Origin of the sequence: Streptomyces capoamus (assembly GCF_014654935.1) — a bacterium.
GTDB lineage: Bacteria > Actinomycetota > Actinomycetes > Streptomycetales > Streptomycetaceae > Streptomyces > Streptomyces capoamus.
The window spans coordinates 73,331-115,672 of record NZ_BNBF01000006.1 but is presented as its reverse complement, the minus strand read 5'-3'; the positions used below and the strand labels follow the sequence as shown (position 1 = coordinate 115,672).

General features: G+C 71.8%; 35 protein-coding genes and 6 tRNA genes. 16 read left to right on the top strand and 25 right to left on the bottom strand.

All coding sequences use genetic code 11. The features are described from left to right. Positions 1 to 198: 198 nt before the first annotated feature. The gene (locus IE312_RS11900; protein WP_189981000.1) at positions 199 to 696 is read right to left on the bottom strand and encodes a DUF4188 domain-containing protein; all 498 of its coding nucleotides are present in this window, start codon (positions 694 to 696) and stop codon (positions 199 to 201) included. Positions 697 to 776: 80 nt separating this feature from the next. Between IE312_RS11900 and IE312_RS11895 the strand changes: the two genes are divergently transcribed. Beyond that, a complete protein-coding gene (locus IE312_RS11895) occupies positions 777 to 1,421 on the top strand; it encodes a MerR family transcriptional regulator (protein WP_189980998.1) in 645 nt (214 codons plus the stop codon). A gap of 49 nt (positions 1,422 to 1,470) precedes the next feature. Here IE312_RS11895 and IE312_RS11890 read toward each other — a convergent pair. From IE312_RS11890 to IE312_RS11840, 11 genes are all read right to left on the bottom strand, one after another. Beyond that, positions 1,471 to 1,543, bottom strand: a tRNA-Glu gene (locus tag IE312_RS11890). Between the two features lie 28 nt (positions 1,544 to 1,571). Next, positions 1,572 to 1,643, bottom strand: a tRNA-Gln gene (locus IE312_RS11885). A 21-nt stretch (positions 1,644 to 1,664) separates the two neighbouring features. Next, positions 1,665 to 1,737: transfer RNA gene (locus IE312_RS11880), tRNA-Glu, on the bottom strand. Positions 1,738 to 1,766: 29 nt separating this feature from the next. Then, positions 1,767 to 1,839: transfer RNA gene (locus IE312_RS11875), tRNA-Glu, on the bottom strand. 29 nt (positions 1,840 to 1,868) lie between these two features. Continuing rightward, positions 1,869 to 1,941: transfer RNA gene (locus IE312_RS11870), tRNA-Glu, on the bottom strand. Between the two features lie 21 nt (positions 1,942 to 1,962). Continuing rightward, positions 1,963 to 2,034 (bottom strand) — tRNA-Gln (locus IE312_RS11865). 91 nt (positions 2,035 to 2,125) lie between these two features. Further along, on the bottom strand, positions 2,126 to 2,857 hold the full coding sequence (locus IE312_RS11860; RefSeq protein WP_189980996.1) for an HAD family hydrolase: 732 nt from the start codon (positions 2,855 to 2,857) through the stop codon (positions 2,126 to 2,128). Beyond that, entirely contained in the window at positions 2,854 to 3,558 is a 705-nt protein-coding gene (locus IE312_RS11855; RefSeq protein ID WP_189981326.1) for a DUF4241 domain-containing protein, read from the bottom strand. Before IE312_RS11855 ends, IE312_RS11860 begins: the two co-directional genes overlap by 4 nt. Before the next feature lie 110 nt (positions 3,559 to 3,668). After that, positions 3,669 to 5,153 carry a glutamate--tRNA ligase gene (gene gltX, locus IE312_RS11850; RefSeq protein WP_189980994.1) on the bottom strand — a complete coding sequence of 495 codons (1,485 nt, stop codon included), beginning with the start codon at positions 5,151 to 5,153 and terminating at the stop codon, positions 3,669 to 3,671. Continuing rightward, positions 5,146 to 5,931 (bottom strand): fumarylacetoacetate hydrolase family protein, encoded by a 786-nt coding sequence (locus IE312_RS11845; protein WP_189980992.1) that lies wholly within the window; start codon positions 5,929 to 5,931, stop codon positions 5,146 to 5,148. Before IE312_RS11845 ends, gltX begins: the two co-directional genes overlap by 8 nt. 250 nt (positions 5,932 to 6,181) lie before the next feature. Next, positions 6,182 to 6,376 carry a hypothetical protein gene (locus IE312_RS11840; protein ID WP_189980990.1) on the bottom strand — a complete coding sequence of 65 codons (195 nt, stop codon included), beginning with the start codon at positions 6,374 to 6,376 and terminating at the stop codon, positions 6,182 to 6,184. Between the two features lie 569 nt (positions 6,377 to 6,945). On the opposite strand from IE312_RS11840, the gene IE312_RS11835 reads away from it, so the two are divergent. The 9 genes from IE312_RS11835 (at position 6,946) to IE312_RS11795 (ending at position 20,641) form a co-directional block, all read left to right on the top strand. Beyond that, positions 6,946 to 10,722: a sensor histidine kinase gene (locus IE312_RS11835; protein WP_189980989.1), complete on the top strand. Its 3,777-nt coding sequence runs from the start codon at positions 6,946 to 6,948 to the stop codon at positions 10,720 to 10,722. 9 nt (positions 10,723 to 10,731) lie between these two features. Then, positions 10,732 to 11,145, top strand: coding sequence for a roadblock/LC7 domain-containing protein (locus IE312_RS11830; RefSeq protein ID WP_030346561.1), 414 nt, complete (start codon positions 10,732 to 10,734; stop codon positions 11,143 to 11,145). Between the two features lie 110 nt (positions 11,146 to 11,255). Continuing rightward, a complete protein-coding gene (locus IE312_RS11825; RefSeq protein WP_009190816.1) occupies positions 11,256 to 11,654 on the top strand; it encodes a DUF742 domain-containing protein in 399 nt (132 codons plus the stop codon). Beyond that, the gene (locus tag IE312_RS11820; protein ID WP_184970470.1) at positions 11,635 to 12,210 is read left to right on the top strand and encodes a GTP-binding protein; all 576 of its coding nucleotides are present in this window, start codon (positions 11,635 to 11,637) and stop codon (positions 12,208 to 12,210) included. Before IE312_RS11825 ends, IE312_RS11820 begins: the two co-directional genes overlap by 20 nt. Positions 12,211 to 12,609: 399 nt before the next feature. Then, the gene (locus IE312_RS11815) at positions 12,610 to 15,864 is read left to right on the top strand and encodes a sensor histidine kinase (protein WP_189980987.1); all 3,255 of its coding nucleotides are present in this window, start codon (positions 12,610 to 12,612) and stop codon (positions 15,862 to 15,864) included. 10 nt (positions 15,865 to 15,874) lie between these two features. Next, positions 15,875 to 16,288: a roadblock/LC7 domain-containing protein gene (locus tag IE312_RS11810; RefSeq protein ID WP_004983065.1), complete on the top strand. Its 414-nt coding sequence runs from the start codon at positions 15,875 to 15,877 to the stop codon at positions 16,286 to 16,288. Positions 16,289 to 16,382: 94 nt separating this feature from the next. After that, positions 16,383 to 16,958: a DUF742 domain-containing protein gene (locus IE312_RS11805; protein ID WP_189980985.1), complete on the top strand. Its 576-nt coding sequence runs from the start codon at positions 16,383 to 16,385 to the stop codon at positions 16,956 to 16,958. Then, entirely contained in the window at positions 16,939 to 17,520 is a 582-nt protein-coding gene (locus IE312_RS11800) for a GTP-binding protein (RefSeq protein ID WP_093769009.1), read from the top strand. The genes IE312_RS11805 and IE312_RS11800 overlap by 20 nt, the downstream gene beginning before the upstream one ends. A 94-nt stretch (positions 17,521 to 17,614) precedes the next feature. Continuing rightward, on the top strand, positions 17,615 to 20,641 hold the full coding sequence (locus IE312_RS11795; protein ID WP_189980983.1) for an NACHT domain-containing protein: 3,027 nt from the start codon (positions 17,615 to 17,617) through the stop codon (positions 20,639 to 20,641). A 60-nt stretch (positions 20,642 to 20,701) separates the two neighbouring features. Here the strand turns inward: IE312_RS11795 and IE312_RS11790 are convergent, their stop codons facing one another. The 4 genes from IE312_RS11790 to IE312_RS11775 form a co-directional block, all read right to left on the bottom strand. Further along, complete coding sequence (locus IE312_RS11790; protein WP_189980982.1) at positions 20,702 to 20,893, bottom strand: acyl-CoA carboxylase subunit epsilon; 192 nt, start codon at positions 20,891 to 20,893, stop codon at positions 20,702 to 20,704. A gap of 35 nt (positions 20,894 to 20,928) precedes the next feature. Continuing rightward, on the bottom strand, positions 20,929 to 22,524 hold the full coding sequence (locus tag IE312_RS11785; RefSeq protein WP_189980980.1) for an acyl-CoA carboxylase subunit beta: 1,596 nt from the start codon (positions 22,522 to 22,524) through the stop codon (positions 20,929 to 20,931). 154 nt (positions 22,525 to 22,678) lie between these two features. After that, positions 22,679 to 24,982, bottom strand: coding sequence for a polysaccharide lyase 8 family protein (locus tag IE312_RS11780; protein ID WP_189980978.1), 2,304 nt, complete (start codon positions 24,980 to 24,982; stop codon positions 22,679 to 22,681). Positions 24,983 to 25,018: 36 nt separating this feature from the next. Beyond that, entirely contained in the window at positions 25,019 to 25,525 is a 507-nt protein-coding gene (locus IE312_RS11775; RefSeq protein WP_189980976.1) for a hypothetical protein, read from the bottom strand. A gap of 222 nt (positions 25,526 to 25,747) precedes the next feature. Between IE312_RS11775 and IE312_RS11770 the strand changes: the two genes are divergently transcribed. The 3 genes from IE312_RS11770 to IE312_RS11760 all read left to right on the top strand — a co-directional run bounded on the left by IE312_RS11770 (position 25,748) and on the right by IE312_RS11760 (position 27,019). Further along, the gene (locus IE312_RS11770) at positions 25,748 to 26,353 is read left to right on the top strand and encodes a YceI family protein (RefSeq protein WP_189980975.1); all 606 of its coding nucleotides are present in this window, start codon (positions 25,748 to 25,750) and stop codon (positions 26,351 to 26,353) included. Positions 26,354 to 26,424: 71 nt separating this feature from the next. Beyond that, positions 26,425 to 26,700 carry a hypothetical protein gene (locus IE312_RS11765; protein WP_189980973.1) on the top strand — a complete coding sequence of 92 codons (276 nt, stop codon included), beginning with the start codon at positions 26,425 to 26,427 and terminating at the stop codon, positions 26,698 to 26,700. 112 nt (positions 26,701 to 26,812) lie between these two features. Further along, on the top strand, positions 26,813 to 27,019 hold the full coding sequence (locus tag IE312_RS11760) for a hypothetical protein (RefSeq protein WP_189980971.1): 207 nt from the start codon (positions 26,813 to 26,815) through the stop codon (positions 27,017 to 27,019). A 139-nt stretch (positions 27,020 to 27,158) separates the two neighbouring features. Here IE312_RS11760 and IE312_RS11755 read toward each other — a convergent pair whose 3' ends face one another. Further along, positions 27,159 to 28,523, bottom strand: coding sequence for a hypothetical protein (locus IE312_RS11755; RefSeq protein WP_189980969.1), 1,365 nt, complete (start codon positions 28,521 to 28,523; stop codon positions 27,159 to 27,161). 53 nt (positions 28,524 to 28,576) lie between these two features. Further along, the gene (locus IE312_RS11750) at positions 28,577 to 31,591 is read right to left on the bottom strand and encodes a glycoside hydrolase family 3 protein (RefSeq protein WP_189980968.1); all 3,015 of its coding nucleotides are present in this window, start codon (positions 31,589 to 31,591) and stop codon (positions 28,577 to 28,579) included. Between the two features lie 125 nt (positions 31,592 to 31,716). On the opposite strand from IE312_RS11750, the gene IE312_RS11745 reads away from it, so the two are divergent. Genes IE312_RS11745 through IE312_RS11735 form a run of 3 tightly spaced genes read left to right on the top strand, consistent with a single transcriptional unit; the run spans position 31,717 to position 34,741 of the window. Beyond that, positions 31,717 to 33,582 carry a ricin-type beta-trefoil lectin domain protein gene (locus IE312_RS11745; protein ID WP_189980966.1) on the top strand — a complete coding sequence of 622 codons (1,866 nt, stop codon included), beginning with the start codon at positions 31,717 to 31,719 and terminating at the stop codon, positions 33,580 to 33,582. 16 nt (positions 33,583 to 33,598) lie between these two features. Next, positions 33,599 to 34,084 (top strand): hypothetical protein, encoded by a 486-nt coding sequence (locus tag IE312_RS11740; protein WP_229899582.1) that lies wholly within the window; start codon positions 33,599 to 33,601, stop codon positions 34,082 to 34,084. 54 nt (positions 34,085 to 34,138) lie between these two features. Next, positions 34,139 to 34,741 (top strand): GOLPH3/VPS74 family protein, encoded by a 603-nt coding sequence (locus IE312_RS11735; RefSeq protein WP_189980964.1) that lies wholly within the window; start codon positions 34,139 to 34,141, stop codon positions 34,739 to 34,741. A 34-nt stretch (positions 34,742 to 34,775) separates the two neighbouring features. On the opposite strand, the gene IE312_RS11730 is transcribed toward IE312_RS11735, so the two are convergent. The 7 genes from IE312_RS11730 to ureB all read right to left on the bottom strand — a co-directional run. Continuing rightward, positions 34,776 to 35,201 carry a VOC family protein gene (locus tag IE312_RS11730; protein WP_189980962.1) on the bottom strand — a complete coding sequence of 142 codons (426 nt, stop codon included), beginning with the start codon at positions 35,199 to 35,201 and terminating at the stop codon, positions 34,776 to 34,778. A gap of 13 nt (positions 35,202 to 35,214) precedes the next feature. After that, a complete protein-coding gene (gene cimA, locus IE312_RS11725) occupies positions 35,215 to 36,825 on the bottom strand; it encodes a citramalate synthase (protein ID WP_189980960.1) in 1,611 nt (536 codons plus the stop codon). Between the two features lie 284 nt (positions 36,826 to 37,109). After that, positions 37,110 to 38,432: an MFS transporter gene (locus IE312_RS11720; protein ID WP_189980958.1), complete on the bottom strand. Its 1,323-nt coding sequence runs from the start codon at positions 38,430 to 38,432 to the stop codon at positions 37,110 to 37,112. A 25-nt stretch (positions 38,433 to 38,457) separates the two neighbouring features. Then, positions 38,458 to 39,093 carry a TetR/AcrR family transcriptional regulator gene (locus tag IE312_RS11715; RefSeq protein ID WP_189980956.1) on the bottom strand — a complete coding sequence of 212 codons (636 nt, stop codon included), beginning with the start codon at positions 39,091 to 39,093 and terminating at the stop codon, positions 38,458 to 38,460. A gap of 18 nt (positions 39,094 to 39,111) precedes the next feature. Next, positions 39,112 to 40,152 (bottom strand): agmatine deiminase family protein, encoded by a 1,041-nt coding sequence (locus tag IE312_RS11710; protein ID WP_189980954.1) that lies wholly within the window; start codon positions 40,150 to 40,152, stop codon positions 39,112 to 39,114. Positions 40,153 to 40,168: 16 nt separating this feature from the next. Next, on the bottom strand, positions 40,169 to 41,890 hold the full coding sequence (locus IE312_RS11705) for an urease subunit alpha (RefSeq protein ID WP_189980952.1): 1,722 nt from the start codon (positions 41,888 to 41,890) through the stop codon (positions 40,169 to 40,171). Then, on the bottom strand, positions 41,887 to 42,342 hold a 456-nt coding region (ureB, locus tag IE312_RS39650; RefSeq protein ID WP_229899580.1), incomplete at its 5' end, for an urease subunit beta. The genes ureB and IE312_RS11705, both read right to left, overlap by 4 nt.

Genomic DNA, 42,342 nt, shown 5'->3' with positions numbered 1-42,342 from the left:
CCGGCCGCAGCCCCGCACCGCCGCACGGCGACCCCGCCCCACGGACCGGATCGACCCCTGCGCCGCAGCGCCGTGCGGTGGCTGCTTTCGGCGAGCCGGGTCGGCGACCGCCACGGAGCCCCGTCCGCGTCCCCTGCCTCCGGCGACGACGCGGCGCCCTCGGCGGCAACAGGACCGCCGCCCGAGCCCCTCGGGCGGTCAGGCGGCTGTGTCGTTCGCCGACCGGTGGGCGAACCGGTCCTTCGCGTACCGGCCGCGCTTCTCCAACGGCACCTGGCCGTGCGCGGCGGCCAGCCCGAATGCCGGCATGTCCCCGTAGACCGCCTCGTACGAGCCCTCGGGCACGACGTACGTCTCGTGCCAGATCCCGACCTCCCCGTGCAGCTTCCCGGCGCGCTCCTTGCGGTTGAGCCGCGCCCAGACCTTGTGGTGGAAGGCGTCGGGCGCGGTCGCGTAGGCGTACAGCTTGTCCTTGGACTCCCAGTACTGCACGACGTAGTACGTGCGCGGCGACGCCGTCAGCAGCACCTTGGCGCGCAGCCCGCGCGCCGGGTCCCGCTCCAGTTCCCGCAGCATGCGGCCCATGGCGAGCAGCACCGGCAGCCACAGGTGGACGGCCCGGAAGCGGTTGATGCGCATGCCGATCAGCAGGACGACGACGTCGCCCTTCGCGTCGGCGGTCGTACGGGTCACCATGACTTCCCCCTCGTCGGCGAGCGGCACTATCCAAGGACCGATGTTTGGATAGTGGCGGTATCCAAGGAGGAGCGCAAGACATGCGGCTTGCCGAACTGAGCGCACGCAGCGGTGTGAGCACCGCCACGATCAAGTACTACCTGCGCGAGGGCCTGTTGCCGCCGGGCCGCCAGGTCAACACGACGACGGCCGAGTACGACGAGGGCCACCTGCGCCGGCTCCGGCTGGTGCGCGCGATGATCCAGGTCGGCGGGCTCCCGGTGGCCACCGTCCGGGAGGTGCTGCGCAACGTCGACGACGAGTCCCTGGGCCGCACGATCCGGCTGGGCGCGGCCCTGTGGGCCCTGCCGCAGGTGCCGGAGCCGGACGAGGACGACGAGTTCGTCCGGGCCGCGCGCCAGGAGGCGGACCGGCTGCTGGAGAGACTGGGCTGGTCGAACGCGAGGCTGCTGACGACGATCTCCCCCGCGTACCGCTCCCTGGTGGTGGCGGTGGCCGCGTTCCGCCGGCTCGGCTACGACTGGGGCAGCGAACTGCTCGTCTCGTACGCGGAGTTGATGCACGAGACGGCGAAGCTGGACCTGGACTTCGTGGAGACCCGCCCCTCCGAGGCGGAGAAGGCGGAGACGGCGGTGCTCGGCGCGGTGCTGACCGAGCCGATGCTGCAGGCCCTGCGCCGCCTCGCCCAGGAGGAGGAGTCGGCCCGGCGCTACGGCTTCGAGTAGCGGCGCACGACGAAGGCCCCCCACCGAGGTGGAGGGCCTTCCCTGTGCGTACCCCCGACCGGATTCGAACCGGCGCTACCGCCTTGAGAGGGCGGCGTGCTAGGCCGCTACACAACGGGGGCGTGGACGCTGCGTTTCCGCAGGTCCGAGCTGGTCTACCTGGACTCGAACCAAGACTAACTGAACCAGAATCAGTCGTGCTGCCAATTACACCATAGACCAATGATGGTTTAGACCAGTCAGTACCCCCGACCGGATTCGAACCGGCGCTACCGCCTTGAGAGGGCGGCGTGCTAGGCCGCTACACAACGGGGGCCCTAGCGATCCCGACAAGATCGAGATCAGTACCCCCGACCGGATTCGAACCGGCGCTACCGCCTTGAGAGGGCGGCGTGCTAGGCCGCTACACAACGGGGGCCCTAGCGATCCCGACAAGATCGAGATCAGTACCCCCGACCGGATTCGAACCGGCGCTACTGCCTTGAGAGGGCAGCGTGCTAGGCCGCTACACAACGGGGGCTTTGCAGATAAGCTCTGCGAGCTGGCCTACCTGGACTCGAACCAAGACTAACTGAACCAGAATCAGTCGTGCTGCCAATTACACCATAGGCCACTGGAACTCAATCCCCCTGCGGGGTTCTCGTTCTAGTCTGCGTCTCGGGGCTCCGGCCTTCCGGCCCGCTCCCCTCGGCGCAGGAAGAACATTACCCGAAGGTGGACGGGGCTCCAAAACGGGTATCGGCGCCGAGGAGCGCAGGGAGTTCGGCGAGGGTGGAGATCCGGCGGCAGACGACCTCCCCGACGGCGTGCACGACGCCCGTCCCGCGGTCGATCCACACGGACAGCAGCCCCGCCTCCGCGGCGCCCCGCCCGTCGATCTCGGGGTGGTCGCCGACGTACGCCACCTCGTGCGGCGCCAGCCCCAGCGCCTCGCAGGACGCCAGGAAGGCGCCCGGCTCCGGTTTGGAGACGCCCAGCTCGGCGGCGCACAGCACGGACTCGAAGCGGTCGAGCAGCCCGAGCGTGCGCAGCTTGTGCTCCTGGACGGTGATGCTGGAGTTGGACAGCACCGCGTGCCGGTGGCTGGTGGCCAGCGCCTCCAGGACGGGCAGGACGTCCGGGAAGACGCTCCAGGCGGCCTCGTAGTGCCCGACGTAGCGCTGGAACCAGGCGTCGGCTTCGTCGTCGGTCAGTTCCGTGCCGAGGAACACGCGCACGCGGTCGCGCCGCTGGTCCTGGAAGGAGCACTCCCCCGCCGCGTACCGCGCCCACTGCCGCTCGGTGATCTCCCGCCAGCGCACGAGGGCCTGCTCGGGGCTGTCGTACCCGACGAGCAGCCCCTCGGTCACCAGGTGCGCCCGCATGCCCTCACGGTCCGCGGTCGTGTAGTCGAACAGGGTGTCGTCCACGTCCCAGACCACGGCTCTGATCGTCATGTCACCGACGGTACCGCCGGACCGGCCGGGGCGGGAGCGGACTCGGAGGGGTCCGGCGCCACGAAGAAGTCCGTCACGAAGCAGGTGATCTCACCCGCCGCCGAGCGGCCCGTCCAGGTGGGGTAGAAGCCGTCGCCCCAGCCCGAGGTGAACGCGGCCAGGGTGTGGCCGCCGGCGGACGTGACCAGGTGCGGCCCCGGCGACCAGTCGCTGTGCTCGAACGCGTCCCACAGCGGCCCTTCCTCCTCCTCGGTCCCCGGGAACGCCTCCTCGGCCGAGGCGTCGTAGAAGCAGCCGGTGCCGGCGTCGACGCCGTAGCCGAAGAACTCGTCGTCCCCCAGTTCGGCGGGGTCCTGGCCGGGGCGCAGGGCCAGTTCCCAGGTGACGGCCGGCTCGTCGCGGACGACCAGGCGGGCCGCGGCCACGCGCAGGTGGGGGTGGTCGGACGGGGGCTCGTCCGGCCGGGTGAGGGTCGCGACGGCCGCGTCGACGCGGTAGCGGCCGGGCGCGACGGTGGCCGTGAACGGCTCGATGTCGCCGCTGCCGAGGTAGACGAACGGGTCGCAGGCCACGACCCGCCCGGTGGGCAGGTCCAGCTCGCCGCCCTCGGCCAGGTGGATCACGCCCTGGGTCCCGGTCTCGAAGCTGAACGTGCTGCCCGGGGTGAACAGCCAGGTGTAGTCCCGCGGACTCATCGGCATGACGGCGCCCTTCTCGATCTCGCTCACTGTGAGACGGGACACTAGTGCGACCCACCGACAAGCCGGAGGGGCGGCGGCCGGTACGGCCACCGCCCCTCGGGGACGCTCGCTTACGCCGTGAGCCTGGCCAGCGCCGCGTCGACGCGGGCCAGCGTCCTCTCCTTGCCCAGGACCTCCAGGGACTCGAAGAGGGGCAGGCCGACCGTGCGGCCGGTGACGGCCACGCGGACCGGGGCCTGGGCCTTGCCGAGCTTGAGGCCGTGGGCCTCGCCGGCGGCCAGGACGGCCTCCTTGAGGGACTCGGCCGAGGACCAGTCGGCCGACTCCAGCTTCTCGCGGGCCGTGCGGAGCAGGGCGTCGGAGCCCTCCTTCATCGCCTTGGTCCACGAGGCCTCGTCGAAGACCGGCTCCGGCAGGAACAGGAAGTCGACGTTGTCGGTGATCTCCGACAGGACCTTCAGGCGGGTCTGGGCGTGCGGGGCGATCGCCTGCCACTTCGACTCGTCGAAGTCCTCCGGCGCCCACGGGGCGAACGGGGCCCTCAGCCAGGGGCGGCAGCGCTCGGCGAACTCCTTCACGTCCAGCATGCGGATGTGGTCGGCGTTGATCGCCTCGCACTTCTTGAGGTCGAAGCGCGCCGGGTTGGGGTTCACGTCGGAGATGTCGAAGGCCGCGACCATCTCCTCGATCGTGAAGATGTCCTTGTCCGCCGAGAGGGACCAGCCGAGCAGGGACAGGTAGTTGAGCAGGCCCTCGGGCAGGAAGCCCCGCTCGCGGTAGAGGTTGAGGGAGGACTGCGGGTCGCGCTTGGAGAGCTTCTTGTTGCCCTCGCCCATGACGTACGGCAGGTGGCCGAACTGCGGGGTCCGCTTCGCGATGCCCAGCTCGGCCAGCGCCTTGTACAGCGCGATCTGGCGCGGGGTGGAGGAGAGCAGGTCCTCGCCGCGCAGCACGTGGGTGATCTCCATCAGCGCGTCGTCCACCGGGTTCACCAGCGTGTACAGCGGGGCGCCGTTCGCGCGGACGATGCCGTAGTCGGGCACGTTCTCCGGCGTGAAGGTCAGCTCGCCGCGGACCAGGTCGGTGAAGGTGATCGTCTCGTCGGGCATCCGGAAGCGGACGATCGGCGTGCGGCCCTGGGCCCGGTACTCCTCGACCCGGTCGGCGCTCAGGTCGCGGCAGTGGCCGTCGTAACCGGACGGCCGGCCGGCGGCGCGGGCGGCCTCGCGGCGGCTGTCCAGCTCCTCCTGGGAGCAGTAGCAGTGGTAGGCGTGGCCGGCGTCGAGCAGCTTATGGGCGACCTCCTTGTAGAGGTCCATGCGCTGCGACTGGCGGTAGGGCGCGTTCGGGCCGCCGACCTCGGGGCCCTCGTCCCAGTCGAAGCCGAGCCAGCGCATCGCGTCGAGCAGCTGCCGGTACGACTCCTCCGAGTCGCGGGCCGCGTCGGTGTCCTCGATGCGGAAGACCAGGGTGCCCTGGTGGTGCCGGGCGAACGCCCAGTTGAACAGGGCGGTGCGGACCAGGCCCACGTGGGGGTTACCGGTGGGCGACGGGCAGAAACGGACGCGTACGGGGGAGCCGGGTGCGCTAGCCACGCTTGACAACCTTGTTGGTGAGAGTGCCGATGCCTTCGATGGTGACGGCGACCTCGTCGCCGACGTGCAGGGGGCCGACCCCCGCGGGGGTGCCGGTGAGGATGACGTCGCCGGGCAGCAGCGTCATGGCCTCGGAGATGTTGACGATCAGGTCCTCGATGGAGTGGATCATCTCGCTCGTGCGGCCCAGCTGGCGCTGTTCGCCGTTCACGGTGAGCTGGACGGTGAGGTCGCCCGCGCGGGCGAGGTCGATGTCCGTCTCCACCCAGGGGCCGAGCGGGCAGGAGGTGTCGAAGCCCTTGGCCCGGGCCCACTGCTTCTCGCGCTTCTGCACGTCGCGGGCGGTGACGTCGTTGGCGCAGGTGTACCCGAAGATCACGTCCTTGACGCGGTCGCGCGGGACCTCGCGGCACATGCGCCCGATGACGACGGCCAGCTCGGCCTCGTGGTGCAGTTCCTCGGAGAAGGAGGGGTACTGGATGTCGTCCCCGGGGCCGATCACGGAGGTGGACGGCTTGAAGAAGGCGAAGGGGGCGTCCGGGACCTCGTTGCCCAGCTCGCGCGCGTGCTCGGCGTAGTTGCGGCCGAAGGCCACGACCTTGTTGGGGAGCACCGGCGGGAGCAGTCTGACCTTGCTGAGCGGCACCTTCGTACCGGACAGCTCGTGGTCCGCGAACGGGATGCCCTTGATGATGTCGAGGACGAGTTCGTCCTGCTTGTCGCCCTCGACCGCGCCGAAGGCTACGTTCCCGTCGATGGAGAACCTGGCGATGCGCACGGGATCCTGCGCCCCTCACTGAGAACCGGCGTACTGACGCCCCAGGTTAACGGAGCTATGCGAAGTTGTTCGCTTCTGGGGGCATCGGCGCAGGTCGGAGGCGGGTCACCGGATCTCGCGTGCCGCCGTGGGCAAAGGTCCGGGACGCCCGGAACACGGATGAGCGCGGCCGGAGGACCTCATCCGATCCCTCGGCCGCGCTCGGTGGGGCTGCCGGCACCGCAACGGGCCGGCCCGGTGGAGCCGTCGCTCACTCGCCGGCCGCGGCGCCCGCGCCGGCCGGGATGTCCATGAGGACGGTGCGGCGGGGGTTGGCGGTCTGTGCGGGGAGGTCGACGGAGTGCTCCGGCAGCTCGGGCGTGTGCAGCTCGCCGGCGTCCGTCAGGTGCGCCAGGGTCGTGCGTCGCGGGTTGGCTATGTTGCGGAACATCATCGTCGTCTTCACCGTTGTCGTCCTGTGCCCTCGGTCGAGTGGTTGGCAGGGTCGCCGCTCTTGTAAAGCGTCAGGCTAAACATCCGATTCCCCGACGAAGACGCCAACTCCCCTCGATGTTCATGTGAGTTTGCTCACGACCTCACGGGCAAATCGGTCAATTCCGACCGACAACTCGCCTAGCCGAAACGGACATTGACCCCCTGAAGCCACCATTCCGCTCCTGATCATGGCGACTGGGACACCGGGTACCGAGCGGCGACTCACCGGTTTATGCCCGTTATGCCCCACAACCGGATCCACGAGCGGTGACCCGCCCCTCACAGCGCGTCACGTAGGTCACAGCTCGGTCCACTGCCCTTGTTGGAGATCCTGCACTGTGCTGGAATTCCACGGACCGCCGCAGGATCGAGCCGGCGCACAGGGGGCGCGTACAGCGCCGAGTGGCGGCGAGATAGGGGGGAACCAGCGCCGGTCACTCAAGACCACCCGGGGGGCGTATTCAGGGCGCTCTCCACAACGCCGACACCGTGTCCCTCCGTTCTCACGGAGGGGCGCCTGGTCCAGAGGTTGCGACGCTAGTGCAGGGACGTTTCAAGAGGGATGGCAGCGCTTCGGCGGAGCCGGAGCCGCACGGCGGGACTGGCCCCAAGGCCGTCAGCTCCTCGCCCCAGCACGCCCATAACCCGGGCCAGCCCCAGGCCTCGGACGGCGGTGAACGCGGCCGCCCGGGCGGATCCGCTTCATCGGCCTCCACCACCGCGACGCCCTCGGCCGGCCCCACGCCGTCGGCGAAGCCCGCGCAGAGCCCGCCCAGCACGGGTTCGCGGCTGGCGCTGCGCAACTGGCGCATCTCCACGCGCCTGGTGTCGCTGCTCGCGCTGCCCGTGGTCGCGGCGACCTCGCTGGGCGCGCTGCGCATCAACGAGAACATGAACGACATCCAGCAGCTCGACAACATGAAGCTGCTGACGGAGATGACCAAGCAGGCCACCGAACTGGCGATGGCGCTCCAGGAGGAGCGCGACCAGTCCGCCGGCCCGCTGTCCCGCGGCGGTCTGAAGAAGACCGACTACCAGATCAAGGCCTTCCAGCAGAAGACCGACCGGGCCCGCGAGAACTTCCTCGACGCCTCGGAGGAGATCGACACAGCGAGCAAGGACGGCAACCTGCAGGGCGTGCGCGACGCGCTCGTCGGTCTCGCCAACCAGCTCGACGACCTCGCCAAGATCCGCCAGAAGGCCTACGGGTCCAAGGAGAACGCCTCCCAGACGGTCGAGTCGTACCACCGCCTCATCAGCCAGCTGATCGGCCTCTCCCAGGACATGGCCGAGGCCTCCAGCAACCCGGAGATGATCTCCCGCACCCGCGCCCTGGCGGCCTTCTCCACCGCCAAGGAGTACGCCTCCGTGCAGCGCGCGATGATCGCCGCCGCGCTGCCCGCGACCACCGACGTCAAGGGCGACCTCTCCGAGAACGACCGCCTCTACGGCCAGTCGGCGTACGAGAGCGAGAACTCCGAGCTGGCGATCTTCCGCAAGATCTACGCGGACCACAACGCCGAGGAGCTGCTGAAGCCGATCGACGAGGGCAACGCGACGATCGAGGCGGCCGACACCTACGCCAAGCGCTCCTTCGAGTCCCCCGACGGCCTGCAGCAGCTGCCGGCACGGTCCTACAAGGACTGGGTGGACGACAGCTCGACCAAGATCGAGCAGATGAAGAAGATCGAGCACACGCTGCTGGAGGAGATGGAGCAGAAGGCGCGTGAGCTGAAGAGCGCCACCCAGCGTGACGCCATCATCTCCGGTGCGCTGATCCTGCTCGTCCTCGGCGTGTCGCTGGTCGGCGCGTTCGTCGTGGCCCGGTCCATGATCCGCTCGCTGCGCCGGCTCCAGGAGACCGCGACCAGGGTCGCCCAGGACCGCCTGCCCGAGCTGGTCAAGCAGCTCTCCGAGTCCGACCCGCAGGACGTGGACACCTCCGTGGAGTCGGTCGGTGTGCACTCCCGGGACGAGATCGGCCAGGTGGCCTCCGCCTTCGACGACGTGCACCGCGAGGCGGTCCGCCTCGCCGCCGAGCAGGCCCTGCTCCGGGGCAACGTCAACGCGATGTTCACCAACCTCTCGCGCCGCTCCCAGGGTCTGATCCAGCGTCAGCTGTCGCTGATCTCCGAGCTGGAGTCCCGCGAGGCCGACCCGGACCAGCTCTCCTCGCTGTTCAAGCTCGACCACCTCGCCACGCGTATGCGCCGTAACGGCGAGAACCTCCTCGTCCTCGCCGGTGAGGAGCCCGGCCGCCGCTGGACCCGCCCGGTCCCGCTGGTCGACGTGCTCCGCGCCGCCGCGTCCGAGGTGGAGCAGTACGAGCGCATCGAGCTGGCCTCCGTGCCCACCACCGAGGTCGCCGGCCGCGTGGTCAACGACCTCGTGCACCTGCTCGCCGAGCTGCTGGAGAACGCGACCTCCTTCTCCTCGCCGCAGACCAAGGTCAAGGTCACCGGTCACGCGCTGCCCGACGGCCGCGTGCTGATCGAGATCCACGACACCGGTATCGGCCTCTCCCCCGAGGACCTCGCGGCGATCAACGAGCGGCTCGCCTCGCCGCCCACCGTGGACGTCTCCGTCTCCCGCCGCATGGGCCTGTTCGTGGTCGGTCGTCTGTCGCAGCGCCACGGCATCCGCATCCAGCTGCGCCCGTCCGACTCCGGTGGTACGACCGCGCTGGTCATGCTGCCCGTGGACGTCGCCCAGGGCGGCCGCAAGCCCGCTCCGGGCAAGTCCGGCGCGCCCGTGTCCACCGGCGGTCCCGCCGCCGCGCAGGCCGCGGCCGGTGCGGCGGCGGCCCGGCGGCAGAACGGCAACCCCGGCGGTGCCCCGGCCGGCGGCGGTCTGCTCGGTTCCGGTTCCGGCCCGCGCGGCCAGGTCGGCTCCGCCCAGGGTCCCCGGGCCGCGCTGCCCGGCGCGGGCCAGGGCGGCCGTCCCGGTGCGCCGGGCGGAGCGCGCGGCCCCCAGGGCGGCCCCGGCGGCCCGCAGCAGAACCGTCCCGCGCCGGCCGGCTTCGGCGGTCAGGCTCCGGGTGCCCCGCAGGGTCCGCAGGCCGCGGACCAGGGCGGGCCGCAGCAGGACGCCTTCGGCGGCCGTGGCCGCAAGCGGTCCGGCGGACCGGCGGACCAGGGCCGTCAGCCCCAGCTGCCGCCGCGCGGCGGCCCGCGGGCCGAACTGCCCGGCGGTGCCCCGCAGTCCCGCACCCCGGACTGGAGCCAGGCCCCGGTGTCGCGTGCCGCGATGGACACCCCGCGCGGCCACGACGAGCAGGACCCGACGCAGACCGCGCGCATGCCGCGCGTGGACGACCGGCAGGGTCCGGGCTCGACCTCGGAGCTGCCGCGGATCGACGCCCAGGGTCCGGCCGCGACCGGCGGGTTCCCGCGCGCCGAGCTGAACGGCGCGGGCGGCCCGCACACCGGCCAGTACGCCCGTCCGGAGCACGACGCCCAGCAGACCGGCCAGTTCGCGCGCCCCGACAGCCTCCAGCAGACCGGGCAGTTCCCGCGTCCCGACCAGCCGCAGCAGCCGGGCCCCTTCGACGGCCCCGGTGCGCAGCAGGGCGGCGACCCGTACGTCCGCTCCGACGTGTTCGGCACGCCGGCGCCCGGGCGTCCGGACGCCGACCCGCAGAACACGGGCCAGTTCCCGGCCCCGCAGGCACCGCAGGCGTACGACGGCGGTTACGACGGCGGCTCCACCGGGCAGCACGCCCTCCCGGGCCCCCAGAACCCTGGTCACACCGGCCAGTTCGAGCGTCCGCAGCCGGCCGGCCGTGCCGACTTCGGCGCCCCGCGCCCGTCCGCGCCCCAGCAGCGTCCGGCCCGCCAGGAGCCGGAGGCACTGCCGCCGGCCAGCGGCCCGGGTGACGGCCGCACCCCGCTGTACGACACGCTGGAGACCAACTGGTTCCACGGCCAGCAGGAGAACTCCGCCGCACCACGGCAGGAGAACGCTCCCGCACCGCGGCAGCAGCAGGCGCCCGCGCCCGCTCCGCAGCGGTCCGCACAGAACACCGGCTCCTGGCGCACCTCGCCGAACGACGAACTCGTCCGGCAGGCCGAACGCGTCAGGCAGCCCGCGGCCGGCGGGGTCACCACCTCCGGTCTGCCGCGCCGGGTGCCCCGGGCGAACCTCGTCCCGGGCACCGCTCAGCAGCAACAGCACCAAGCCGGTCCGCAGGTCTCGCGTGCGCCTGACGACGTACGCGGACGGCTGACCAATCTTCGTCGGGGCATCGCTCAGGGCCGTCAGGCCGGCAGCGGCCAGACCGGCAGCTTCCCGAGCCCCACTCACCAGCAGGAGCGTTAGTTGAGTCCGATGAGCCAGGCGGCACAGAACCTGAACTGGTTGATCACCAACTTCGTGGACAACACCCCCGGGGTGTCGCACACGGTGGTGGTCTCCGCCGACGGCCTTCTGCTGGCGATGTCCGAAGGTTTCCCGCGGGACCGCGCCGACCAGCTGGCGGCCGTCGCGTCCGGGCTGACCTCGTTGACGGCCGGGGCGTCCCGGATCTTCGAGGGCGGCACGGTGGCGCAGACGGTCGTCGAGATGGAGCGCGGGTTCCTCTTCCTGATGTCCATCTCGGACGGGTCGTCCCTCGCGGTACTGGCCCATCCCGATGCGGACATCGGTCTCGTCGGCTACGAGATGGCACTGCTCGTCGACCGCGCGGGTGCGGTACTCACCCCGGACCTGCGCGCCGAACTCCAGGGCAGTCTGCTCCACTGACCGCCCCGGCACCACCCACCTCACGAAAACACCGTCCGGCCGCCACAATCCCCCCACCGGCCCCGTCAGACGGCTTGACTGACCGACTTGCTGTCCCGCCCGGAGGATTCATGACCCCGCCCACCGCCCATCATGATCCGTACGCGGAGCCGTACGGGGACGAGGGCGACCAGCCGCTGGTGAGGCCCTACGCCATGACCGGCGGCCGGACCAGGCCCCGCTACCAGCTCGCCATCGAGGCGCTGATCAGCACCACGGCCGACCCGGCAGCGCTCATGGGACTCCTCCCGGAGCACCAGCGCATCTGCCACCTGTGCCGCGAGGTCAAGTCGGTCGCCGAGGTCTCGGCGCTGCTGGCCATGCCGCTGGGTGTGGCCCGGATCCTGGTGGCCGACCTCGCCGAGGCCGGCCTGGTCGCCATCCACCAGCCGGGTGGCGACGAGAACAACGGCGGCGCTCCGGATGTGACGCTGCTCGAAAGGGTGCTCAGTGGACTTCGCAAGCTCTGACGCGGGTCGGGCCACCACCTCCGCGAAGATCGTGGTGGCGGGCGGCTTCGGCGTGGGCAAGACGACGTTCGTCGGCGCCGTCTCGGAGATCAATCCGCTGCGCACCGAGGCCGTCATGACGTCCGCTTCGGCCGGCATCGACGACCTCACCCACACCGGGGACAAGACCACCACCACGGTGGCCATGGACTTCGGCCGCATCACGCTCGACCAGGACCTGATCCTGTACCTGTTCGGTACGCCGGGCCAGGACCGCTTCTGGTTCATGTGGGACGACCTGGTGCGCGGCGCGATCGGCGCCGTGGTCCTGGTCGACACCCGCCGTCTCGCCGACTGCTTCCCCGCGGTCGACTACTTCGAGAACAGCGGCCTGCCGTTCGTCGTCGCCCTCAACGGCTTCGACGGCCAGCAGCCCTACGCCCCGGAGGAAGTGCGCGAGGCGCTGCAGATCGGGCCGGACACCCCGATCATCACGACGGACGCCCGGCACCGCGCGGACGCCAAGAGTGCCCTGATCACGCTGGTGGAGCACGCCCTGATGGCGCGGCTGAAGTAGCACCCAAATACGACGGGCCGTACGGCAGTTGCCGTACGGGGAGCGGAGCCGACTGTGGCCTTTGACACGGTCGGCTCCGGCGTTCATAACAGTTCGGCAGAGGAATCCCCCGGGCATCACCACGCGACGCGGTCGCGTGGTGCCGCTGTGCGCACGAACGCCCCGCCTTTTGGCGGGGCTCGCTCTTTATGACCGTTTTATCTCGCGTTTACAACAGTCCGCCGCGTCGCCTTCTGCTGTTTGGAAGTGCGCTGGTCCACGTGCTGGAATGCCTGAACTGCCCAATGGTCGACAACGTACTGAGTACGTACCGAGTGCGTACTCGTGGTCGATGGCGAACTGGGCTCTGAGAGACTGCGGCACGACGTAGGTGCCGACCGCCGAGAGGTTGTTGGTCGAGTGAGGCGAAGCAAGAACGGTCCCGAGCCGTCGGCACGGGGCAACTTCACCCCGCCGCCGCGCGCTGCGGCGCCCACCCCCGTTCCCGGAGCGGAACCGGCGGCCACTCCCGCACCCAGCGGCGGCCGTTTCTCCCCGCGCAACTGGCGGGTGCCGACCCGGCTGAACGCGATCCTGCTCATACCCGTGGCGGTCGGCCTGGTCATGGGCGGCTTCCAGGTGAAGAACTCGATCGACACCTGGCAGCAGGCCCGCGACGCCGAGAACACCGCCCGACTGGTCCGCGCCGCCCTGTCCTACGCCGACGCGCTGGAGAGCGAGCGCGACGTCACCGCGGCCCCGCTGCTGCTGCACAAGAAGGACGCGGCCAGCAAGCAGACCGTCGACGCCGCCCGCAAGGCCACCGACCAAGCCGCCGACGGCTTCGACGAAGCGGCCAAGAGCATGCCGTCGGACGCCGGCCTGAAGCGCCGGCTCACGCTGTTCCACGAGGTCGAGCCCCATCTCGCCCAGCTGCGGCAGGCCGCGTACACCTCGCAGATGACCGGCGTGAAGACCGAAGAGGGCTACGTCGAGATCAGCCACCCGCTGATGGAGTTCGCCAACGAACTCGGTCTGGGCACCGGAAACATCACCTCCTACGGCCGTACCGTCTACGCCATCTCGCTGACCAAGGCCGCGCTGTCCCTGGAGCGGTCGATCGGCACGCACCTGCTGGTCAAGCCCGGCCCGGACGCGCCGAACCTGGCGACCCAGCGGGTCTCCCTGTCCTCGTACGCCTACCTGGAGCGCATCGCCCGCGAGGAGTACCTCGGCGGCGGCACCGAGGCGGACGCGCAGAAGCTGGCCGACCTGGAGAACAAGGTCAAGGCGGACGCCGCGGCCATGGCCCAGAAGTCCAAGGACGGGACCGCGTCCGACCCGACGAAGATGGTGGGCGCGCTCGCCACCATGAAGGACACCAGCACGGTCACCCGTGACGAGCTGGCCGCCGGCGGGGTCACCGCCGACAACTGGTGGGCGTTCAACACGCTGAAGTACAAGGCCTACCGGCAGATCGAGTCGGACATGGCCGACAAGGCGGTGAGCGAGGCCTCGAACATCGCCGACGACGCCAAGACCTCGGCGTTCATCACCGGTGCCGTCGTCGTGGTCGCCCTGCTGCTGGCCTTCATCCTGGCCGGTGCGGTCGCCCGCCAGATGAGCCGCTCGATGCGCCAGCTGCGCAACGCCGCCTTCGGCATCGCCGAGCAGCGGCTGCCGATGCTGGTCGACCAGCTCTCCCGTACCGACCCCGGCCGGGTCGACACCCGGGTGGCGCCGATCCCGATCACCACCAAGGACGAGATCGGCGAGGTCGCCCGCGCCTTCGACCAGGTCCACCGCGAGGCCGTCCGGCTCGCCTCCGAGCAGGCGCTGCTGCGGGGCAACATCAACGCGATCTTCACGAACCTGTCGCGCCGCAACCAGTCGCTGATCGAGGGCCAGCTGACCCTGATCACCGACCTGGAGAACAACGAGGCCGACCCGGACCAGCTGGAGAACCTCTTCAAGCTGGACCACCTGGCGACCCGTATGCGCCGCAACGGCGAGAACCTCCTGGTCCTCGCCGGCGAGGAGCCCGGCCGCCGCTGGGACCAGCCGGTCCCGCTGGTCGACGTGCTGCGCGCCGCCTCCTCCGAGGTGGAGCAGTACGAGCGCATCGAGCTGTCCGGGGTGCCGGAGGCCGAGATCCACGGCCGCGCGGTCACCGACCTCGTGCACCTGCTGGCCGAGCTGCTGGAGAACGCCACCACGTTCTCCTCCCCGCAGACCAAGGTCCGCGTCACCGCGACCCGGCTGCCCGACGGCCGCGTCATGATCGAGATCCACGACAAGGGCATCGGCCTGACCGCCGAGGACTTCGCGGACATCAACCACAAGCTGGCCAACCCGCCGACCGTGGACGCCGCGATCTCCCAGCGCATGGGTCTGTTCGTGGTCGGCCGGCTGTCCGACCGGCACGGCATCCGGGTCCAGCTGCGCCCCTCGGGCGAGCAGGCCGGTACGACCTCCCTGGTCATGCTGCCGGACGCGATCACGCACGGCGGCGGTGGCGAAGCCCCGCTGGACCGCGAGGAGTTCACCGTCTCGCAGATCATCCCGGAGCAGCAGTTCCAGGGTGAGAGCTTCGGCCAGCAGCAGCAGCCGCCGCTGCGCACCGCCGCCGAACTGGGCTTCGACGACAGCCGGTACACGGAGGCCCCCGACGACATCCGCGGCCTGGACCCGGTCGGCCGCTCGCGGATGCGCGAGGAGCGCCGCGCCGCCCTGGAGCCCCAGGACCACGGCCAGGCCGGCGAGCAGCGGCAGGCGTACGACGAGCAGCCCCAGCAGGGGTACGAGGCACCGGCGTACGGCGAGCAGCAGCGGCAGGCGTACGACGAGCAGTCGCAGCAGCAGGCGTACGAGGCGCCGGCGTACGGCGAGCAGCAGGCCGCGTACGAGGAGCAGCAGCAGGCTCCGTACGAGGAGCGGCAGCAGACGTCGTACGAGCAGCAGTACGAGCAGTCGTACGACGAGCAGTACTACGCGCCGAACGGCGAGCACGCGCGGTCCGACGGCTACTCCCCGAACGGCGGCTACCCGGAGCCCTCGGCCCCGTATGCGGAGCCTGCGCAGGCGCCGTCCTACCAGGACGACTGGCCGCAGCAGGACGGCTACCAGAACGGCTACTCGGGCCAGTACGCTCCGGAAGCGGAATCCTCGCAGGCCGGTGACGCGAATGAGCGGAACGGCGTAGGCTTCGACCGTCCGGGAACGGCTTCTCCCGCCGCACACGCGCTGACCGACGCCGGGCTGCCCCGCCGCGGGTCCACCGCGAGCGGTTCGAACGGCGCCGGGTCCGCGAACGGAACGGCGCGTGCGCAGCAGGAAGCGCCGGCTCCCGCACCGGGCAACGCGCCGGGCGCGAGCGGCGACAGCAACTGGCGCTCGGCGAACGACGAGCGGTGGCAGCAGGCCGCGCAGCTCCGCAAGCCCAAGGCAGGCGGGGTCACCGCCTCCGGTCTGCCGCGGCGGGTGCCCAAGGCCAATCTGGTCGAGGGTGCCGCCGAAACCACCCCCCAGGGAGGCCCGCAGGTCTCCCGCGCCCCGGAGGACGTCCGGGGCAGGCTGAGCAACCTGCGCCGGGGCGTCCAGCGCGGACGCAGCGCAGGCAGTGAAACGAACGGCCAGGGCTTCGGTCCTGACAGCACCTACAACCAGGAGCGTTAGTGTGAGCCCGATGAGCCAGGCGGCACAGAACCTGAACTGGTTGATCACCAACTTCGTGGACAACACCCCGGGGGTGTCCCACACGGTGGTGGTCTCCGCCGACGGACTCCTTCTGGCGATGTCCGAAGGCTTTCCCCGCGACCGCGCCGACCAGCTCGCGGCCGTCGCCTCCGGTCTGACGTCTCTGACGGCAGGCGCCTCCCGGATCTTCGAGGGGGGCAGCGTGAATCAGACGGTTGTGGAGATGGAGCGGGGATTCCTCTTCATCATGTCCATCTCCGACGGTTCCTCGCTGGCGGTCCTCGCCCACCCGGAGGCGGACATCGGTCTCATCGGGTACGAGATGGCACTTCTGGTGGACCGCGCGGGCACGGTCCTCACCCCGGATCTCCGTGCGGAGCTCCAGGGAAGCCTTCTCAACTAATTATCGGACGGTGCGTATTCGCGTCCCGGGGCCGTAAGGTTTCGGGACGCGGCTCCACACGGATGGGTGCCCGGCGCAGTCGGAGGAGGAGAAAGTGGCAACACCCCCAGGCGGTTCGTCTTCGGGCAACTGGTCTTACGGCCCTGCCCAGGGCCAGGGCCAGGGAGACGGTTCGGCGAACCGGTACGACTTCCCCTCCACACCCCGCCACCGGCAGCCGTACGCCCCGCAGGGACCCGGTCCGTCGCCGTACGACCAGCCCCAGGCCCCGCGGATCCAGCCGGTCCAGCCGCAGCGCCGCCCCGAGCCGGCCCCGGCCACGGCGTCCAACAACCCCTTGGTGCGGCCGTACGCCATGACCGGCGGCCGGACCCGCCCGCGCTACCAGCTCGCCATCGAGGCACTGGTGCACACCACCGCCGCTCCGCACCAGATGCAGGGCCAGCTGCCCGAGCATCAGCGGATCTGCAACCTGTGCCGGGAGATCAAGTCGGTGGCCGAGATCTCGGCCCTGCTGACGATCCCCCTCGGCGTGGCCAGGATTCTCGTCGCCGACTTGGCGGAGGCGGGCCTGGTCGCCATCCATCAGCCCGGCGGCGACGAGAACGCCGGTGGCCAGCCAGACGTGACACTGCTCGAAAGGGTGCTCAGTGGACTTCGCAAGCTCTAGCGGCGGTCCTTCCCGCTCCACCACCTCCGCGAAGATCGTGGTGGCGGGCGGCTTCGGCGTGGGCAAGACCACGTTCGTCGGCGCCGTCTCGGAGATCAACCCGCTGCGCACAGAGGCCGTCATGACGTCCGCGTCGGCCGGTATCGACGACCTCACCCACACCGGGGACAAGACGACCACGACGGTCGCCATGGACTTCGGCCGCATCACCCTGGACCAGGACCTGATCCTGTACCTGTTCGGTACGCCGGGCCAGGACCGCTTCTGGTTCATGTGGGACGACCTGGTCCGCGGCGCCATCGGCGCGATCGTCCTGGTCGACACCCGCCGTCTCGCCGACTGCTTCCCCGCGGTCGACTACTTCGAGAACAGCGGCCTGCCCTTCGTGATCGCCCTCAACGGCTTCGACGGCCAGCAGCCGTACTCGCCCGACGAGGTCCGCGAGGCGCTGCAGATCGGCCCGGACACCCCCATCATCACGACGGACGCCCGCCACCGCGCGGACGCCAAGAGCGCGCTGATCACGCTCGTGGAACACGCCCTGATGGCCCGCCTGCGCTAGCCGGTCCCCGTGTGCCGAGGGGCCCTTTCCCACGGAGAGGGCCCCTTTGTCGTACCCCGGTGCCACACTGGACGAGGCACGGGAGGGGGTGGCGATGGTTGCCGAAGCGGCTGCGTTACGGCTGGGGTCGACCGTGGCGAAGGCGGCGGCCCAGATGTGGCTCGGGGGCAGGCGGCGGGAGCAGGAACGCCGCATGGAGATGGCCGAGCTGATCCGGCTGCGGGTGTCGGGGCTCCGCTTCCAGCGGGGCGTGCAGCGGCAGTTCGAGGAGATGGCGGACGCCGTGTACGACCGGCTGGCGCCGTTTCTGGAGCGGGAGTTCCCCGGCCTGGAGGAGAGCAGCCGGCAGGCCGTGGTGGACGGGGTGTGCGACACGTTCGCGGCGGCGGACCTGTCGGACGAGGCGGTGCTGGCCGCCGACGTGAACCCGGCGGAGATCGTGCGCCGGGTGACGAGGACCGTGGCGCGGCCCGTGGGGCTCGGCGAGGCCGAGGGCCGGCTCTTCGAGGCGCTCTTCGCGGAGTGCGTCGAGTACTACGTGCGGATCGTGCAGGGGCTGCCGGTCTTCGAGGAACGCGCGCTGACCGAACTGCTGGGCCGCACGACGTCCCTCGGCGCGGAGATCGCGCGGGTGCTGGAGCGGCTGCCCGACCGGTCCCTGTTCGCACCCGAGGGGACGGACCGGGACGGCGACTTCCGGCGCCGCTACCTGGAGCTGGTCAGCACGACCCTGGACGAGGTGGACCTGTTCCGGCGCTCGTCCGACCGGGCGGCCGGGCAGGTACGGCTGTCGGTCGCGTACGTCAGCCTGCGCGCCACGGGGGACGACGGCAGCCGGCGCAGGCAGGCCCGCTCCCTGCCGGTGCTGCGCCCCGACATGAGCGACTGGGAGGAGCCCGGCGGCGAGAGCGCCGGCATGCGGGTGGAGGCGGCCCTGGGCGGAGCCACCCGGGTGCTGCTGCGCGGCGAGGCGGGTTCGGGCAAGACGACACTGCTGCGCTGGCTGGCGGTGACGGCGGCGCGCGGCGCCTTCACCGGCGAGCTGGCGGACTGGAACGGCCTGACACCGGTGTTCGTGAAGCTGCGCGAGTACAGCGGCCGGGAGCTGCCGAAACCCGAGGCGATGCTGGACTCGGTGGCCGGTCAGATCACCGGGGTGATGCCGAAGGCCTGGGTGGAACGCCGGCTCGCCCACGGCGACGCCCTGCTGCTGATCGACGGCGTGGACGAACTGCTGGACGGCGAACGGCGGGGCGTGCGGGAGTGGCTGCGCCGGCTGCTGGCCGCGTACGGGGACGTCCGCGTCGTCGTCACCTCGCGTCCGGCCGCGGCGCGTGCCGACTGGCTGCGCCGCGAGGAGTTCACCGCGCTCCACCTGGACCGCATGGCACCGCCGGACCTGGCGGCCTTCGTACGGCAGTGGCACCAGGCGGTACGGGAACTGGACGACGACCTGCCGTGCCCCGTGGAGGAACTCCCGCGCTGCGAACAGTCGTTGCTGAGCAGCCTGAAGGACCGCCCGCACCTGCGGTCCCTGGCCGGTACGCCGTTGCTGGCGGCCATGCTGTGCGCGATGCACCTGAACCGGGGCAGCCGGCTCCCGCGGGACCGGATGGAGCTGTACCGGGGCGCCCTGCACACGCTGGTCCACGAACGGGACGCGGACCGGAAGGTGCCCAGCGCGATGGAAGGACGGCTGAGCCTCAACGACAAGCTGGTACTGCTCCGGGACCTGGCGTGGCGGCTGTCCGACAACAACCGCAGCGAGATCGGGCTGGAGCAGGCCGCCGTGCATGTCGGCAAGCGGCTCGCGGGCATGCGGCACCTGGACGAGCAGGACGGCGGCAAGGTCCTGGAACAGCTCCGGGACCGCTCGGGGATCCTCCGCTCCCCCGCCGAGGGCCGGCTGGACTTCGTCCACCGCACCTTCCAGGAATACCTGGCCGCCGAGGAAGCGGCGGAGGAGGACCGTATCGGCAACCTGATCGAGCGGGCCCACCTGGACCTGTGGCGCGAGACCATCGTCATGGCCGCGGGCCACGCGAACCGGCCCCAGCGGGAGGAACTCCTGGGCTGCATCCTGGACCGGGCCCGGGAGGAACCCCGGTACGGCAGGAAGCTGCGGCTGCTGGCCGCGGCCTGCCAGGAGACGGTGCCGGAGGTCTCCGACGGGCTGGCGGGGCGCTTGGAGGAGGCGGTGTCCGCGCTGCTGCCCCCGCGCCGGCAGACGGATCCGCCCGCGCTGGCGGCGGTCGGCACGAGCCTGCTGCGCAGGCTGCCGCGGTCACTGGCCGAGCTGTCGTCGAAGGCGGCGGTGCAGACGGTACGCACGGTGGCGCTGATCGGCGGGGAGGAGGGCCTGGGCCTGCTGGAGGGCTACGCGCGGGACGGTCGCCGGGACGTGGTGTCCGCGCTCATCGACGCGTGGGCGTATTTCGACGCGGACGCTTACGCCGATCGGGTGATGAGCGGGCTGCCGCTGGAGCACCATTCGGTGGTGCTCACGCACGCGGCCCAGCTGCGGCCGGCGGCCCGGCTGAGGTCGCTGACCTCACTGAAGATCACGTGCAGGCTTCCGGACCTGTCCCTCTTGGCAGAGTTCCCTCCGCTCCAGGAGCTGATCTGCTGGGTGCGCGACACGGCCGACCTGTCCCTGCTGAAAGGGCATCCCGGTCTCCGGACGCTCCAGGTGCTCCAGGCCGCCTCGGTCCGGCACGCGGAAGCTCTGGCCGGCCTGCCCGCCCTGGGGCTGCTGAATCTGCCGCTTGCCGCACCGGACGGCATCGACGGCCTCCCGCCCCTGCCAGGGGTGTACCAGCTGGCCTTCTCGGGCATCACGGCGGAGACCGGGCTGGGATTCCTGGCCCCGTACAGCGGCGTGGCGTACCTGTATCTCGTGGGGGTGCGCGGCTCCCGTGTGCCGGATCTTGCGCCCCTGTCCGCGCTTCCCGGCCTGCATGGGCTGACGCTCTACTACTTCGACGCCCGGGACCTGCACCGGCAGCTTCCCGTTCTGACCCGGTTGGCCCACCTGAGGACGCTGATACTGCGGAGCTGCACGCCCTCCCATGGCTCCCTCACCCCAGCGGACCTGCCCGGCGTCACCATCACCATCGAGTGAACGCACCACGGCCCCGCCCTCCCGAACGGAGTGGCGGGGCCGTGGTCGCGCGCAAATGCCTCAGTGCCAGCTGTGCGGGGCCCGGAAGCCGGGCTCGCGCTCCAGGCGGCGCCAGCCTGCCTTGGCGCGGAGCCGGTGAGTCACCGAAGGCTCGGGGCGGGCGGCGGCGCGGGCCATGAGGACCGCCGTGATGGCGGCGACTTCCTCGGGCTCGGCATGGCCCTTCTCGACGCGGATGTCAGGAGTGCTCATGGGTGTCAGTCTCCGTGAGAGAGGTGTCCGCCGGGTTACTGCGGGGGGTTGCCGTGCTTGCGGGAAGGCAGGTCGGCGTGCTTGGTGTGCAGCATCGCCAGCGACTTCACGAGCACCTCGCGGGTCTCGGCGGGGTCGATGACGTCGTCGACCAGGCCCCGCTCGGCCGCGTAGTACGGGTGCATCAGCTCGGCCTTGTACTCCTTGACCATCTTCTGCCGCATGGCCTCGGGGTCCTGGGCGTCGGCGATCTGCCGGCGGAAGATGACGTTCGCCGCGCCCTCCGCGCCCATGACGGCGATCTCGTTGGTCGGCCAGGCATAGGTGAGGTCGGCGCCGATCGACTGCGAGTCCATGACGATGTAGGCACCTCCGTACGCCTTGCGCAGGATGAGCGAAATCCTCGGCACGGTCGCGTTGCAGTAGGCGTACAGCAGCTTCGCGCCGTGGCGGATGATTCCGCCGTGCTCCTGGTCGACACCGGGGAGGAACCCGGGAACGTCCAGGAAGGTGACGATCGGGATATTGAAAGCGTCACACATCTGAACGAAGCGCGCAGCTTTTTCGGACGCCTCGATGTCGAGCACGCCCGCCAGCACCTGCGGCTGGTTGGCGATGATGCCGACCACCTGGCCGTCGAGCCGGGCCAGGGCGCAGATGATGTTGCGCGCCCAGCGCTCGTGGACCTCGAGGTACTCGCCGTCGTCGACGATCTCCTCGATGACCTTGGCCATGTCGTAGGGCCGGTTGCCGTCGGCCGGGACCAGGTCGAGCAGCGCGTCCCCGCGGCGGTCGACCGGGTCCGTGGACTCCACGCGCGGGGGGTTCTCGCGGTTGTTCTGCGGGAGCAGCGAGAGGAGGTAGCGCACCTCGGCGATGCAGGTCTCCTCGTCGTCGTACGCGAAGTGGCAGACGCCGGAGGTCTCCGCGTGGACGTCGGCGCCGCCCAGGCCGTTCTGGGTGATCTCCTCGCCCGTCACAGCCTTGACCACGTCGGGGCCGGTGATGAACATCTGGGAGGTCTCACGGACCATGAAGACGAAGTCGGTGAGGGCGGGGCTGTAGGCCGCGCCGCCCGCGCACGGGCCCAGCATCACCGAGATCTGCGGGATGACGCCCGAGGCCTTGGTGTTGCGCTGGAAGATGCCGCCGTATCCGGCGAGGGCGGAGACGCCCTCCTGGATGCGGGCGCCCGCGCCGTCGTTCAGCGACACGAGCGGGGCGCCGGCCGCGATGGCCATGTCCATGATCTTGTGGATCTTGGTGGCGTGGGCCTCGCCCAGCGCGCCGCCGAAGATCCGGAAGTCGTGGGCGTAGACGAAGACCGTGCGGCCCTCCACCGTGCCCCAGCCGGTGATGACACCGTCGGTGTACGGCTTCTTCGCCTCCAGGCCGAAGCCGGTCGCCCGGTGCCGGCGCAGCTGCTCGACCTCCTGGAAGGACCCCGGGTCGAGGAGCAGCTCGATCCGCTCCCGTGCCGTCAGCTTGCCCTTGGCGTGCTGCGCCTCGGTCGCCTTCTCGCTGGGACCGGCCACGGCCTGGGCACGGATCCCGTGCAGTTCGGCGACCCGTCCGCGTGCGTCCGTCGGCTCACCGGTCGGCTCACCCGTCGTCTCTTCCAAAACGGTCATGTAGCGACCTTACGAAGGACACGAAGAAAAGCGAGCCGTCGACTCTGTACAGTCTCCGGCCCGTTTTCCTGGTGCCAGTGAACAGAACCAAGGCGGCATGCAGCCGTTCCGACTGCTCAGAAGGCCGACACGTTGTAGGGGGGCGACAAAGTCGTCACCTGAGAGCCACCTCACATTCGTGGGTGGCACATGCCCTCCCCGGAGTGACAAGGAGCCTCGGACGGCCGTCAGCCGACCGGACCCGCACGCTGTCGTCGGCCCGGACCACCGCCCGCACCGGACGGTCCCAGAACAGCTCCAGCGGGCTGCCGCTGCGGGGCGGCTCGCTGATGTGGAGGGTGGCCGTACGGCCCCGCCGGACGACGAGCACGCTCGCACCGGCCGAGACGGTCAGGTCCCCCACCGTACCGGGCCGCCAGAAGTTGCACGCGGTCAGGCCCAGCCGGGGCACGGCGACGGCCTGGGCGGTGGTGTCGTTGGCGAGGACCGACAGCCAGCGCCGGTCGGCGGCCCGGGCGGCGGTCCGCGCGCGGGAGGCGCCGGGCAGCAGCACGTAGGCGTAGCCGGCGGCGGCCGGGTCGGTGCCGTGGTCGAGCCAGAGGGTCTGCCAGCGCCGGGTGCGCCGTTCGTCGGTGCCGCCGGTGTTGATGTCGGACCAGGCGCCGGTGCGGTCCTCGCGCAGGGTGCGCAGCGCGCCGCCGCACGGCAGGATCCAGCCCCCGTGGCCCTCCAGGTGGGCCCAGCGGGCCGCGCGCACGAAGGTCGGGGTGCCGTTCTCGCCGAGGTTGCGGTTGTCCACGACGGTCTCGACGGGCACGCCGTCGGTGCAGCTGATGCCGGCGCCGAGGCAGACCACGGCGTCGTCGAGGAAGAACCAGGACTTGCGGGCCTCCAGGGTGGAACCGAGGCCCTTGAGGTGCTGGCCGACCGCCGCGTACGTGCCGTCGGTGGTCCCGCCGACCCAGCGTACGTCCGGCTTGGGCGCGCCCCATTCGCCGCCGGCCCGGTCGGGCAGCCGCCGGGTGGAGACGGTGGTGCCGGGCAGCCGGTACCAGTCGACGGTGGGCCAGTACCAGTCGGTGTACTGGCCGCCGTCGCCCCGCGGCCACCAGGAGAGCATTCCGGATCCGGTGTGCCAGCCGCGCGGGTTCTCGCCGTTGCCGCACTCGTAGTGCGCGATGCGGTCGCTGGCCATGGCGAGGGCGGCGGTGAACCGGGGGGCGCGGTGGACGGCGCGGTCCATGGCCGGGAAGAGGCGGTGGCCGAGGGGTTCGGGGGTCGCGGGCCCGGGCGAGGCGGTGACGGAGTGCAGCCGCGCGAGGTCGGCGACCGTGAACTGACGTGCCGTCAGCACCGGTGTGACCGTGTCCCGTTCGATCCACCCCTTGACGCGGCCGTACCAGCGTTCGCGCTCGGCCTCGCCCGCACCGGCGGCGAGGAGGACGACAGCGGCGATCAGCGCCTGCCCGTGGTAGTGGTCGCCGCGCAGCACGTGCAGGTCGTCGGAGCGCAGGTGACCCCGGCTGATGGCGCGGCCGTTGACGCAGTCCATCACCAGCCCGTCGTGGATCAGGGGCGCGTAGGCGTGCTCGACGCTGTCCAGGATGTTCCGCCGGGCCGGATCGGTGATCTCCCAGGGCGATCCGGCGAGCAGCGCGAACAGCCGCCCGAGGCCGTCGAGCAGGACCTGGCCGTACGTGCCCGAGTAGGCGACCCAGGTGTGCTGGACGAAGGAGCCGTCGGCGTAGAGGCCGTCGCCCTCGGTGACGTACGGGAAGACGGGCGAGAGGGCGTCCCGGGCGAGGGAGATCTTTTGCGGGCTGCGGCCGAGGATGCCGCGCAGGGCGACCGAGCGGCACAGGTCGACGCGGTTGGCGCCGGTGGAGGTGCCCGAGTAGTCGGTGAGCGTCGCGTCCGGGACGAAGTGGTCGACGGCCGCGCAGGCCGCCGCGATCCGGTCCGGGCCGAGCCGCTCGTACAGGGCGGCCGTGATGTCCGTCAGGAGCCTGGGGCTGCCGATCTGCCACTCCCACCAGTTGCCGTAGCGGGTGGTGGCCGGGTGGTAGACGGCGGCGGACAGGTGGTCGAGTCCGCGCAGGACGTCGGCGAGCAGACCGGGGTCGCCGGTGGCACCGGTGCCGGGCTGGACGTACGCCTGGGCCATCGTCCAGAGCCGGCCGTAGCTGAAGGTGATGCCGGAGGGCGGGTCGAAGGGGTGTCCCGGCCAGAGCGAGGCCGGAGCGGGGGTCATGCTCTCCCGGTACTCCCTTGCCCGTGCGCCGAGTTGGGCGAGGCGGGAGGCGTACGGCTCGGCGGCCGGGTCGTATCCCGTGCCGAGGGAGATGCCGAGCCAGCGGCGGCGCAGGGTGTCGTACGGGTCGTCGGCCGCCCGGGCGCCCGGCGCCGGGACGGCGGCGAGGGCGGCGGCCAGCAGCAGCGCGCGTCGGGTCATGTCCATGGGCCCGGTCACCGCCCTCCCTCCCCGGCTCCCGGCTCAGCAGCCGCCGCAGTTGTAGTAGAGGACGTCCCAGTGACTGCCCTCGTCGGCGTAGATGTTGCCGGAGCCGGACTGGTACTGCGGGGCGCCGTCGCCGCGCAGGCCGATGTAGCCGAAGGTGTTCTTGATGTACGAGGTCACGCAGGTGTTCTTGCCGTAGTCGAGCTTGTAGCCGTTCCAGTGGGAGTAGGTGCCCGAGGCGTGGCCGGTCTCGGTGCCGCCGGTGATGTTCAGGGCGCAGCCGCTGGCCCGCTTGAGGGTCTGGGCTCCCTGGGCGGTGGCGAGGTTGAGCTGCTCGAAGGACGTACAGGTGGAGTTGTTGCGGTCGGAGCAGTTGCCGGAGGACGACCAGGTGATGCCGGCGTCGCGGAACATCTGGGTGGCGGTGGCGTGACTGATCTTGGTGACGGCGAAGGCGTCGGTCGCGGTGCCGAGGACGGCGACGGCGGGGGCGACGACGAGGGCGAGCGCGGTGAGGAGCGCGCGGGGCTGCGACGGCTTCATGGGGACCTTCCTGCGGTGGGCCGTGGGTGCGGGGCGTCGGCTGTGCAGGTGGTGCAGGCAGATGGTGCCCGAGTGTGCGGGGCGTCCGCCAGGGGCCGTACGGGGTGACTGTGTGTAGGAGCGCAAACACGTTCCGGATGATGTTGAAATCTGAACCGAATGGGTCTACCTTCGGAGTCGCAAGTTCGTTTAACGTTCAACAAGCACCCACAGGAGCACGCCATGGGCATCTTCAGCCGCAAGGACACCACCCCCGCCCCCGCCGCGCAGGCCACGGCCGGCCCCGACCTGACCGCGCTGACCGGCGACTACACGATCGACCCGGCCCACAGCTCGATCGGCTTCGTCGCCCGGCACGCCATGGTCACCAACGTCAAGGGCGGCTTCCACGACTTCACCGGGACGCTGCACCTGGACGGCGCCGACCCCGCCGCGTCCACCGCCACGCTGGACGTGCAGATGGCGAGCATCGACACCGGCAACGCCGACCGCGACGGCCACCTGAAGTCCGCCGACTTCTTCAAGATCGACGAGTTCCCGGCGATGACCTTCCGCTCCACCAAGGCGGAGGCCCTCGGCGGCGACGCGTACCGCATCACCGGCGACCTCTCTCTGCTCGGCGTGACCAAGCCGCTCACCATCGACCTGGAGTTCAACGGCTCCGCCCAGGACCCCTTCGGCAACGAGCGCGTCGGCTTCGAGGGCAAGGCCGAGATCCTGCGCTCCGAGTGGGGTCTGACCTGGAACGCGGCGCTGGAGACCGGCGGTGTCCTGGTCTCCGACAAGATCAAGCTGGTCTTCGACATCTCGGCGATCAAGCAGGCGTGAGGCGCGGCGACGGGAGCGGTGCGACGCTGGAGCGAGGGGCCCGCGACCGACCCGGAAGGCAGGTCCCTCCCATGCGCACCTCGACCCGTACCGCCGGTGCCCTCACCGGTCTGACCCTCGCCCTCGGCGGAGCCGTCCTCGCCGCTCCCGCGGCCCGGGCGGACATCCCCGCCTGCGCCCGGATGGCCGAACTGGCCGGTGCCACCGCCTCCGACTCCGTCACGGCGGCCTGCACCCGTGGTGTGACCGGAGACCTGCAGGGTTGTGTGACCGGCCTGACCGGGGCCGGCGTGGCGGCCGGCGCCGCGACCGGCGCCTGCCGGGCGGCGGCGCACGAACCGCGCTAGCCCCTCGTCTCGCACGCCTCCCGCGGAGCGCCCATGCTGAGGAAGAGGGCGCCCTCGTTCCCGAGGCCTGCCGTCTCGAAGGCCGCACGAAGGTGCCCGGGAGGAGGAAGTCATGCGCATACGAAGGATCCTGGGCCTCGCCCTGGCCGCGGCGACCCTCGCCGGCGTGAGCGCCGTCGGCGCCGTCAGCGCCGGGGCCGCGTCGGCTCCGGACATCTCCAGGGACGACTGCACGGCCGCCGGCGGACAGCTCGTCGCACGCCCCTACGCCGGTGAGTACTGCGCGCTGCCCGACGGGACGACGCAGGCGATCACTTGACCGGCGGGCACGACGGCACCCGGCCGGGACCCTGGCCCAGTCCGACAGCGCCTCGCGGGTGAACTCCCTCGCCGGCCGTACCGACCTGCGGTCCCGGCGGTAGGAGAAGAGACCGTCCGGCGCCACGGGACGTGACCGCTCAGAACCCGCCGCCGAAGTCGCCTCCGCCGTCGCCTCCGCCGTCGAAGCCGCCGCCGTCTCCGAAGCCGCCGCCGAAGTCGCCGGGGGCGAAGTCGGTGCCGGATACGTCGCCGCCCTCGTAGCCGCCGGAGCCGTAGCCGCCGAAGTCTCCGTACCCGGTGCCGTAGTCGGCGCCGTACGCGGGCGCCGCCATCAGGCCGCCCAGCATGGTGCCGACCAGGAGGCCGGGGAGGAGGCCGCCGCCGAAGTAGCCGCCGGCCCAGGGGCCGTAGGCGGGGCCCGCGTCCCAGTAGGGGCGGCGGCCCCAGTCGGTGTCGACCTCGCGGACGACGGGGTCGCGGCCGTCGGCCAGGCGGGTGGCGTCGGCCGCGCAGACCGGGACCTGGCGCGGGGCTCCGCCCGGCGGGGTCCAGGTGGCGTCGGTGACCGAGGGGCCGTGCCGGGGGTCGAAGAAGCACGGCGGCCGGCGTTCGGGCAGCGGCCGGTGTGCGCGGCGGGCGGCCAGCTGGGCGAGGGAGAAGCGGCCGTCCTCCAGCGCCTCGGTGACCGGCCGGACCTCCTCCGGTCTGCGGGCCGTGGTCATCCGCTGCTTGGCGGTCTCGTAGGCGTCCAGGGCCCGCTCGTAGTCGGCGCGCATCGCGTCGTCGGCACCCGGCTCCGAGGGGTGGAAGTCGAGGCGGTCGAGTTCCTCGCCGAACGCGGTGATGTCCTCGTCCACGACCACCCGCAGCCGCTCCAGCGCCGCCCGCTGCTCCTCCTCGCGGCGCCTGCGGTTGCGGCGGACCAGCGTGTACGCGCCGGCGCCGGCGGCGACCAGGATCGCGGCCGTCGTGATCAGTGCCGTGCCGGACACGCCCCCGCCGCCGGCCGGGCCGCCCCAGCTGCGCGGGGCGTGGCCGCCCATGTTGGCCAGGGCGCGGTCGGTGAAGTCGGCCAGTTGGGCCTTGGCGTCCTCGCCCTGGACGCTGCGGACCAGGTTCTGCCGGGCCGTGACCGACATGACGGAGGAGTCGGCGCGGGCGTCGAAGCGGTCGCCCAGGCGGATGCCGTACAGGCCGGTGACGCCGGTCGCGGCGCGCAGGCCGCCGAAGAGGTTCGCGGTGGGGTATCCGGCGGGCAGGACGGCGATGAACAGGGGTTTGTCGGCGTCCTTGATACGGGCGGCGAGCGTGTCGGCGTCGGCGGCGGACAGCTGGTCGCGGGCCGCCGGGTCGACGTAGACCGGACCCTGGCGCAGGGCCCGGGCGATCGCGGAGACGCTGGTGTCCGCGCTCGCCCCGGGTGCGTACGGGGTCGCCAGCACCAGGGCCAGGACGGCGAGCAGCAGGGCGGGGAGGCTTCGGGTCCGCGGCAGGGCCTTCATATCTCGAAACTACCCGAAGCCTCCCCAAACCGGTCATCGGTCAGGCGCCGGGTTCAGGCCGCCCGGTACGCCTGTGCCAGCTTCCCCACCGCCTCCCCGTACCGGCCGGTCGCCAGCAGGTGGTCGGCGTCGGCGAAGGGTGCGGACACCGCCTGGGTGAGGTGGCCGCCCGTCTTCCGCTGGACGAGCAGCCGCGCCTCGGTCACCAGCGCGCGTCCGGTCCGGTCGTCGCCGCGCCGCTCGGCCACCGCGGCCCGGGCGGCGAGGGCGCGCAGGGTGGCCGTGCCGCCCTTCGGGACCGGGGTGAGCGTGGTCAGGCCCCAGCCGTAGGGGAACTGCGGGTCGTACGACGCGTCACCCACGTTGATCGGCAGCTGGTCCTGCGACCTGGGCCAGGTCACCGGGAGCTGTCCGGTGAAGGGGCGTGTGCCGTAGAGGACGTCGGCGACGCCGTCGCCCTCGGTGCCGGGCAGCCAGGAGGCGACCAGGGCGTCGATCCCGGCCAGCCGGTCGCCGATGAGCTGGGGGCGGCCGGAGACGATCAGGACCGCGCACTTCATGGCCGCGCAGACCTTGTCGACGGCGGCCCGGTCGGCGGCGGACAGGGACAGCGAGTGACCGTTGCCGACGTCGCCGACGCCCTCGGCGTAGGGCGTCTCGCCGACGACGACCACGCCCGCGTCGTAGCCGTCCGTCGGGGCGGAGGCGTCCTTCGAGTAGGTGACGTTCCCGCCCGCCTTGCGCAGGCCCTGCAGGATCGTCGTGCCGGGGACGGTGTTCCCGGAGGCGCCCTGCCAGGTGAGGGTCCAGCCGCCGGTCTGGTTGCCGATGTCGTCGGCGTTGGACCCGGCGACGTACACCTTCTCGCTCCTCTTCAGCGGCAGCAGCCCGCCCGCGTTCTTCAGCAGCACCTGCGACTCGGCGGCGGCCCGGCGGGCGGTCTCCCGGTGGGCCGGGGAGCCGATGGCGGCGGCGCCGCCGGTGTCGGCGTACGGGTGCTCGAAGAGGCCGAGCCTGAACTTCTGGGTGAGGATGCGGGAGACGGCGTCGTCGATCCGGCGCTCGCTGATCCGGCCGGCCTTCACCTCGTCGGCGAGCGCGGTGCTGAACTCCTTGTACGCGTACGGCACCATCATCATGTCCACGCCGGCCTCGACCGAGGTGCGGACGTGGGAGGCGTAGTCCCCGGGCAGCTGGTCGATGGCGTTCCAGTCGCTGATGACGAACCCGTCGAAGCCCATGCGGCCCTTGAGCACGCCGTTGATCATGTCGCCGCGGGCGTGCATCTTCACCGCGCCCTTGCCGTCCCCGGCGATGTCCAGGGAGGAGTACGACGGCATGACCGTGCCGATGCCCCGGTCGACGGCCTCGCGGTACGGCGCCAGGTGGATGTCGCGCAGTTGCTCGCGGGTGACGGTGGTGACGCCCTGGTCGGTGGTGTACGTACCGGTGGTCGAGGAGCCGTAGGCGGTGCCGCCGTCGGCCACGAAGTGCTTGGCGGTGGCGAGCACCTTGTCGCCGCGCGCCAGGTCCTTGCCGTTCGCACGGCCCTGGAGGCCCTGGATCACGGTCTCCATGGACTCCACGAGCGCCGGGTCCTCGCCGAAGGACTCGTAGGAGCGGCCCCAGCGTTCGTCGCGGCTCACGCACAGGCAGGGCGCGAAGTCCCAGGGGATGCCGGTCGCGCGGACCTCGGCGGCGGTCACCGCGCCCGTTTCCCGGGCGAGCCGGGGATCGCGGGTCGCGCCGATGCCGATGTTGTGCGGCATGACGGTGGCGCCGGAGAGGTTGTTGTGGCCGTGGACGGCGTCGACGCCGTAGATCAGCGGGATCTGCAGGCGCGTGGCCCGGGTCCGCAGCTGGAAGGCGTCGATCATCTTCGCCCAGGCCGCGGGGGTGTTGGGCGTGGGTGTCGAGCCGCCGCCGGAGAGCAGGGAGCCGAGGCCGTAGGCGGCGATGTCGGCCCCCTGGCCGACGGCGCCGCGTTCGGCCTGGGTCATCTGGCCGGCCTTCTCCGCCAGGGACATCCGGCCCAGCAGGTCGGCGACCCGCTCGCGGATCGGCAACTTGGCGTCCAGGTAGGGCAGCCCGTGCGCGTCGATCACGATCTGCGGAGTCTCGGCCGGGGCCTTCGCCCCGGTGACCGTCAGCTTGAGGGGGATGGTCTCGGCGGGTTCGGCCGCCCGGTCCCGGCGGGTGGGCACGGCGATGGTCCGCGTGGTGCCGGAGGCGGTGCCGGCCGGGAAGGTGAGGGTGCCGGAGACGGGGGTGTAGTCCGAGCCGGGGGTCGCGGTGCCGTCCCCGGTGGCGTAGGTGACGGTGACCGGGTCGGTCAGGGGCGCCTCCCCGGTGGTGGCCACGGTGACCCCGACCTTCGCGGTAGCGCCCTCCGCGACCGGCCGGACGGGCGCGTCGGTGCCGACCGAGGCCCGGAGCGCCTGGTCGGCCCTGCCGTACAACTCCACGTCGTCCAGGGCGAAGTCGCCCTTGGTGCCGGCCGGGAGGGTGAGGGCGTAGCCCCACATCTCCTTGAGGCCGAGGACGTGGTCGATGCCGCCGACGGGCTGGTAGTCGGTGCGGTAGGCGAAGTCCGTGAAGGGGAGCCGGATCTGCTTCCAGCCGGTGAAGTCGTCGGTGAAGGAGGCCGTCCACAGTTCGGAGGCCTCGCCGTTCGTCCCGCCGTCCTTGATCTCGAAGGCGATCTTCCTGCCGTTGTTCCGTCCCTCCCACCAGAAGCGGACGCCCTGGCGGTCGGACCAGTCGTGGGCGGGTGCGGTGGCGGCGAAGTCGTGGGTGAAGCCGCCGTAGCCGCTGATGTTGTAGGTGCCGGCGAGGACCTTGCCGCCCTCGGGGGCGTCGGCGCGGTCGGCGAGGCGGAGCGCGGGCGGGTCGTCGGTGTCGCCGCCCCAGGTGAAGATGGATTCGGCGGGCTGGGCGGCGAAGGGCACCTCGCCCTCGAAGCGGTCGACGGGGGCCGGGGCGGGTTCGTCAGCGGCTCGCGCGGTCGCCGCCCAGGGCAGCAGACCGGCGAGGAGTGCGGCGGAGGCGAGCAGGGCGGTTCTTCGCATGGACCTTCCCTAGACTCTCGTGGTTCACTCAGGGCTTAGCTCACGCCGTGAGTTAACTAGGGGTACACACCCCCGTCAAGACGACCCGTCAGCTCCGCCGATCCGAGAAGGAAGGGCGACGCACCATGAGGAGAACCCCCCGCGCGGTCCGGCTGCTGCTCGCCGGACTGCTCTCCGCCGTCGGTGCCGGTATGGCCGCACCCCCCGCGCACGCGGCCGGTGAGCAGGTCACCGCCTGGCTCACCACGACCGACGACTCCGCCGGCCGGCACGTCGTGCGCGGGCTCCAGCCGCAGACGCCGTTCGCGTTCCAGTCCGGGACGGGCGGAAGCGGCGAGAACATCACCGTGGACGAGAACACCCGGTACCAGACGTTCACCGGTGGCGGCGCGTCCTTCACGGACACCGCCGCCTGGCTGATGAACGGCAGCGGGGCGCTGTCCCCCGCCACCCGGGACGCGACCATGCGCAAGCTGTTCTCGCCGACGGACGGCATCGGCCTGTCGTTCCTGCGCAACCCGATGGGCGCCTCCGACCTCGCGCGCTACGGCTACACCTACGACGACGTGCCGGCCGGGCAGAGCGACCCGTCCCTGACGAAGTTCTCCATCGGGCACGACCTCGCCGACGTCGTGCCGCTGACCCGGCAGGCGCTCCAGCTCAACCCGGCCCTGACGGTGATGGCCTCGCCGTGGACGGCGCCGGCCTGGATGAAGGACAGCGGCTCGCTCAACGGCGGCTGGCTGAAGGCCGAGGACTACGGCGCGTACGCCGCGTACTTCGTGAAGTACCTCCAGGCGTACCGGGACCAGGGCGTGAACGTCTCCTACGTCACCGCGCAGAACGAGCCCACCTGCTGTTCCGGCTACCCGTCGATGAGCTGGAACGCCGGCGGGCTCGCCTACTTCACCAAGAACGAGCTGCTGCCCAGGCTCCAGGCGGCCGGCCTCGCCACCAAGGTGCTGGCGCACGACTGGAACTGGGACGTGTACGACTCCTACGCGGCCCCGACCGTCGACGACCCGGCCGTGCGCAGCCACCCCAACTTCGGCGGGATCGCCTGGCACGGCTACGGCGGTGACGTCACCAAGCAGACGTCCGTGCACGACCGGTACCCGGCGCTGGACGCCTTCGGCACCGAGCACTCCGGCGGCACCTGGATCGCCGACCAGCAGCGCGAGGACATGTCGAACATCATCGACTACACCCGCAACTGGGCGAAGTCGGTGACCAAATGGTCGCTGGCCGTGGACCAGAACATGGGCCCCCACAACGGCGGCTGCGGCACTTGCACGGGCCTGATCACCGTGCACAACGGCGACGGCGCGAGCGGGACCGTGGACTACACCGTCGAGTACTACGACATGGGCCACCTGACCAAGTTCGTCCGTCCCGGCGCCCAGCGCATCGCCTCCACCGCCTCCGCCGCGGTGCCGAACGTGGCCTGGCGCAACCCGGACGGCAGCAAGGCCCTGATCGCGTACAACGGCTCCGCGTCGGCCCGCACCCTCACCGTGAACTGGGGCGGCCGGCACGCCACTTACTCGCTTCCCGCCAGGACCTCCGCCACCTTCACCTGGACCGGCACCCAGTCCGGCGGCGGTGCCAGGACCGGGGCCTTCACGGGCCTCGCCGGCAAGTGCCTGGACGTGGCGGGCGGTTCGACCGCCGACGGTACGGCGGTGCAGCTCTACGACTGCAACGGCAGCGCGGCCCAGCAGTGGACCGTGCAGGCCGACGGGTCGGTGCAGGCGCTCGGCAAGTGCCTGGACGTGTCCTCCGGTTCGACCGCGGACGGGGCCAAGGTGCAGTTGTACGACTGCAACGGAACCGGTGCCCAACGGTGGTCGTACGACACGGCCACGGGTGATGTGGTGAACACGGCGGCCGACAAGTGCCTCGACGTCACCGACAACTCGTCGGCGAACGGGGCCCGGACCCAGATCTGGACATGCACGGGGGCCGCCAACCAGAAGTGGACGCTGCGGTGAGGCGGTAGCGCGGGACATGCGACACACGGGGGCCGTGGCGGCGGGGATCGTCGGCGGGATGCTGCTGCTGAGCGGCTGCGCCGCCGTCGACCTGCCGCTCGCGGGGGTGCGGGCCGGCGCGGACGGGACGCCGTACGCGGTGTTCCGGCCGTGCGGTGACGACGGCTACCGGGGCCCGTACCTGGAGGAGCGGTCCCGCGGCGACGGCGCGGGCCCCGCCACCGGCTGGGAGTCGAAGAAGCAGGGGCTGCACGGGGACGCCGAGTTCCCCCTGTTCGACCCGCCCGCGAAGTGGGGGGCCCGGCACCGGGGCACACGGCGACTGCTGGCCCGGCACCACTACCGCCTCGGGTTCGGGCACTACGTCACAGGCGACTCGTATAACGCGTTCGTGGAGTTCACCGGCGAGCGGATCCGCCGGCTGCGGCCCGGGCAGGTCTGGGCGGACGGCCGGGTGATGAGCCCGCGCGCGTTCGAGCGGCTCGCCGCCGACTCGTGCTGAACCAGGGCGGTGTGGCGTGGTGCGCATCGGCCGCCGCCGGACCATGGTGGGGGTATGACCACACCGCAGGATCTGTTCCTCGTCAGCCTCGACGTGCCCGGTGAGCACCCCGTGGAGCAGGGCGACCTGTCGCTGGCACTCGCCGGCGCCGAGCTGGTCGACCTGCTCGGGGCCCGGGCACTCACCCTGGACGGCGAGCGCATCGTGCCCGGCCCGGTGCTGACCACGGGCGACCGGATGCTGGACGAGGCGGGGGCGCGTCTCGTCCGGGAGGAGCCGTACGAGACGGTCGAGGACTGGCTCTGGCGGCGCGGCGAGGGGCTCGCCGTGGCCTACCGGGACACCCTGGAGGCCGCCGGGCAGATCACCGGCAGGCGCCGGCTCCGGCTGCCGGGCCGCAACCGGCACGACCTGCCCGCCGACACCGCCGCCCGGCGCCACGCGACCGACCGCTGGGAATCCCGCGACCCCGTCCTCACCGGGCTCGCTGCGACCCTCGGCATCCAGGACGACCGGCCGGCCGGCCCGGAGCCCGAGGACGAGGCGGTCGTCACCGTCCTGGTCGCGGTCGGCGACGCGGTGACCGAGCTGGAGGCCGTCCGCGAACGCCGCCGCATCGAGAACATCGCCTTCGACAACATCTGGCGGGCGCCCTGAGCCTCCCGGACACCGCCGGCCGGCCCGGGCGGCCTCAGAGGATCAGCTGGCCGATGCCCAGCAGATTGCCCTCGCTGTCGCGGAACCACGCGCCGCGCTCCCCGCTCGCGCCCTTGCTCGGGTAGTTGCCGGCGATGTCCGCGATGCCCTCCCGGGTCCGCAGGCCGGGCACGTCGACCTCTTCGAAGGCCACGCCCCGGCGGCGCAGCTCGGTCACGACGCCCTCGATGTCGTCCACCTCGAACGCCATCTGGGTGAAGGTGCCGGGCGAGGCCCCCGTCGAACGGAAGACGACGAAGTCCGCGCCCGCGCACCGGTACAGCAGCCCGCCGGGCCGCTCGTCCACCGGGTACAGGCCGAGCTTCTCGGCGTAGAAGCGGCGGGCCCGGTCCAGGTCCCGCGCGGGCAGCCGGGTCGCGACGCGGGCCCCGGACAGCACGTCACCGGTGTGTGAGGTCATACCTCCACTGTGGCTACTCCGCCGGTTCCACGCCCGCCCGGAGGAGGCCGTAGGTGTAGGCGTCCTCCAGGGCCTGCCAGGAGGCGGCGATGACGTTCTCGGCCACGCCGACCGTGGACCACTCGCCGGAGCCGTCCGAGGTGGAGATCAGCACCCGGGTGGTGGAGGAGGTGCCGTGCTTGCCCTCCAGGATGCGGACCTTGTAGTCGACCAGCTCCAGCTTGGCGAGCTGTGGGTAGATCTTCTCCAGCGCCACGCGCAGGGCACGGTCCAGGGCGTTGACCGGACCGTTGCCCTCCGCGGTGGCCACGATCCGCTCGCTCTTGGCCCACAGCTTCACGGTGGCCTCGTTGGCGTGGGTGCCGTCGGGGCGGTCCTCGACGATGGCCCGCCAGGACTCCACGTCGAAGTACTTCAGCGGGCGGCCCTCGGCCTCGGCGCGCAGCAGCAGCTCGAAGGAGGCGTCGGCGGCCTCGTAGGTGTAGCCCTGGAGTTCGCGCTCCTTCACCCGCTCGACCACCCGGCCGACCAGCTCACGGTCGCCGCCCAGGTCGACGCCGAGCTCCTTGCCCTTCAGCTCGACGGAGGCGCGGCCCGCCATGTCGGAGACCAGCATGCGCATGGTGTTGCCGACCAGCTCGGGGTCGATGTGCTGGTACAGGTCCGGGTCGACCTTGATGGCGGAGGCGTGCAGCCCGGCCTTGTGGGCGAAGGCGGAGACGCCGACGTACGGCTGGTGGGTGGAGGGGGTGAGGTTGACGACCTCGGCGATGGCGTGGGAGATGCGGGTCATCTCGCGCAGCCGGCCCTCGGGCAGCACCTTCTTGCCGTACTTCAGCTCCAGGGCGGCGGCCACCGGGAACAGGTTGGCGTTGCCGACGCGTTCGCCGTAGCCGTTGGCCGTGCACTGCACGTGGGTGGCGCCCGCGTCGACGGCCGCGAGGGTGTTGGCCACCGCGCAGCCGGTGTCGTCCTGGGCGTGGATGCCGAGCCGGGCGCCGGTGTCGGCGAGGACCGTGGCGACGACCGCGTGCACCTGGGCGGGGAGCATGCCGCCGTTGGTGTCGCAGAGGATGACGACGTCGGCGCCGGCCTCGGCGGCCGTACGGACCACGGCCTTGGCGTACTCCGGGTTGGCGCGGTAGCCGTCGAAGAAGTGCTCGCAGTCCACGAACACCCGGCGGCCCTGCTCCCGCAGGTACGACACGGTGTCCCGGACCATCTCCAGGTTCTCGTCCAGGGTGGTGCGCAGCGCCAGCTCGACGTGCCGGTCGTGCGACTTGGCGACCAGCGTGATCACCGGGGCACCGGACGCCAGCAGGGCGTTGACCTGCGGGTCCTCGGCGGCTTTTCCGCCGGCGCGGCGGGTGGCGCCGAAGGCGACCAGCTGCGCGTGCCGGAAGTCGATCTCCGCCTGCGCGCGGGCGAAGAACTCGGTGTCGCGGGGGTTCGCGCCGGGCCAGCCGCCCTCGATGAAGCCCACGCCGAAGTCGTCCAGGTGCCGGGCGATGGCGAGCTTGTCCGCGACGGTGAGGTTGATGCCCTCGCGCTGCGCGCCGTCGCGCAGCGTGGTGTCGAAGACGTGGAACGAGTCGTCGAGCTCGCTGTTTTCCGTCTCGGTCATGGTCTCAAGGCTCCTGTTGTGGATCTTCGGTCTTACCGGATGGACCGGCTCCACCGTTCCTCCGTGGCCCCCTCGCGCTTCGCCGCCGGCTGCGGGTGGGCCGGAAAACGAAAAAACCCCTCGCGGGTGCGAGAGGTCTGCGCGCGGGTCGAGGACGACGGTGGCCACCCGCACTGGTCGTCCGAGGTGGTCACTGCGGACCGGCGCGCCTGCTGCCCATAATCATGGCGAACGAGAGCACGGGGGCAGTCTGGCACAGCCGGGCCCCCGGCTCACCGTCCGTCTCAGGATGCGGTCGTCACGGTGGACTCCGCGGAGCCGTCCCCGGTCCCGGCGCCGCTCTTCACCCGGCCCAGGTCCAGGTCCTTGGTCTCGCGCATGGTGACGTACACCACCAGGGACACGGCGGCGCAGGCGGCCACGTACCAGGAGAAGCCGGACTCGATGCCGCCCTTCTTGAACCACAGGGCGACGTACTCGGCGGTGCCGCCGAAGAGCGCGTTGGCCAGGGCGTAGGGCAGGGCGACGCCGAGCGCCCGGACCCCGGTCGGGAACAGTTCGGCCTTCACGCAGGCGTTGATGGAGGTGTAGCCGGTGACCACCACCAGCGCGAGCAGGGCGAGGCCGAGGGCGGACCAGTAGCCGTCCGCGTGCTTGAGCAGCGTCATGATCGGGACGGTGAGGACGGTGGACCCGACGGCGAAGGTGATCAGCAGCGGACGGCGGCCGACGCGGTCGGAGAGGGCGCCGGCCAGCGGCTGGAGGCAGGCGAAGACGATCAGCGCGGTGAAGGAGACCAGGGTCGCCGTCTGCTTGGACAGGCCCGCCGAGTTGGACAGGTACTTGGTCAGGTAGGTGGTGTACGTGTAGTAGGCCACCGTGCCGCCCATGGTGAGGGCGACGACCAGGAACGCCTCCCGCCGGTGCTGCCACAGCGCGCGCAGGGTGCCGCGCTCCCCGGCGTGCGAGGTGTCCTCCTCGTACACCTCGGTCTCCAGCAGGTTCCGGCGCAGGTAGAAGACGACGGCCGCGCCGAGGGCGCCGACGGCGAACGGGATGCGCCAGCCGTAGCTGTGCAGGGCGTCCTCGGACAGGGTGTGCTGGAGGACGATCAGCAGGCCGAGGCCGGCGATCTGGCCGGCGGTCATGGACACGTACTGGAAGCTGGACGCGAAGCCGCGGCGCCGCGGGTCCGAGGCCTCGGTCAGGTAGGTCGCGCTGGCCGCGTACTCGCCGCCCACGGACAGGCCCTGGAGCAGGCGGGCGACGAGCAGGACGAGCGCGCCGCCGTAACCGGCGACCCCGTAGGTGGGGGCGACGGCGATGAGGACCGCCGACGCCGACATGAGCGTCACGGTGAGGGTCAGCGCGGCCTTGCGGCCCTTGCGGTCGCCGACCCTGCCGAGCAGCCAGCCGCCGACGGGCCGCATGAAGAAGCCGACGGCGAAGATGCCGGCGGTGTTCATCAGCTGGGCGGTCGGGTTGCCGCTCGGGAAGAAGGCGCCGGCGAAGTAGGTGGCGAAGCTCGCGTAGACGAACCAGTCGTACCACTCGACCATGTTCCCCGCCGAGCCGACCCAGATCTTCTTCCAGTGTTGTCGTCCCATGGGCGGTTACCTGCCCGCCCACGGATCAAAGGATTCCGCCGGCCTCGCGCCCCTGCGGGGCCGCGGCGAGCCCGTCCTCGACGAACTCCCGGACGTGCGCGAGGACGTGGTCCCGGTCCGTGCCCCGCAGCCCGATCGCGACGTGGATGGAGAATCCGTCGAGCAGCGCACGCAGCCTCGTGGCGAAGCGGTCCGCGTCCACCCGCCGGAACTCACCCCGCGAGATCCCCTCGGCGACCAGCGCGACCAGGTCGCGGTGCCAGGCGCCCTCGATCGCGGCCTGCCGGGCGCGGGCGTCGTCGTCGGCGTTCTGCGAGCGGTTCCAGACCTCCAGCCACAGGGTCCAGTGCGGATCGCGGTGCCCGTCGGGGACGTACAGGTCGACGTACGCGGACAGCCGCTCCCGCGCGGTCCCGGGACGGGCCAGCAGCCGTCCCCGTTCCGCGCCCAGCCGGCCCTCGCTCCATTCCAGGGTTCGCAGCAGCAGCTCGTCCTTGGAGCGGAAGTAGTACAGCAGGTGGCCGCTGCTCATGCCGACCTCGCGGCCCAGCCCCGCCATGGTGAGCTTCTCCAGACCGCGCTCGGCGATCATGTCCATGGCGACGGCGAGGACCTCCTCGCGCGGCGGCGCGTTCCTGCGCGCCCGGCCCGCAGCGGCCATCTGCTGCTCCTGTACGTGTCAGACCTTCGGCTGCTGTTGCGTGATGCAGTGGATACCGCCCCCGCCCGCGAAGATCGTACGCGCGTCCACCAGCGTCACCGTGCGCTCCGGGAACAGCCGGCGGAAGATGCCCGCGGCGATCTCGTCACGCGGGTCGTCGAAGCCGCACAGCACCACGCCGCCGTTGCACAGGTAGTGGTTGATGTAGGAGTAGTCGGCCCAGTGGCCGTCGGCCTCCAGGACGGTCGGCGCGGGCACCTCCACGACCTCCAGGCGGCGGCCCCGCGCATCGGTCGCCGACCGCAGCAGGCCGATGACCTCCTTGGTGACCTCGTGGTCGGGGTGCGCCGGGTCCGGCTGGTGGTGCGCGACCACGACGCCCGGCCGGGCGAACGCGGCGACGATGTCGACGTGGCCCAGGGTGCCGAAGCCGTGGGGAGGGTAGTCGCCGGTCAGGCCGCGCGGCAGCCAGATCGCCCTGCTGGTGCCGAGGTGGGCGTGGACCTCCGCCTCGACCTCCGCCTTGGACCAGTGCGGGTTGCGCTCGGGCCCCAGCTGCACGGTCTCGGTGAGCAGCACGGTGCCCTCGCCGTCGACGTGGATCGCACCGCCCTCGTTGACCAGCTTCGAGGCGTACGTCTTCGCGCCCGCGAGGTCGGACACGTACGCGCCGATCCCGGCGTCGTGCTCCCAGCGGGCCCAGTCCTGGGCGCCCCAGCCGTTGAACGTCCAGTCGACGGCGGCCAGCCGGCCCTTGCCGTCGGTGAGGAAGGTGGGGCCGATGTCCCGCATCCAGGCGTCGTCCAGCGCGCGCTCGACGGTGTCGACGCCGGGGCCGAGCAGTGCCCGGGCGTCCCGCGACTGGCCGGGGGCGCAGACGACCGTCACCGGTTCGAAGCGGCGGACCGCGCGGGCGACGGACGCCCAGGCGGCCCGGGAGGCGGCCAGGTCGTCCGGGTCGTCGAAGGTCGGGTTGGGGCTGGGCCAGGCCATCCAGGTGCGTTCGTGGGGGGCCCATTCGGCGGGCATGCGGAAGCCGTCGGCGGCGGGGGTGGTCATGTGGGATCCCGGGTGGTCAGAGGAAGTAGAGGCGGTTGAGGGAGACGGAGTCGGCCGGCCCGGAGCGCAGCGGCTCGCCGTCGAGGGTGACCAGGCCGGTGCGCTGGTCGACGTCGACCGCCCCGGTACGGGCGTTCAGCCGCAGGTCCGCCGGGCCGATGCCCCGGGTGCCGCGCACGGCGACCCTTCTCCTGCGGGTCGGCATGGTGTCGTTGCCCTGGTCGGCGGCCGCCCGGGCGACGAACGCCACCGAGAGGTCCGCGGGCGTGGCCCCGTACGACCCGAACTGCGGTCCCAGCACGAGCGGTTCGCAGGTGTCGGTGGCGGCGTTCGGATCACCGACCACGCCGTACGCCGGGAAGCCGGCCTTGAGGACGAGCTGCGGTTTGGCGCCGAAGTACTCCGGGCGCCACAGCACGATGTCGGCGAGCTTGCCGGTCTCGATCGAGCCGACCTCGTGGGAGAGGCCGTGCGCGATGGCCGGGTTGATGGTCAGCTTGGCGATGTAGCGCAGCACGCGGGCGTTGTCGTCGCCCTCGCCGTCGCCCTGCAGCGGGCCCAGCTCGGCCTTCATCTTGCCGGCCATGGCGAACGTGCGGCGGACCGTCTCCCCGGCCCGGCCCATGCCCTGCGCGTCGGAGGAGGTGATGCCGATCGCGCCCAGGTCGTGCAGCACGTCCTCGGCGCCCATGGTGCCGGCCCGGATGCGGTCGCGGGCCATGGCCGCGTCGCCGGGCAGGTCGGGCTTGAGGTCGTGGACGGAGACGATCATGCCGTAGTGCTCGGCGACCGCGTCCCGGCCGAAGGGCAGGGTGGGGTTGGTGGAGGAGCCGATGACGTTCGGCACGCCGGCCATCTTCAGTACGTTGGGCACGTGTCCGCCGCCGCAGCCCTCGATGTGGAAGGCGTGGATCGTGCGGCCCTCCAGCACCTCCAGGGTGTCCTCGACCGACAGGCACTCGTTCAGTCCGTCGCTGTGCAGGGCCACCTGGACGTCGTGCTCCTCGGCGACCCGCAGCGCGGTGTCCAGGGCCCGGGTGTGGGCGCCCATGTCCTCGTGCACCTTGAAGCCGCTCGCCCCGCCCTCGGCCAGGGCCTCGATCAGCGGCGCCTCGTGGGAGGAGGAGCCCCGGCCGAGGAAGCCGATGTTGACCGGCCAGGCGTCGAACGCGTTGAAGGCGTGGCGCAGCGCCCAGGGCGAGTTGACGCCGACGCCCCACACCGGGCCGAACTCCTGCCCGATGACCGTGGTCACGCCGGAGGCGAGGGACGCCTCCATGATCCGCGGCGACAGCAGGTGGACGTGGGTGTCGACGGCTCCGGCGGTGGCGATCAGCCCCTCGCCGGAGACGATCGAGGTGCCCGTGCCGACGACGACGTCGACGCCGTCGAGGGTGTCCGGGTTGCCGGCGCGGCCGATCGCGTGGATGCGGCCCTCCCGGATGCCGATGGAGACCTTCCTGATCCCCTGCACCGCGTCGATCACGACGACGTTGCTGATCACGACGTCACAGGTGGCGCGGACGGCGGCGGCCTTGAGGTGCAGTCCGTCGCGTGCGGTCTTGCCGAAGCCGGCGAGGAACTCGTCGCCGTACTGCTGGGAGTCGGACTCGACGCGGACGGTGAGTCCGGAGTCGCCGAGCCGGATCCGGTCGCCGGCACGGGGGCCGTGGGTGGCGGCGTACTCGTGGGGCGTGAGCCGGCGGGCCGGTGCCGGGTGCCCTCCGGGCCTGCTCATCGGCCGCCCTCCTCTCCGGGAACTCCCAGGTATCCGCAGGCAGCGGCCCGGCGCAGGGCCTCCTCGCGCGCGCCGGGAGCGTCCAGCGGCCCGTCGACCAGTCCGGCGAAGCCGATCGCGATCCGCTCGCCGCCGATCGGCACGAGCCCGACCTCCTCGCTCTCCCCGGGGCCGAGGCGGACGGAGGAGCCGGCGGGTACGGCGAGCCGCATGCCGTAGGCCCGCGCCCGGTCGAAGTCGAGCCGCGGGTTGGCCTCGAAGAAGTGGAAGTGGGAGGTGACGGAGACCGGCACGGTGGCGGTGTTGGTCACCTGGAGCCGGACCACCGGTTCGGGGTCGGTGTGCGCGGGGCCAGGGAGCAGGGCGCCCGGGGCGTCCGCGCCGAGGCCTGCCCCTGCCGCGCGGGACGAGGCCCGGCCGATCGGGTCGGAGACGACCGCGAGCCGGGAGCC

What these genes read in the sequence shown, in the direction of transcription:
- IE312_RS11900 (WP_189981000.1), bottom strand. Translation starts at nt 696, where the DNA reads ATGGTGACCCGTACGACCGCCGACGCGAAGGGCGACGTCGTCGTCCTG.
- IE312_RS11895 (WP_189980998.1), top strand. Translation starts at nt 777, where the DNA reads ATGCGGCTTGCCGAACTGAGCGCACGCAGCGGTGTGAGCACCGCCACG.
- IE312_RS11860 (WP_189980996.1), bottom strand. Translation starts at nt 2,857, where the DNA reads ATGACGATCAGAGCCGTGGTCTGGGACGTGGACGACACCCTGTTCGAC.
- IE312_RS11855 (WP_189981326.1), bottom strand. Translation starts at nt 3,558, where the DNA reads ATGCCGATGAGTCCGCGGGACTACACCTGGCTGTTCACCCCGGGCAGC.
- IE312_RS11830 (WP_030346561.1), top strand. Translation starts at nt 10,732, where the DNA reads ATGAGCCAGGCGGCACAGAACCTGAACTGGTTGATCACCAACTTCGTG.
- IE312_RS11825 (WP_009190816.1), top strand. Translation starts at nt 11,256, where the DNA reads ATGACCCCGCCCACCGCCCATCATGATCCGTACGCGGAGCCGTACGGG.
- IE312_RS11810 (WP_004983065.1), top strand. Translation starts at nt 15,875, where the DNA reads ATGAGCCAGGCGGCACAGAACCTGAACTGGTTGATCACCAACTTCGTG.
- IE312_RS11795 (WP_189980983.1), top strand. Translation starts at nt 17,615, where the DNA reads ATGGTTGCCGAAGCGGCTGCGTTACGGCTGGGGTCGACCGTGGCGAAG.
- IE312_RS11790 (WP_189980982.1), bottom strand. Translation starts at nt 20,893, where the DNA reads ATGAGCACTCCTGACATCCGCGTCGAGAAGGGCCATGCCGAGCCCGAG.
- IE312_RS11785 (WP_189980980.1), bottom strand. Translation starts at nt 22,524, where the DNA reads ATGACCGTTTTGGAAGAGACGACGGGTGAGCCGACCGGTGAGCCGACG.
- IE312_RS11780 (WP_189980978.1), bottom strand. Translation starts at nt 24,982, where the DNA reads ATGGACATGACCCGACGCGCGCTGCTGCTGGCCGCCGCCCTCGCCGCC.
- IE312_RS11775 (WP_189980976.1), bottom strand. Translation starts at nt 25,525, where the DNA reads ATGAAGCCGTCGCAGCCCCGCGCGCTCCTCACCGCGCTCGCCCTCGTC.
- IE312_RS11770 (WP_189980975.1), top strand. Translation starts at nt 25,748, where the DNA reads ATGGGCATCTTCAGCCGCAAGGACACCACCCCCGCCCCCGCCGCGCAG.
- IE312_RS11765 (WP_189980973.1), top strand. Translation starts at nt 26,425, where the DNA reads ATGCGCACCTCGACCCGTACCGCCGGTGCCCTCACCGGTCTGACCCTC.
- IE312_RS11760 (WP_189980971.1), top strand. Translation starts at nt 26,813, where the DNA reads ATGCGCATACGAAGGATCCTGGGCCTCGCCCTGGCCGCGGCGACCCTC.
- IE312_RS11755 (WP_189980969.1), bottom strand. Translation starts at nt 28,523, where the DNA reads ATGAAGGCCCTGCCGCGGACCCGAAGCCTCCCCGCCCTGCTGCTCGCC.
- IE312_RS11750 (WP_189980968.1), bottom strand. Translation starts at nt 31,591, where the DNA reads ATGCGAAGAACCGCCCTGCTCGCCTCCGCCGCACTCCTCGCCGGTCTG.
- IE312_RS11745 (WP_189980966.1), top strand. Translation starts at nt 31,717, where the DNA reads ATGAGGAGAACCCCCCGCGCGGTCCGGCTGCTGCTCGCCGGACTGCTC.
- IE312_RS11740 (WP_229899582.1), top strand. Translation starts at nt 33,599, where the DNA reads ATGCGACACACGGGGGCCGTGGCGGCGGGGATCGTCGGCGGGATGCTG.
- IE312_RS11735 (WP_189980964.1), top strand. Translation starts at nt 34,139, where the DNA reads ATGACCACACCGCAGGATCTGTTCCTCGTCAGCCTCGACGTGCCCGGT.
- IE312_RS11730 (WP_189980962.1), bottom strand. Translation starts at nt 35,201, where the DNA reads ATGACCTCACACACCGGTGACGTGCTGTCCGGGGCCCGCGTCGCGACC.
- cimA (WP_189980960.1), bottom strand. Translation starts at nt 36,825, where the DNA reads ATGACCGAGACGGAAAACAGCGAGCTCGACGACTCGTTCCACGTCTTC.
- IE312_RS11720 (WP_189980958.1), bottom strand. Translation starts at nt 38,432, where the DNA reads ATGGGACGACAACACTGGAAGAAGATCTGGGTCGGCTCGGCGGGGAAC.
- IE312_RS11715 (WP_189980956.1), bottom strand. Translation starts at nt 39,093, where the DNA reads ATGGCCGCTGCGGGCCGGGCGCGCAGGAACGCGCCGCCGCGCGAGGAG.
- IE312_RS11710 (WP_189980954.1), bottom strand. Translation starts at nt 40,152, where the DNA reads ATGACCACCCCCGCCGCCGACGGCTTCCGCATGCCCGCCGAATGGGCC.
- IE312_RS11705 (WP_189980952.1), bottom strand. Translation starts at nt 41,890, where the DNA reads ATGAGCAGGCCCGGAGGGCACCCGGCACCGGCCCGCCGGCTCACGCCC.